Source organism: Croceicoccus sp. YJ47, from assembly GCF_016745095.1.
Lineage (GTDB): Bacteria > Pseudomonadota > Alphaproteobacteria > Sphingomonadales > Sphingomonadaceae > Croceicoccus.
This window is the reverse complement of sequence record NZ_CP067087.1, coordinates 901505-958294: the sequence shown is the minus strand read 5'-3', so window position 1 is coordinate 958294 and position 56790 is coordinate 901505. Positions and strand designations below refer to the sequence as shown.

Sequence of the window (56790 nt, the reverse complement as noted above, 5' to 3'; positions counted from 1 at the left end):
CGCGAAGGGCGCGGGCCTTGCCGACCGACTGGCGATGTGCCGCGAGCAGGCGCAGGGCGTTGGCATTGTCGAACCGGCGTTTCTTGCGTGTCTTGGCGTCGCCCCCGTCGAGCTCGCCCGCCCGGAGCCGGTGCAGCAGATCCATTTCCATGGCATCGTATCCATCGCACAGCGCATCGAACCATTGCCGTGCAAAGGCGGCCTCGGTGCGGCGAACGCGATAGACGGTGCTGACATCGACGCCCGCGGCGCGGGCAGACAAAGCCACATTCGACGATTGCGACAGCTTTTCGAGAAAAGCCGGGCGCCAGTCCTTTGCCGGAACCGACGTGTTGTCCTGGTTTGCCTTGGGCATGGCGTTCTCCGATGTTGCTGACACCGCGTGAACATCGGCGCCGTCCCCTAGGCCGCCGACTCGGTCTATCGCGATGTTCTTCTTCTCTAACCAAAGAGCGTGACGATGTCAATATAAAAGTGCCAAATAGGTTATAAAAACCGGTTTTCGCCCTGTCACTTGGCCGGGATATTGCCTAAGGCGACGCTTCACTGGGGAAATTGACGAACGATGCGCCTGCTTCGCGATCTTTACGAATGGACGGTTGAAAAGGCCCGGCATCGGCATGCCGAACGCTGGCTCGCCCTGATCTCCTTCATGGAATCGAGCTTTTTTCCGATACCGCCGCATCCCTTGCTCGGCCTGATGTGCCTCGCCCGGCCGGAGCGGGCGATCCGCTATGCCGCGATCACCACGGCCGCCTCGGTCGTCGGGGCACTGTTCGGATATGCGATCGGGTATTTTCTATATGAGTTGATCGGGCAGGCGCTGCTCGGCGCGCTGGGTCTCGCCGACAAGTTCCCGATCGCGGCGTGCTATCTCCGGGAAAAGGACTGGGAGATCATTCTGGTCGCCGGATCGACGCCGGTGCCCTTCAAGCTGCTGACGATCACCGCCGGCTTCATCGAGATGGCGCTCATCCCCTTCGTGCTCGCCAGCATCGCCGGCAGGGCGCTGATCTTCATGACGGTGGGTATTCTGTTCCGGGTCTTCGGCGCGCCGATCAAGCGGTTCATCGACAAATATCTGGGGCTTCTCACCACCGTATTCATCGTGCTTCTGGTCGGCGGCTTCGTCGCGCTGTCCTTCATCGGCGGGGACGGGGAAGGTCCGGCCAGCGCCTGCGAAGCGGCGACCAGCGTGCAGCGCAGCGACGCACCATGAACGCCGGGCAGGCCGGGATCAGATGATCCCGACCGCCTTGCCCGCCGCTTCGAACATGGTGAGGATCTGCCCAACCTGTTCTTCGGAATGTTCCGCACAAAGCGAGCAGCGCAGCAATGTCATGTTCGCAGGTGTCGCTAGCGGCCGGGCGAGATTGACGTAGAGCCCCTCGCGCAAAAGCGCTTCCCACATGGCCGCGCCCTGCTCCAGATCGGGCATGATCACCGCGATGATCGCACTCTGCGGCGCATCGGTGCCGAGCGTGAAGCCCAGCTTTTGCAGGCCGAGATGCAGGCGCCGCGAATTGGTCCACAGATGCTCGCGCTTCTCGCCCGCATGCATGAGCTTGCGGATCGAGGTCGTGGCCGTCGCAACCACCGACGGGGGCAGGCTCGCGGTGAAGACATAGGGCCGGCACACGAGCCGCATGATCTCGAACTTGGAATGATTGGACACGCAGAAACCACCGACGGTGCCGACGCTTTTCGAAAACGTGCCGATGATGAAATCGACGTCGTCCATGACGCCCGCCGCTTCGGCGACGCCGCGCCCGTTCGGACCGATGAACCCCATCGAATGCGCTTCGTCGACGAGCACCATCGCGCCGTGTTTCTTGGCGACGGCAACCATCTCCTGCAACGGCGCGACATCGCCCAGCATGGAATACACGCCTTCGAGAATGACGAGCTTGCCCGCGCCTTCGGGAATGCGCTTCAGCCGCTTTTCCATGGCGTCGATGTCATTGTGCTTGAACGGCACGACCTCGGCCTGACCCATCGCGCATCCGTCCCAGATCGACGCATGCGAATCGATGTCGAGCACGATGTAATCGCCTTTGCCCGCAATGGTCGAAATGATGCCGAGATTGGCCTGATACCCGGTGGAGAAGACCATGGCATGATCCATGGCGTAGAATTCGCGCAGCGCATCCTCGCATTCGCGATGCCCGCTATAGGTGCCGTTCAAAACGCGGCTGCCGGTGGTGCCCGACCCGAAATCGTCGAGCGCGGTCTTGCCCGCCTCGATCACGTCGGGATCGAAGGTCATGCCCATGTAATTATAGGTGCCGAGCAGGATCGTCTCCCGCCCGTTGCAGACCGCCGTCACCGGCGAAAGCACGCGCTCCATCACCAGGCTGAACGGATCGGTGACCCCGGTGTCGAGCAATTCGCGGCGCTGTTTTATCAACGGATCGAACTTGCTGAACAGATCGGCGACCGCGCCGTCCGGCTCCGCGATGGGCTCGGGCTTGTGCGGCTGTGCGCTCGCTTCGGTCATGGGATTACCCTTCGCGCAGCTTGGCCACGGCATCGACCAGCTGGCCGTAATTCTCGATCTCGGCCTGCTGGTTCATGCTGATGATGATGTCGAATTCATCCTCCACCGCGGCGACGAAATCCATGACGGTCAGGCTGTCCCACTCCAGATCGTTGGCAAAGCTGGTGCTTTCGGTGATCTCGACGTTCTTCTTGTTGAACGGCTCGATGAGCGTATCGATGCGGGCCTTGGTATCTTCGCGGTCCATGGCGTGGACAATCTCCGGCAAACTGCGTCTGGCCGATGGGCAAAGCCGGGAGCGGCGCCGCTGTCAAGCTTCGCGGCGATCCGGAGCACGCGCAGACAGGCCCCGCGATGGGTTGCGGGCCGCGGGCAACCCGCAGGTTCAGGCCGCGACGCACCCCTGCAAAAGCCGCGTGACGGCCGCCATGAACGCCGCGATCGAAACGGGCTTTGCCAGATAGCCTTCTGCGCCCGCGATACGGATCCGCTCCTCGTCCCCCTTTCCGGCATAGGCGGTCACCGCGAGGACCGGCACGGCCTTGAGCCTGGCGTCGCTGCGCATCGCCTCGATCAGCGATATGCCCGAGAGTTCGGGAAGCTGTATGTCCATGATCACCAGATCGGGTGCGAAGGCGGCGGCCCGTTCGACAAAATCGGTGCCGTCCGCATTGGCTTCGACGACATAGCCATGCGCGACCAGAAGATCGCAGAAAAGCTTGCGATTAAGATCGTTGTCCTCGACAACGAACACCCTATTCGTCACATCGGTCCCCTATCGGTGGTATGTGCCGATCGCGAAGATCGTTCGCTCCGAAAATGAACCACAGATGAACCTTTGGCAATGATTGATCCGACTTTAGACCGTGAAGATGCCGAAACGACGGCTTTGCTGGCGCTTTCATGGGTTCTTGGCGACGATGCGCGAGCCGACCGCCTGCTTTCGCTCACCGGTCTGACGCCGGATTTCCTGCGCGAAGGATTGCGGGAACGCGGCGTGCAACTCGCCGTTCTCGATTTTCTCGCCAATCACGAAAGCGATCTTCTGGCCGCCGCGGATGCGTTGCAATGCGAACCGGGGCGCATCATCGCGGCACGCCACGCCCTGGGTGGAAGGAATTACGAATGAGCAAGCCGCTGGTCATCACCGATTGTGACGAGGTGCTGCTGCGCATGGTCGTGCATTTTCGCGACTGGCTGGACGAGGCGCACGATGTCGAGTTCGACCTGTCGCGCGGGTTCCTCGACGGAATGCGGCGGCGGGGCAGCGACGCTGCGCTCGAGCAGGAAGAGATGTGGCGCTTGCTGAACGGGTTTTTCGACACCGAGATGCACCGGCAGGACGAGGTGCCCGGCGCCATCGCCGCCATGCATGCCCTGGCCGAGCAGGCGGAGGTCGTCGTGCTGACCAATCTCAACGATTTTCGCGCCGACGCCCGGACGAAACAATTGCGCGCTCTCGGCCTCGACGTGCCGGTCTACACCAATCAGGGGCCGAAGGGGCCGGCCCTCGCGAAGATCCTGGCCGAGCGCGGCGAGCACAGGCGCGCATTCTTTATCGACGATCTGTCGGTCCACCACAATTCGGTCGCCACACTTGCGCCGCATGTGACGCGCCTGCATTTCGTGGGAGAACCGGGTGTCGCCGCCCATGTCGATTGCGCGTTCGAGGCGGGCGACGCCCATGCGCGGATCGATGATTGGGACGCGGCGCTGCCCTGGCTACTCGACCGTATGGAAAAGGAAAACGCATGACCGAAACCGAAATCGAGGCACGGCTGGCCAAGCTCGGCATCGTCCTTCCCGAAGCCGCCGCCGCCGTCGCAAGCTATGTTCCGGCGGTCGAGGCGAATGGCATGCTGCATATTTCGGGGCAGCTTCCGTTCGTGAACGGCGAAATCGTGAAGGGGCGGCTCGGCGAATCGCTTTCGCTCGACGAAGGGGTGGCCGCGGCGCGTGCGTGCGGCATCATGATCCTGGCGCAGGCGAAGAAGGCGCTGGGCACTCTCGACCGGATCGAGCGCGTCGTCAAACTTGGCGCTTTCGTCAATTCGACGCCCGATTTCACGGACCAGCCGAAGGTCGCCAACGGGGCTTCCGAATTGATGTTCGACGTTCTGGACGAGGCGGGGCGCCACGCGCGCAGCGCGGTGGGCGTCCCGGTCCTGCCGCTCGGCGCCGGGGTGGAGATCGACGCTATCCTGCAGATCCGCGCCGGCTGAACCCGTGGCGACGCGGGCGGATTTTCGCTGGCTCGGCGAGTGGCGCTATGCCCATCGCGGTCTGCACGGCGATGGCTGCCCGGAAAATTCCCGCGCCGCGATCGAGGCGGCCGTCGCACGCGGCTACGGGATCGAGTGCGATGTGCAGGCGAGCCGCGACGGCCATGCGATGGTGTTCCACGACTGGACGCTGGAGCGGCTGACCGAACGAAGCGGTGCCTTGCGCGATTTCGACGCCGCGGGGCTGGAGCCGATCGGCCTGCGTGGCGGCGGCACGCTGTGGCGGCTGGAAACCTTGCTGCGCCGGGTCGCGGGGCGGGTTCCGGTGCTGATCGAGATCAAGTCTCACAGGACCATGCCGTCGCAGGGCTTGTGCCGCTCGGTGGCGCGGGCGCTGCGCCATTATCGCGGAAAAGCGGCGATCATGAGCTTTGACCGGGACATCGTCCGCTGGTTCGCGGATGTCGTGCCGAACCGTCCGCGCGGGCTCGTGACGGGGCGGCGCGAATATCGCGAATCCGGCGGCGTATTCGCCTTTCGAACCGCGCGATCGCTTGCAATTACGCGGTCGCGACCCGACTTCCTTGCCTGTGACATTCGCGACCTTCCCGATCCCTTCATCGCCCGGCAAAGGGCGCGCGGCATGATCGCGCTGACCTGGACCGTGCGCACCAGCAAGCAGCGAAAGCTTGCGCAACGCAGCTGCGATGCGCCCATCGCGGAAGGCAAGGGTATCGCGTGAGCGAGAGCGCGACCATACGCTTGAACGGTTCGGTCGGTGCGCTCGATGCGGCGGCGTGGGATGCGCTGAACCACGATGGCAATCCGTTCACCAGCCATCGTTTCCTGGCCCTGCTCGAACAATCGGGCAGCGTCGGCGGGCACAGCGGCTGGACCCCCTTGCCGATGACGCTTCACGCAGGGGAATCGGCCGATGCGCCGATGCTGGGCGTGGTGCCCGCCTATCTGAAGGCGCATAGCCAAGGCGAATATGTGTTCGATCACGGCTGGGCCGATGCGTGGGAACGGGCCGGCGGATCCTACTATCCCAAATTGCAGATCGCCGTCCCGTTCACGCCCGCCACCGGGCCGCGCGTCCTTGCCGCGGACGAGGACGTCGCCCTCACGCTGCTCGCCGCGGTTGAACGGTTTTGTGAAAGCGAAGGGCTGTCCTCCGCGCATGCCACCTTCGTCGCGCCGGAACAGCAGGCATTGTTCGAACGGGCCGGCTGGCTGCTGCGTCACGATATTCAGTTTCACTGGACCAATCGCGGCTACACCGATTTCGAGGCGTTTCTCGATTCGCTCGCCTCGCGAAAGCGCAAGGCCATCCGCAAGGAACGCGCGCGCGCGGTCGAAGGACTCGAAATTCGCGACCTCGTCGGCGATGACATCCGCCCGGAACACTGGGACGCGTTCTGGCAATTCTATCAGGATACGGGCGCGCGGAAATGGGGCACGCCCTACCTCACGCGGGAGGCGTTCGATCTGATCGGCGCACGCATGGGGGAGGATGTGCTCCTGATGCTGGCATTCGAGGATGGAACGCCGGTGGCAGGCGCGCTCAATTTCATCGGGCCGGACGCGTTGTACGGGCGCTACTGGGGCGCGCTCGTCGACAAGCCCTTCCTGCATTTCGAGCTTTGCTATTACCGGGCGATCGATGCCGCCATCGCACGCGGGCTTTCGCGGGTCGAGGCCGGCGCGCAAGGCTCGCACAAGCTGGCGCGGGGGTACGAACCGGTGCGCACCACGTCGGCGCATTTCATACCCCACCCCGATTTTCGCCGCGCCGTCGCGGATTTCCTGCGTGAGGAAAGCGAGGGCATCGACGCGAGCAAATCCGCCTTGCAAGGCATGGCCCCGTTCAAGCGCAGCTAGCGGATCGGAGCCTCAGGCGGCGCGTTTCATCATCGTGGCCATGTGGGCGCGGGCCCGGCGCTGTGCTTCGCCGATTTCGCGGCTGCTCATCTCCTCGGCGATTTCGGAACGGCTGAGCGCCGCTTCTTCATGGCCTGCCGCCGCGGCGATGTTGAACCATTTGTGCGCCTCGATCAGATCGCGGGGTGCACCGTTGGAACCTGTCGAAAACACCACGCCGAGGTCGAACAACGCATTGTGATCGCCCGCCGCATAGGCGGTCAGGCATTGATCGACCACCACGGCGGCACCCGGACCGCGCCCGCCGATGTGCGAAACGATAGCCGTGTCGTCCGGTTCGAATTGGTTGCAATAGCCCATGTCGTCAGCCCCTTGTAAAACAGTGCCAAACTTTCCCGCCACCCCGTGGGTCGCGGTAGGGACAAGCTTGCGCATGTGGATCAAGAACAGGTTAACGCGGGCTCGTTGCATGGGCTCTACTCCGACAAAACGCTTTGTTATGACCCACAGATTACGCGGCTCGCGTTGCCGCAGCGTGACGGTATTTCACTTTCGCGACCGAAATGGACGGATTTCCCGGTGTTCGGGAAAGCTTAAGGGAGGCTGGGCTAGGCGATCGGGCATCAGCATGCTTGTGCGCGGTATGGCTTGTAACTATAGCGCCGCGCCATGGGGAAGGCCGGGGCCACGCGCCCGGCCGGTGTCGCGATGGCGAGGAATGTGAAATGGACGGGGTTGGATCGGAACTGGACGTATTGGCCAAGGCGCGCCGCAAGGTGGAGGGCGATTACGTCCCGAGCGCGGACGAGCCATACATGAACGAGGATCAGCAGGAATTCTTTCGCAGCCTGCTGACCGAATGGAAGAATTCGATTTTCAACGCATCGGCCGGCACGTTGCAGCAATTGCAGGATGGTCCGTTGCGCGAACCCGATCTCAACGATCGCGCGTCGAGCGAGACCGATTGGGGCATCGAATTGCGCACCCGCGACCGGCAGCGCAAGCTCATCGCGAAGATCGATTCGGCCCTGCGCCGCATCGACGAAGGCGAATACGGTTATTGCGAAGTGACGGGCGATCCCATCGGCATAGGCCGGCTGATCGCGCGCCCGGTCGCGACCATGACGGTGGAGGCGCAGGAAGCACACGAGCGTCGCGAAAAAATCTCTCGCGACGACTGAACCGGCGGGGGCAGCCGGGTGCGGCGGGGACTGTGCCTGTTTGAGACACTGGAAAGGCAGAACGCGCTGCACACTGGTTTCCCGCTTCGTTAAATTTACCTTAACCTTTTGGCGGGAGTGTGTGCGGCACTTCTTTTCAAACCGCGGGCAACGGCGGCTGCATTCGGGATAGGCACATGACACAAGGCGACAGGGCCCAGATGGGCGACAGGACCCAGATGACCGCCAAGGGCGTCAATTCCCGGCGTCATGAACGCGAATCGCTGTTCCTCGTCACAGAGGTACGGCTGGAACGCGACGGTGCGCCCTATCGGGTGAAGCTGCGCAATATCTCCGATGCGGGCACCCTTGCCGAAGGGGCGATGCGCGTGACGCGCGGACAGGCGATCTGGGTGACGCTGCCGCGGATCGGCTGGGTCGCGGGACAGGTTGCGTGGTCCGCCGGAGATCGCTGCGGCATCGCGTTCGACACGGAAATCGATTCGTCGCTGGTGCAATTTCCCATCGACGAAAGCGAACCCGCCCCGCGCGAAGGCGCGCTCGGCAACGTTTCGCCAAGCTGACCCTTTCCACTCGGCGCGTGCATCGCATGCGTGCATTTGGCTGCTGACCGGTGGGGGGCGTGCTGTTACGATGGCGCGATGAATCTTCCCTCCGCACGCAATCTCGCGTTTCTTTTCCATGCTGCGCCCGCAATCGTTCTTTGCACTGCGCTGGCCGCGTGCGGGGCCGACCGGGACGGCGTGCTCGAAATCGCCATCGTGGGCGGGCGCGATGCGACATTGTCCGATACGCGCGGCCTCACGGCGGCGGGCGGCATGATCCGCGCCGCCACGCACGACGGCCTTGTCAGCTTTGACGCAGAGGGGTTGATACAGCCGGGCCTTGCCGAACGCTGGATCGTGACGGATGACGGCCTCAGCTATATTTTCCGGCTGGGGGAACGGCCCGGTCCGCGGGGAACCGATACCGAACGCGCCCGCGATGCCGAAGCGGTGGCCGATGCGCTGCGCAAGGCGATCGCCGCACAGGACGGCACGGCCTTCGGTCTCGACCTTGCCATCATCGACGAGGTCGTCGCGCGCACCTGCCGCGTGATCGAGATTCGCCTGACCGCGCCCAACCCGGAATTCCTGAACCTCATGGCGCAGCCGCAATTGTCGCTCGCCGATATTTCCGCCACGGACAAGGGGCTGTCGCTGGACGAAAAGCGGGACATGCTCGTGCTCGACGGGGCGCGCCGCCTTGCAGAGGACGGCACCGAAGAGCAGGCGCGCCCGCTCAATCTCCTCATCGCCGAGCCGGAGCGGGCGGTTGCCATATTTCAGGCGGGACGCGCCAATGTCATGCTCGGCGGGGCCATCGATGCCTTGCCGCATGTCGAGCTTGGCGGTCTGCTTCAGGGTGCGATCCGGCTCGATCCGGTGGACGGCCTGTTCGGGCTGTCCATGGCGCGGCGGGAGGACGGGTTTCTCTCGCTATCCGCCAATCGCGAGGCTCTCGCCATGGCGATCGATCGCAACGGGTTGATTCTTCCCTTCGGAATAGCGGGCGGCTGGGTGCCGACCACGCGGCTCGTCGCGCCCGGTCTGCCCGGCGACACCGGCATGGTGACCGAGCGGTGGGACGGGCTCGCGTTCGAGGAAAGGCAGGCCGTTGCCGCAGGCCAGGTTGCCCGCTGGCGCGCATCGGGACAGCCGCGACCGGCGGTGAGTGTGGCGCTGCCGCCGGGGCGGGGCGGCGAGATTTTGTTCGAAAGGTTGCGAAGCGATCTTGCCAATGTGGGGATCGCCCTGCGCATGGCGGATGATGCGGATGCCGACCTCCGCCTGATCGACGAGGTCGCCGATTACGACCGCGCGGACTGGTATCTCAACCGCTTCAACTGCACGGTGACCGACGCGCTCTGCTCCGAAGAGGCCGATGCGCTCGTCGCCTCGGCCCGGACGGAGCCGGACCCTGCCATCCGCGCGCTCCTGCTCGCCAATGCGGAGGCGTTGCTGAGCGCGCAGAACGTTTTCGTGCCGTTCGGTCCGCCGGTGCGTTTTTCGCTGGTGCGCGGCGGGCTTGAGGGGTTTGCCGTCAATCGCTGGGGGTGCACCCCTTGTCGGCGCTGTCGCGCGGCCCCAGTTAACACCCATGACCGAAGATCGCCCCGTTCCGCCCCATGGTCCGCCCGTCGTCGGGAGGCCCACGCCTTATGAAGAGGGCGCGGGCGCGGATCGGCCCGGACGGGCGGAGCGCATGCGTATGGAGATGCCGGGGCTCGGCACCGATGCGGCGTCGGTCCTGAAACGCGTGGAGGCGTTGGAGCGCATGCTCGAGCGCGGCTTTACCGTGCCGGGGATGAACCGTCCGGTCGGACTGGATGCGATTCTCGGGCTGATCCCGGTGTTCGGCGATCTCATGGCGGCCGCGATGGGCAGCTATATCCTTTGGGAGGCGCGCAATCTCGGTATTCCGAAATGGAAGATATGGCGCATGGCGGGCAATATCGGCATCGATACGGCGCTGGGCGCGGTGCCGCTGGTCGGCGATGCGTTCGATTTCTTCTTCCGTTCGAACACGAAGAACCTGCGCATCATTCGCCGCCACCTCGAAAAGCATCATCCCGAGCTGAAGACGATCGACGGTTGAGGAAGGCGCGCGCCGCGATCAGAAATCGATCGCGACGCCATCCTTTTCCCAGTCGCCGAAACGCGTTGGGTCGGGGCGCTCCGCATCCTCGTGCCGCGAACCGGGGCCGGGTTCCGGCGCAGGATCGTCGGTCCAGTAATCGGGCTTGCGAAATGGCTCGGGCGGCCTGGCCGCTGCTGTCTTGCGATCGGTCATGCCTGCAATATGGGTGCCGACGCGCGCGCGCGCAATGCAGGGCCGCGGCGAAAGATCATTGCCAGCCTCGCCATGCGGGGCGATAGGCGAGGCCATGACCGATACCACCGGATTGCCCGCCCGCCGCGCCGCGCTGCGCATGCTCGATGCCGTGTTCCGCCGTGGGGAGACGCTCGACAATGCCGCGTTTTCGGCCACGCGCAACCTGCGCAATGCCGATGCGGGGCTCGCGCTTGCCATCGCGGCAGAGGTGCTGCGCTGGACTGCCGATCTCGACGCCGCCATCGACGGCGCCACGCGGCAGCCCCTTCCCGAGGATGCGAAGGCGCGCATGGTGCTGCGCATGATGCTGGCGCAGGCGTGGCGGCTGGAGAGCGCGCCCCATGCCATCATTGCGACAGGCCTGCCCCTGCTCGAGGGCGGGCCGCGGCGGCTGGCGCACGGCGTGTTCTCGGCCCTGTTGAAGGGCGAGGGGCGCCTCCCCGACTCGCCGACATTGCCCGAACGCGTGCGGGCGCGCTGGACCGCAGCGTGGCCGGAGCGGGTGGAGGCGATCGGTGCCGCACTGGCAGAGCCGCCGCCGCTCGATCTCACCCTTGCGGTGGCCGACGATACGCAAATATGGGCGGAGCGTCTGGATGCCACCGTACTGGCGCCGGGGCGGCTGCAACTTGCCCGGGGGCACGCGGTCGAGGCGTTGTCGGGCTACGGCGATGGCGCGTGGTGGGTGCAGGATTTCGCCGCATCGCTGCCCGCGCATCTGCTTGGAGTTGGCGAGGGGCGGCGCGTGCTCGACCTGTGTGCGGCGCCGGGGGGCAAGACCATGCAGCTCGCCGCCAATGGCTGGGAGGTGACGGCGCTCGACATTTCGGACCGGCGCTTGAAACGGCTGGAGCGCAATCTGGCGCGTACGGGGCTTGGCGCCGATGTGGTGAAGGCGAATGCGCTCGACTGGGAGCCCGATGCCCGCTTCGATGCGATCCTGCTCGACGCGCCGTGCAGTGCGACGGGCACCTGCCGCCGTCATCCCGACGTGCTGCACCGCGTGGGCGCGAACCAGATCGCGGAACTCACCGAATTGCAGGCGGCTCTTCTTGTCCGCGCGGCCGGCTGGCTCAAACCTGCGGGCCGGATGATCTACGCGGTCTGTTCGCTCGAACCGGAGGAGGGCGAGGCACAGGCCCGCGCCTCCACCCTTGCGACCGATGCCATCGCGCCCGGCGAATTGCCGGCGGGACTGGAGCCGACCGCAGAAGGCTGGCTCCGCACCGATCCGGGCATGATGGCGGGAACCGGCGCGATGGGGGGCGGCATGGACGGGTTTTTCATTGCCCGGTTCGCCGCCCCCTGATCGCCCGCTCCTGAACTCGGTCGCTCAGGCCGGGTTCTTCGCCTTCACGCTATTCGCGTAGCTCTTGCGCAGCTTGGCGAGCTTGGGCGGGATGGTCGCCATGCAATAGGGATTGCGCTGGCCTTCGCCTTCCCAATATTCCTGGTGGTAATCTTCCGCCGGGTACCATTTGGTCGGTTCCTCGATCGTGGTCACGATCTTTTCCGAATGGTCGGCCTGCGCGCGTTCGATGGCGGCGCGCGCCTCGGTTTCCTGCTCCTCGTCGAGCGGGAATATGGCGGAGCGATATTGCGTGCCGACATCGTTGCCCTGCCGGTTGAGCTGCGTCGGGTCGTGGGTGCCGAGGAAGATGTCGTAAATCTGCGCAAGGCCGATCGTGTCGGTGTCGAATGTCACGCGGATCGCCTCGGCATGGCCGGTCTTGCCCGAACACACTTCGCGATAGGTCGGGTCGGCGGTGTCGCCCCCGATATAGCCGCTTTCCACTTCGCTCACGCCGATGACATCGTTGAACACCGCCTCTGTGCACCAGAAGCACCCGCCCGCGATGATTGCCTGTTGTTCTGCCATATCGTCAGTCTCCTTTGGCCGCAGAGATAGGAACGCTGGCGCATGAATGCCAGCACGCGCGCCGAGATGGCGCTTGCCTTGCCGCAGGGCGGGCCTAGTCTGCGCCCTTGCAACGATTGCCGAACCATTGAGGGAAGGGAAACCCGATGACGATCCTGTCCATGAAAATGCTGATTGCCGCCGCCCCGCTCGCGCTCCTGGCCGCGCCCGCGATGGCGGACCATCATGGGGAGGGAGCCATGGCCGCCGCCGCCGACCCCGCGATGCAGGCGGCCTTGTCCGCCCCCGTCCGGGCAGAGGACAGCGCGCGAGACCCCTATCGCCATCCCGCCGAAACGCTGGCGTTCTTTGACGTGAAGCCGGGGATGACGGTGATCGACTACATGCCCGCGGGTGGCTGGTACACGCGGGTGCTGGCCCCGTATCTGGGAGCGGAGGGGCGCTACATCGGCCTCACCCCCGATGCGTCGAATTCCGATAACGAACGCTTTGCCGAATATTTCGCCGGCCTGCCGGGCAAGTTCGCCGAGAGCGCGCCGGGATGGAATCTTTCGGGCGCGCCGATGACGGCCATGGCATCGGATGACGAGGCGCTCGATGCCTATGAAGGCACGGTGGACCGCGCGCTGATCTTCCGCGAAATGCACAATCTGCACCGTTCGGGCGTCCTTCACGGCGAGCTGGCCCGGATCCGCGAATTGCTCGCCGACGATGGCATGCTCGGTATCGTGCAGCACCGGGCAAAGCCGTGGGCGCCTGCGTCCTACACCGACGGCAACATGGGCTATCTGCGGCAGCAGGATGTGATCGCGCTCGTCGAGGCGCATGGTTTCGATCTTGTCGGGACGAGCGAGATCAACGCCAATCCGCGCGACACGGCCGATCATGCCAAGGGCGTGTGGGAACTCGCCCCCAGCTTTGCATCGGAGCGTCAGGCCGAGCTCGGCCCCATTGGCGAGAGTGACCGGATGACCTTGCTGTTCCGCAAGCGTCCGTGATGCAATCGCGGCGGCGGTGGACTTCGCCCGCGCGGGTTCATATCTGAGGGCGCATGACACAGATCACCGTCGCCGCATTGCAATGCACGCTCGCCTCGCATGACGAGCAGGACAATATCGGACAGATTTCCGCGCTGGTGGAGGATGCCGCCGCCAGAGGTGCGCAGATCGTCCTCCCGCCCGAACTGTTTTCCGGGCCTTACTTTTGCCGGGAGGAGGACGAGGCGCTGTTCGCGCTCGCCCGACCCACGATCGAGCATCCCTCGGTCATTGCCATGCGCGCGCTGGCCCGGACGCTCAAAATCGCGATCCCGACCAGCTTTTTCGAGCGCGATGGCCACCATTATTACAACACGCTGGCCATGATCGATGCCGATGGCGACATCATGGGGACCTATCGCAAGAGCCATATTCCCGACGGACCGGGGTACGAGGAAAAATACTATTTCCGCCCCGGCAATACCGGGTTCAAGGTGTGGGACCTGTTCGGCACGCGCATCGGCGTCGGCATATGCTGGGACCAATGGTATCCCGAAACCGCGCGGGCGATGGCGTTGATGGGCGCCGAAATCCTGTTCTACCCGACCGCCATCGGGTCCGAACCCTATGACGCCGATCTCGACACCAGCCGCATGTGGCGCCGCGCGATGATCGGCCATGCGGTGTCCAATTGCATGCCGGTCATCGCCGCCAACCGCATCGGCCGCGAAGGCGAGCAGCAGACCTTCTACGGCCACAGCTTCATCTGCGACGAATGGGGCGACATGCTCGCCGATTTCGGGCGCGAGGAAAGCGGTGTGCTGACCGCCGCGCTCGACCTTTCGCGGGCGGCGCGGCACCGGGCCGGGATGGGGTTTTTCCGCGACCGCCGGCCCGATCTTTACCGGCGGCTTGCCGAGGATGTCTGAACCGCCCTGGCGCTATCTCGTGGCGCTGGGCAGCAATGTGAGGCATGCCGCCACGGGCGCACCGCCGCGCGTCGTCGCGGCCGCGATGGCGCGGCTGAACACGGGTGAGACGCGGGTGATCGCGCGGTCCCGTATCATGCCAAGCGATCCGGTCGGCCCGTCGCTCCGCCGCTATGCCAATGCGGCGGTGGTGGTGGAAACCGCGCTCGACCCGCCGGCATTGCTGAGCCTGTTGCATGGAATCGAACGGGATTTCGGACGGCGCAGGGTCGGGCAAAAATGGCGCGCGCGTACGCTCGACCTCGATATCGTGCTGTGGTCCGGGGGGCGCTGGAGCGATCGGCGGCTGACCATTCCGCATGCGCAATTCCGGGGCCGCGACTTCGTGCTGCGGCCCGCCTGCGACATTGCGCGGGACTGGCGCGATCCGGTGTCGGGATTATCGGTCGGCCATCTTTGCGCAAGAGTTTTGAAGCAAGCGTCTTGACCCACGCGCCGCGCCTGCGTAACTGCGCCGCATGGTCGGGCCCTTAGCTCAGTCGGTAGAGCAACTGACTTTTAATCAGTAGGTCGCTGGTTCGAACCCAGCAGGGCTCACCATCCTACCCCCCACATTATCGTTCATGGTTCGGCGACCATCGCTGCGTGCATTCCGCGCATCACGCGACGCTTGCCGCGTTTTTCCCGTCGCATGCGAGGGCGAGGCTGGCGCCGCCATCGCGCCATGACCTCCGCCGGCGCACGTCGCGACGGGGCCATCGCTTTTGTTGCACGCTGCACCCGCAGCCCGAATTTTCGGTCGGAACCCGGCACAGGCGCGCCGTGCCCGCACGCAAATGATCTTGACAAAAGCAGAATGAAGAGCGAAGCGAACGTTCACATTTAGATGCGCGCTGGCAAACTGGCGGCAAAAATCGGGGAGGTATACATGATTGGCAAGACACACCGCGCGAGCGTCCGCTTCCTTTGCGGAGGGTCGTTGATAGCGCTGCTCGGCGCTTCCCAGATCGTCCATGCCCAGGACGCGGTGGATGCCGCCGACCCGACCGACGTCGTCGCCGAGGAAAACGTGATCGTCGTCACCGGCATCCGCGCCAGCCTCGCCGATGCGCAGCGGATCAAGCGCGATGCGCAGGGCGTCGTCGATGCGATCTCGGCAGAGGACATCGGCAAGTTCCCCGACACCAACCTCGCCGAATCGTTGCAGCGTATCACCGGCGTTTCGATCGACCGGGCGAACGGCGAAGGCTCGACCGTGACGGTTCGCGGCTTTGGTCCCGAGTACAACCTCGTCCTCCTGAACGGTCGTCAGATGCCGACCAGCACGCTCGGCGACGGGGCAAGCGCGCCGGCCTCGCGCTCGTTCGATTTTGCCAATCTCGCATCCGAAGGCGTCGCCGGTGTCGAGGTCTACAAAACCGGGCGCGCCGCCGTTCCGTCGGGCGGGATCGGCTCGACCATCAATATCAAGACGCCGCGCCCGCTCGACCGCTACGGTCTGCGCGGCAGCATCGCGGCCAAGGGCGTGCTCGACAGCTCGCGCAATGGCGATACCGTCATCACGCCTGAAATTTCCGGCATCATTTCGGACACGTTCGCCGACGAACGCTTCGGCATCCTGCTGTCCGGCGCGTATCAGCGGCGCAAGGCCAGCGTGAATTCCGCCAGCGTCGGTTTTCGCGACGGCTATGTCGGCGATCCCGCGGTCAATGCGGCGAACGGCAACACCTGGGGCGAGCTCAATCCGTCGGGCGCGAACATCGTCAACCGTCCCATGGGCGACGACGTTTACGAAATCCCGCAGAGCGCGGCCTACAACCTGATCGACATCGACCGCGAGCGCATCAACGGTCAGGCCGTTCTGCAATTCCAGCCCACCGACACCCTGATCGCGACGGTCGACTACACCTATTCGCGCAACAAGGTCGAGGCGCGCGATTCCAGCGTCGGCATCTGGTTCAATTTCGGCGACACGTCGAGCGAATGGACCGATGGCCCGAACGCCGGCCCCGTGTTCTATTCCGAGAATTTCGGCCCGGGCAAGGATCTGTCCTATTCGAGTGCGCTCACCGCGAATGTCAGCGAAAACAAGTCGCTCGGCGGCAATCTCACCTGGGAGGCGCCCGGCGGCGTGATCGTCACGCTCGACGCGCACCATTCGACCGCGGAATCGCGCCCGACCAACGAATACGGGTCGAGCACGTCGATCGGCGGCGCCATTTTCGGCGTGCAGTCGCAGACCGTCGATTTCACCGGCGACCTGCCCATCATCAGCTACACGATGTATCCGGGTATCGACCCGCTCGATGCGTCGCTGATCACGCCGACGGGCAATGCCTTCCGCAACGCCTATTTCCGCGATGAGATCAACCAGGTTCAGCTTTCGGGCCATTACGAGCATGAAGGCGATATCCTCGACAGCATCGATGCCGGGTTCTCCTTCGTCGACAATAGCGTGCAGTCCGCCTACGGCTTCATTCAGAACGAGACGTGGGGCGGTGTCGATCCGCGCGGGCAGTCGTTCGGCGCGGGTGCGGTTCCCGACGATTTCTTCAACCTCGTGCCGCTGCCGAGCGCATTCGAAGGGTTCGCAGGTTCGGACAACCTGCCGCCGGCGATCTATACGTTCGATTTCGTGCAGATGGCCGAATTGTTGCGCTCGCAATATAATATCTGCAGCAATCCGCAGACCGGCACCGTGGAGCCGGGCACCTGCCTTGCCGATTTCACGACCGACCGCCGGATCAAGGAGCGGACGATCTCGCCGTTCATTCAGGCCAATCTGAGCTTCGACATCCTCGACGGTCCGGCGCATGTCATTGCCGGCATCCGCTACGATCATACGCAGGTCAATTCCTCGGCCCTGGTGCCGATCCCGACCGGCACCCGCTGGACCGGCGCGAACGAATTCGCGATTACGTTCGGCGATGCGTCGTTCACCCGGTTCAAGGGCGATTACGACAACTGGCTCCCCGCGATCGACTTCGACATGGAGCCGATCGACAATGTGAAGCTGCGCGCATCCTACAGCCACACGATCACGCGCGCCGATTATGCCAGCCTTCAGGGCGGGCTGATCCTCAATTCGAACCCGCGGATCGGCGGGGGCACCGGCTCGCTCGGCAACCCCAACCTCGTCCCCTACAAATCGAAGAATATCGACGTTTCGGCGGAGTGGTATTACAGCCCGATCAGCTACATGTCGGTCGGCTTCTTCAACAAGGACGTGTCGAACTTCATCTCCACGAATCAGCTGAACCAGACCGCGTTCGGCCTTCGCAATCCGGGTGCCGGTCCGCGTTACCGCGAAGCGGTCGCCGCGCTGGGCACGTCGGATGCGGTGCTGGTGCGCGATTACATCCTGCGCAACTTCCCCGGCTCGTCGCAGGTCACAGGGCAAACCGAGGCCGGCGGCAATACGTATCTCACCGGCAATATCTTCGGCCTGCCCGAGGACGAGCTTTTCAATTTCGAGATCACGCAACCGTTCAACAGCGACCAGACGGCCAACATCCACGGCTGGGAATTCGCGATACAGCACAGCTTCTGGGACACGGGTTTCGGCGCGATCCTGAACTATACCATCGTCAATGGCGATGCGACGTTCGACAAGACGCTGAGCCCCTATGTCGGGCAGTTCGCGCTCACCGGGCTGAGCGACAGTGCGAATGCGGTGGCGTTCTATGACAAGAACGGGTTCCAGGCGCGTGTCGCGTATAACTGGCGCGACGAATTCTATGCCGGCGGTTCTGTCGATCCGGTCTTCGTCGAGGCATATGGACAGGTCGATGCGAGCACGAGCTACGAGTTCCCGAACGGGTTCTCCATCTTTGCCGAAGCGATCAACCTCACCGGGTCCAACCGGCGCGGGCATCGGCGGTCGGACGAATTCGTGACCTTCGCACAACCGGGCTATGCCCGCTATGCGGCGGGTGCGCGGTTCACCTTCTGAAGATCGGGCTTGAACCGGGCCTTGCATATCGGTGACAACGGCGCGGCGCCTCGTATGGGAATCGCTTCCATGCGGGGCGCCGGCGGCGATGGGGATGGACGTTGCACGAACCGGTGAAGCAGATCGTGATCGTGGGCGGCGGCACGGCCGGCTGGCTGTCCGCCTGCATGATCGCGGCGCGGCTCGCGGACCGGAAATCTGTGCAGGTCACGCTTATCGAAGCGCCCGATATTGCGCCGCTCGGCGTGGGGGAGGGCACCTGGCCGACGATGCGGCGCACGCTTTCGCGGATCGGGATCGCGGAAACCGACTTCCTGCGCGAATGCGATGGTTCGTTCAAGCAAGGCTCGCGCTTCGATGGCTGGGTCTCGGGAGAGGCGGGGGATACCTACCTCCACCCGTTCACCGCCCCGCCGGAGGCCGCGGCCCATGATGTGCTCGCCGCGTGGAGCCTCGCGCCGGACCGCCCCTTTGCCCATGCGATGACGCCGCAGGCGCGGATTTGCGAACTCGGCTACGCACCGCGGCAAAAAGCCATGCCCGATTATGCCGGGGCATTGAATTACGCCTATCATCTCGACGCGGGAAAGCTTGCCGTGCTGCTGCGCGAACGGGCGTGCGGCGGGCTGGGCGTGGCGCATGTCGCGGACCGGGTGACCGATGTCGTGCGCGCTGAAAATGGCGATATCGAGGTGCTTCACACGCAGGCGAGCGGTCCGGTATCGGGCGACCTCTTCATCGATTGCACGGGGCGCGCGGCGACTCTCATCGGCGACACGCTGGGCGTCGCGTGGCGTTCGCGCACCGATGTGCTGTTCAACGACAGCGCGCTGGCCGTGCAGGTTCCGGTCGCCGCCGACAGCCCGATCGCATCGCAGACCAATGCGACCGCGCATCGTGCCGGCTGGCTCTGGGATATCGGCCTCCCGTCGCGCCGCGGGGTGGGCTGCGTCTTCTCCTCCGCGCATATGGGCGATGGCGATGCGATGGCGGTGCTGTCCGACTATGTCGCGCGCGCGATTCCCGGCGCGGCGCTCGACGAGGGCAAGGTGCGCAAGCTTGCCTTCAAGAGCGGCCACCGCGCGCGCTTCTGGCAGAACAATTGCCTCGCCATCGGTCAGTCGGCGGGCTTCATGGAGCCGCTCGAAGCGTCGGCGATCGTGATGATCGAACTGTCGCTCGACATGCTGCTCGACAATTTTCCCGCCAACCGCGAGAGCATGGATGTCCATGCCGACAGGTTCAACCGGCTGTTCCGCTATCGCTGGGACCGGGTGGTCGATTTCCTGAAACTGCATTACGTGTTGAGCCGTCGGGAGGAGCCATACTGGCGCGATCACCGCGACGACGCGAGCATTCCCGATTCGCTGGCGGGCCTGCTTTCGCTCTGGCGTCATCAGCCGCCATCGGGTTACGATTTCCCGCACCGCGATGAAATCTTTCCGGCGGCGAGCCATCAATACGTGCTGTATGGTATGGGCGGTCTGCCCGACCATCGTCGCACGGCCGATCCGGATATCGACCCAATCGTGAGGGAGCAGATGAACCAGGTTCAACAGCGAAGCCGGGCGCTCGCCTCGGCGCTGCCGAGCAATCGCGCCTATCTCGGCGCGCTTTCCCCCGCAATCCACGAAGTCGCCGCACCATGACCCAGCAGATCGCCACCGACCATGCCGTCCTCGACAACGCTACCCACGGCGAATTGCGCGTGGCGACCGGCGCCGCGGTGCAATTCGGTGACGGGATCATGGCCTGTCCGGTCATGCCGAACGAATTTCGCCAGGTGCAGGCGCATTACCCGATCCTGTTCCGCCTCGATGCCGAAGGGCAGGCGTTCACCGCGCATGCGCTGTTCGGCTTCGATACGGGGGAGAACCTGTTCCTGAACGACGGGGAATGGGATGCGCGGTATCGTCCGCTGGCGATGGCGGTGCAGCCGTTTCTGATCGGGCGGAGCAGGGACGGCGGCGACGCGCAGGTCCATATCGACATGGCGCATCCCCGCGTCGGTCATGCCGATGGCGTGCGCCTGTTCGACGAGGATGGACGGCCCACGCCTTTTCTGGAGGAGATGTCGCAGCTGCTCGGCACGCTGGACCAGGGATACCGGGCGAGCGGCGCATTCTTCGACGCATTGCGACGGTACGATCTGCTCGAACCGTTCTCGCTCGAAATTCCGCTCGACGACGGGTCGAAGAACCGGCTGGTGGGCTTCCACATCATTGACGAGGACCGCCTGCGCGCGCTCGACCCCGCGGCCCTTGGCGATCTTCACGCTGGGGATCATCTGCTGCCGATCTTCATGGCGCTCGGCTCGCTCGCGCAGATCGGCGGGCTGGTCGATCGCAAGAACCGAACGCTGCGTTATGGCTGAGGCCGATCCCGGTCCCCTGGCCCGGCTGCCGTCGGTACCGGAACGCGCGATCGGGGGCGAAGGCGGTCTCGATGCGGCGCTCCGCGATGCGAGTGAACCCTTCGTCATACGCGGGCTGGCCGCCGACTGGCCGCTTGTGGCGGCCGGGCGAAGGTCCAGCCGCGCCGCCCGCGACTATCTGCTCGGCAAGGCAAAGGACCGCCCCTTCGCCGTGTCGGTCGGAGCGCCGGACGATGGCGGGCGCTTGTTCTACGACGCGCAGATGGGCATGAATTTTCGCAGCGGGCGCGCCATGCTGCCCGAGATTTTCGGCGGGATGGACGCGGCGGAGGGGAAGGAGGACGCCGCGACGGTCTATCTCGCCTCCACCGACATGCACGAATTCTTCGACGGATTGTACGAGGATAATCATATCGACCTCGGCGATCGTTCGCTGATCTCCAGCATATGGATCGGCACCGCGACGCGCATTGCCGCGCATAACGATTTTCCCGACAATCTCGCCTGCTGCGCGGTCGGGCGGCGGCGCTTCACCCTGTTCCCACCGGATCAGTTCGCCAATCTCTACCTCGGACCGATCGACAACACGCCGGCGGGCCGGGCGGTCAGCATGGTGGATTTCCACGCTCCCGATCTCGACGCCCATCCCCGTTTTGCCGACGCCTTGCGCCACGCGGTCGTGGCGGAGCTGGAGCCGGGCGATGCGCTCTATATTCCGTCGATGTGGTGGCATCATGTCGAGGCGTTGAGTACGTTCAACGCGCTGGTGAATTTCTGGTGGCGGGACACGCCGCGCTGGATGGGGCAGCCGCAGAACGCGCTCAACCATGCCATTCTTTCCATCCGGGATCTTCCCGACGAACAAAAGCAGATGTGGCGGCAATTGTTCGATCATTATGTCTTTGAGAACGGGCCTGACGTGACCGACCATATCCCCGAAAACGCACGCAGCGTTCTTGCCCCACTCACCGTGGAAAGCGCCGGACGCCTCCGCGCGTTTCTCCTGCGCGCGCTCAGCCGATGAGCGGGCCGGATCATGCGCCGCGGCGAATCGTCGTCGCGGGTGGCGGCACGGCGGGCTGGATGGCGGCGGCCGCGATCGCGCGCACGCTGGGCCGATCGGTGGCGGTCACGCTTGTCGAATCCGACGCGATCGGCACGGTCGGGGTCGGGGAGAGCACCATCCCGCCGCTCGTCACCTTCAACCGGTTGCTCGGCATTAACGAGGCCGATTTCATGCGCGAGACCCGCGCCACGTTCAAGCTGGGCATTCAGTTCGACAATTGGCGCGAGGTGGGCGCAGGCTATTTCCACTCCTTTGGCCTCACCGGGCGCGACCATTGGGCCGCAGGGTTTCAGCATTACTGGATGGAGGGGCAGGCCCGCGGGCACAATGTCTCCTACGACGATTACTGCCTCGAGCTGAAGGCCGCCTACGCCGGCAAATTCGCGCATCTGCCCGACGACCGGATGAACTACGCCTATCAGCTCGACAGCGCGCGCTATGCCCGGTTCCTGCGCACGATGGCAGAGGCCGACGGCGCGATCCGCCGCGAGGGCCGGATCGCCGAGGTCGAGCTCCACGCGCAAAGCGGCGAGATCGCGGCGCTCCGGCTCGAGTCTGGCGAGCGGATCGAGGGTGATCTTTTCCTCGACTGCACCGGCTTCCGCGCGCTGCTGATCGAGGGGGCGCTCCATGCCGGCTACGACGACTGGTCGCATTACCTGCCGTGCGATGCGGCGATCGCGGTGCAGACCCGCTCGGTCGGATCCCCGCCGCCGTTCACCCGCGCGATCGCGCATGATTCCGGCTGGCAATGGCGCATCCCGCTACAGCACCGGCGCGGAAACGGCATCGTTTACTGCAGCCGCTATCTGAAACAGGATGCCGCGCTCGACCGCCTCCTCACCACGGTGGAGGGCGAGACGATCAGCGCGCCGAACATGCTGCGCTTCGTCACGGGTGCGCGGCGGCGGCAATGGTATCGCAATTGTATCGCGGTCGGACTTTCCGCAGGCTTCATGGAGCCGCTCGAATCGACGAGCATCCACCTCATTCAGCGGGCCGTGCTGCGGCTCATCCGGATGCTTCCGGCCGGTGCGATCAGCGCGCGCGACATCGACGAATTCAACGAGCAGCAATTGACCGACATGGTGCAGATCCGTGATTTCCTGATCCTGCATTACAAGGCCACCGAAAGGCAGGACAGCCCGTTCTGGCGCTATTGCGCGGCGATGGAGGTGCCCGACAGCCTTGCGCACCGGATCGCGCTGTTCCGCGAAACGGGCCGCGTGTTCCGCAAGAACGAGGAGCTGTTCGGCGAAAACAGCTGGGTCCAGGTGATGATGGGGCAAGGCATCGTCCCGAAAAGCCACCACCCCATCGCGGCAAAGCTGACCGACGAGGAAATCGACAAGCTGCTGCGCACGCTGCGCGAAAACGTGGCGAAGACGGTGGGCTCGCTCCCCAGCCACGAGGCGTATGTCGCGCGCTACTGCGGCGCGCGTGAAGCCGAGGCCGAGTGATCCCATGCAGGTTTGGCATTTGCAGGGCTAAGCCGCTAGGGGCACGGGGCAGTTAACGAAGGATCAGGCATCATGGCGCGTCGTCGGCAGGCGGTCACCATCAGGCATGTCGCGGCGGATGCGGGTGTTTCCCTGCAAACCGTCAGCCGCGTCATCAACAAGGAACCGAACGTGCGCCCCGCGACCTCGCGCCGGGTGCAGGAATCGATCGACCGGCTGGGCTACGTCCCCTCCATCGCGGCGCAGCGCATGCGCGGGCACCGTTCCTACATCATCCTCGCGCTCAACGATCGGGACCGCACCATTTCCGACTGGCAGGACCGGGAGGGCGCCGACTGGGTCGATCAGATGCTGCTGGGCGGGATGCTCAAATGCGCAGAGCACGGTTACCGGCTGATCTTCGAGCTGGTCGACACGCATAGCGATCATGTCGAGCGCGAGATCGACGCCGCGCTCGCCGCGCTGCAGCCCGATGGCGTGATCTTGACGCCGCCGCATTCCGACAATCCGCTGATCGTGAAATTGCTGACCCATGCGAAAATTCCGTTCGCGCGGATCGGTTCGCTCGGCAGCGACGGCGGCTTTGCCATGACAATGGACGACACAGGCTCGGCCCGGCTCGCGACCGAACATCTCATCGCGCTGGGCCATCGGCGCATCGGCTTCATCGCCGGCTCGCCCGAATACGGGCTGAGCGAAAGGCGCGTGCAGGGGTGGCGCGACGCGATGAACGATGCGGGCCTGCCGTTGAGCGGTCTTCTGGAGGCAGGCGATTTCGGGTTCGAGACAGGGGCGGTCGCGGCGCGCAAATTGTTGCGCAGCGATCCCCGGCCCAGTGCCATCATCGCCAGCAGCGACAAGATGACGCTGGCCGCGATGGAAACGGCGCGCGCGCTGGGTCTCGACATACCGGGCGATCTTTCGCTCATCAGCTTCGACAATACGCCCGTGGCGCGCTTCGTGCATCCGCCACTCACCGCGATCGATCAGCCGATCGCGCAGACGGTGGCGCATGCCGTCGAACTCATCATCGCGGCGCAATCGGGCGAGCCGCTGCCCGCGATGCCGGTGGTGATCTCCGGTTCGCTGGTGGAGCGCGATTCGACAGGCGCTCCGGCCCCGGACCGACGCTGAGGCGAGCTCCCGTCGCCGGGCGGGGCGGCCATCGCAAACCCGCTTGAAGTTTGGGGCGAGCCGTGCGAAATCCCGTTTTGATAACGTTCACGGTGCCGGGCGAGGGTTTGGCATTCGCGACGGACGCAAATATCCGCGCGCCGCAAATCCGTGCCTGAAAACGCGCGGGGGGAGAGGAAGACCATGAAACGATATTTGAGCACGGCGTTGCTCGCGCTGGCCACGACCGCGTGCACGCAGCTTCCCCCGGTTTCGGGCACCGCGCCGATGGCGGGCATTCCTGCGGCGGCGCAGGCAAATCCCGCTCTCTGGCCCGAGGCGCATAGCCCGGCGGCCATCACCGACACGGCGACCGAGGCGAAGATCGACCGGTTGATCGCGGCCATGACCGTGCGTCAGAAAGTCGGCCAGCTCATCCAGGCGGACATCAGCACGATCACGCCGGCCGATCTGGCGGCGTATCCGCTCGGCTCGATCCTGGCGGGCGGGAATAGCGGCCCTTATGAGAACGAGCGGTCGGGCGCGGCGGATTGGGACCGGCTGGTGCAGGCGTTTCGGGACGCATCGCTCGCGCCGCGGGAGCAGGGCGTCGCCGTGCCGATCATCTTCGGTGTCGACGCGGTTCACGGCCATAACAACATCCCGAATGCGACGCTTTTCCCGCATAATATCGGGCTCGGCGCCGCGCATGATCCGCAGATGATCCGGCGCATCGGCGAAGTTACCGCCGCCGAAATCGCCGGCAGCGGCATCGAGTGGACTTTCGCACCCACGCTCGCCGTGCCGCAGGATCTGCGATGGGGCCGTAGCTACGAAGGCTATTCCTCGAACCCGGCGCTTGTTGCATCCTATGCGAAGGAAATGGTCCTCGGGCTTCAGGGGGCATTGCGTCCGCAGGCGGTGCTGAACGCCGACCGCGTGGCTGCGACAGCGAAGCATTTCCTCGCCGACGGGGGCACCGAGGGCGGGCAGGATCAGGGCGACGCCCGCATGTCGGAGGCGGAACTCGTCGCGCTCCATGCGCAGGGCTATCCCGCGGCGATCGACGCCGGCGCGCTCACCGTCATGGTCAGCTTTTCAAGCTGGAACGGCGTGAAGAACCACGGCAACCGCAGCCTGCTGACCGATGTGCTGAAAGAACGCATGGGCTTCGACGGTTTGGTCGTCGGCGACTGGAACGCGCATGGGCAGATCGAGGGTTGCACCGTAACCGACTGCCCCATCGCGATCGAGACGGGACTGGACCTGTTCATGGCGCCCGACAGCTGGAGAGGGCTGTTCGACACCACCTTGCGGCAGGTCGAGGCCGGGCAGATCCCGATGGACCGGATCGACGACGCGGTCCGCCGCATCCTGCGCGTGAAGGCGAAGGTCGGCCTGCTCGACAAGGCGCCCACCGTGCGCCGCGATTATGCCGCGATCGGCGCGCCGGAGCATCTTGCGCTCGCGCGTGAGGCGGTCGCCAAATCGCTGGTTCTGCTGAAGAACAATGGCTCTCTCCTGCCCATCCGCTCCGGTGCGAACGTGCTGGTCACGGGCGATGGCGCCGATAGCATGGCGATGCAATCGGGCGGCTGGACCATCAGCTGGCAGGGCACCGACGTGACCCGCTCCGATTTCACCAATGGGCAGACCATCTGGGAGGGTATCGACGCCGCCGTGCGCGAGGCCGGCGGCACCGCGCACCTGTCCGCCGACGGCAGCTTTGCCGATACGCCCGACGTGGCGATCGTCGTCTTCGGTGAAAAGCCCTATGCGGAGTTTCAGGGCGACGTGCCCACGCTCGCCTATCAGCCGGGCGACAGGACCGATCTTGCCCTACTCAAGCAGCTGAAGGCCCGCGGCATTCCCGTTGTCTCCGTGTTCCTTTCGGGTCGGCCGATGTTTGTCAGCCCCGAAATCAACGCATCGGACGCCTTCGTCGCGGCATGGCTTCCCGGCTCGCAAGGGGCGGGGGTTGCCGATGTGCTGGTCGCGCGGGCCAATGGCGCACCGGCGCGCGATTTCACCGGACGGCTGCCGTTCGCCTGGCCCGCCGACGCCCGCGCGCCGGTCGAGAATCCGCTGTTCGCGCTCGGTTACGGGCTCGATTATACGGATGGCCGGACGGTCGCACAGCTTTCCGAGGATCCCGGCATCGATGTGAAGGCTGCGCTCAACGTCGCGAATTTCTACGAGGCGGGGCGGGCGCAGGCTCCCTGGACCATGAGCGTGACCGATGACGGCGGCAAACGCGCGGTCGGGCCGGGCCTCACGACGAGCGCGAGCCGCATGATCGAGGTGCGCCCGGTGGATCTCAACGCGCAGGAGGACGCCAAGGCGATCGCATGGACCGGGCCGGGCAGTTTCAGCATCGACGGCCCCGCCGCCGACCTGTCCCGGCAGCTCAACAACGCGTTTGCGCTGCGCCTCGACGGGCGGATCGACAGCCTCGGCATCGGGCCGGTTCTGCTCGCGCTCGGCGACCGGACGTTCGACATCACCGATCGTGTGCGCGGCTTTACCCCCGGTCAGCCATTCACGATGAAAATACCGCTGCGGTGCTTTGCCGATGCGGGCGCGGATCTCGCCAATGTCGGCAATGCGCTGCGCATCACGGCAGACCGCGGTTTCGCCATGACGCTGGGCGCGGCGCGCGCCGAGGCGGTGGGCGAGGATCTGGGCTGTCCCGCGCGAGGAGACGGAATGTGAGGGGGAAATTCATGATGTCGAAGCTGACCAGCATTGCCGCGATCTCGCTCGCCCTATGGACGACGACCGCGTGCCAGCGCATGGAGCCGGTCGCCGGGGCGGCGCCGCCGGCGGACGCGATATTCGCCGACGAATTCAACGATGCCACGCTCGACCGAACCCGATGGAATGTCGAAGGGCCGGATTTCTGGGTCAATAACGAGCAGCAGGCCTATATCGATTCGCCCGAGACGATCGCGATCCTGCCCGCCGGATCGGTGCCCGGTGCCGATGATGGCGTGCTCGCCCTGCGCCCTGTGTTTCGCGAAGGTTTCGTGACCCCGTCGGGGCGGGTGGCGGACTTCGTTTCTGGCCGAATCAACACGCAGGGCAAGTTCGATTTCACCTACGGAACCGCCGCCGCGCGGATCAAGATGCCCGATGCGACCGGGGTGTGGCCGGCCTTCTGGATGCTGGGCTATGGCGAATGGCCGGGTGCGGGCGAAACCGACATCATGGAATATGTCGGCGAAAAGGACTGGACCGGGGTCGCCATGCATGGCCCGGGCTATTCGGGCGAAACGCCGCTCGTGAACAAATATTTCTTCGACGATGGCACCGATGTCACCGACTGGCATGTCTATTCGGTGGACTGGTCCCCGACCGCGCTGGTCTTTCGCGTCGACGGGCGCGCGATCTACCGCGTGACGCGCGCGATGGTCGAGCATTACGGCGAATGGGTCTACGACAGGCCGCAATACATGATCCTGAACTTTGCGCTGGGCGGCGCCTATCCGTACAAAACCAATGGCATCCAAACGCCGTATGAGGGCATGCCGCAAGCGACGGTGGACCGGATTCGGCGCGATGAAGTGGCCATGTATGTCGATTGGGTGCGCGTGACGGGATCCGAAAACAGCCGCTGAAAACCGGACGTGGTCGGACCGGTGCCGAGGACTATGGCAGCTCGCGTGGTGACATCGCGCCGGGTCGTTCTCGGAGTTGGCGCGAGGGGGTTTGACTGGCACGCTGCCGCGTCTGCCGCACCGGGGCGACGCCGGCTGTGGGCGCTCGCATGGGTGTCCACGGCAGTTCGCAAAGCGGGTGCGTTCTTTGGGGCGGGGCGCTGTGTAGTCTCCTCGTCTGGCCGAGGAACGGCATGGTTCGGACGCGTTCGCGCCATCGACCTCGCGTCGCGAGCGCCGGAATTCTCGCCAAAGGATCGCCGCGCACGTTCCGGAAATTATCCCGGTAATGGCCTGCTATAACCCGGGTTATTGGCGATTCGCCCGGATGCCCGGCGCAGAATCAGCCCGAATGCTTCAGATAGGCATAGGCCATTTCGGCCAGTTCGGGACGCAAGGTGGCCCACACGTCCGGATCCTCGGCCTCCGGCGAGGCGCCCAGACCGAGCTGCCGGGCGACGGCGGCATAGATGAGGTGGAGCGTCATTTCCGCCTTTAACCTCGCGTTCTTCGACCGGATTTCATCCCGGTAGGACATCATCACCTCGGTCGTTTGTGCCAACGCCGTGTAGGCCGTTTCCTTGCCGGGCGCGGACACCAGCGGATCGATCGCGGCGCGCTGCATGATGACCCGCAACATGCCCGCGTGCTTGCCCATGAAGGCGGTATATTCGCCGATGTATATGGCCAGAAAATCTTTGAGATTGCTGCATTTTCTGGCAACAGAGCGGACCATCGCGGCCTCTTCCTCGATCACCGTTTCCAGTTCCCGCGAGATGACGGCATAGAGGAGGCGATCCTTGCTCTCGAACCGGAGATAGATCGAGCCGATCGAGACGCTTCCACGCTCGCTCACATCCTGCAGCGTGAATTCCTCGCTTCCGCGTTCGAGCATCAGCGCACGCGTCGCGATCAGCATCCGTTCGAACGAGGCAAGGCTGCGCCCCTGTCGTGGCCGGCGGCTGATCGCCGCCTGCGACAGTTTTTCGAGACTCGGTGTGGAGCCGGATGGTTCAGTTCGCATCTCTCACAGAATCATCAAGAGATTAATGACGTCAATTCTAATTCTGATCGTGCGCGCGATTTTAATTTCGGATGGAACGAAAACCCGATGCGATTTTCATTTGTTTCCAATCCGGAATGCCGCCTGGCCGGTGCCGCGTTCGCAGCGCAGCAGGGGTTGGATATGGTTAAGGCGGACCATGCCAATCCCCCTCGAATTGCAAGAGAGAGATGGCGGCGCGTCAATCCCCATTGACAAGGACTGGCTCTTATAAATAGAACATGAATTCTATTTAAAGATCTGGATTAAAAATCCGGCGGAAAAGGGAGAGGTTTGATGAGAATACACCGCTACAGGCATGTCCTGTTCGCGAGCTGCGCCCTCGGCGTGACGGCATCGCCTGCGCTGGCGCAATACAACGAAAACGAGATCATCGTCACGGCGCAGAACCGGTCTCAGAACGTGCAGGACGTTCCGATCGCGATCGACGTCATCGGCGACGAAGCAATCGAGGATGCGGGCGTCACCGACTTCCAGGATCTGAGCCGCATCGCGCCGGCGCTCAACATCACGCAGGACGGTAACTATACCCGTGTCGCCGTGCGCGGCGTGGGTACCAATTCAAACGACGAGGGGCAGGACCAGTCCGTCGCGGTCAATATCGACGGCGAATATATCAACCGCCCCAACGTGCTGAACCTCGCGCTGTTCGACATCGACCGGATCGAGGTGCTGCGCGGGCCGCAGGGCACGCTTTACGGCCGCAACGCGACCGGCGGCGCGATCAACTTCATCACGCGCAAACCCGGCACGACGTTCGGCGCTGACATCAATGCAACCTATGGCAATTACGACCATCGGAAGCTGGAAGGGGGCGTCGACATTCCGATCGGCCCGATCGGCGGCCTTCGCCTCGCGGGCGTGTACAACAAGCGCGACGGCTATTTCTTCCACCCCAACCGCGCGGCTGCGGGCAGCGACAAGGTTCGCAGCGGCACCGCCGACAATGTGGGTGCACGCGCCACGATCAGCCTGATGCCAAGCGATGCGCTGACCGTCGATCTGTCGGGCGAATATGTGCATAACGAGAGTATCGTCGGTGCCTTCGCATCGTACAATTTCAATGCGCCGGGCCAGGGGCCTGGTCCCGACTGCTCGCAGAACGGCTTTGTCGACGCCGCCCCGTTGATTCCGGGTGGGCAGTGCATTCCGGTCAACACCGATATCGCGGACGCTTTCCCCGATCGTTCGACATATGACGGCCCGGTGCCGCAGATCCCGCTCAACCCTAACAAGCAGGACAGCTACGCGGTGCGCGGCAAGGTCCAGTACGACCTTGGGGGTGCAACGCTGACCTACCTCGGCGGATATCGCCGCACGGATCAGGACACCGATCTCGCCCTGCCGCGCTACACGTTCTACGAATTCGCCAACACGGTCGAGACGCAGAGCCACGAGCTTCGCGTGAACGGCACCGCCGGCGCGCTGACCTATCAGGGCGGCGTATTCTATTATCGTGAGCAGCTGAGCAATCTGCGCGGTCTCTACAGCCCGTTCATCGGGCCCAACGGCAGCTTCCTCAACACCTTCACGCGCGACACCGATTCCAAGAGCTATGCCGGTTTCGGGCAGGTGGAACTGGCGCTCAGCGATACGTTCACCGTGGTCGGCGGTCTGCGCTATACGATCGATCGCCGCGACGGCGTGTTCGGGAACTACGGCTTCCGCTTCAACACGCCTCCCGTCGCTCCCGAGGGACCGCCGCCGTCGATCATTCCCCAGAAGCAGGACAACGAGCAGCTGACCTGGCTTGCGGGCGTCAACTATCAGCCCAACATCGACACGCTGATCTATGCCAAGGTATCGACCGGGTACAAGTCGGGCGGTTTCGACAGCGTCGGTCCGTACGATCCCGAAACGAACACGGCATATGAAGGCGGCGTGAAGCTGAATCTTGGACCGACCGGAGAGCATGTCCTGAACGCTGCCGGGTTCTATTACGATTACACGGATCTGCAGACCGCGGTTCTGCTTAATCCGGGTATTGGCCAGCAGGTGTTCAACGCCGGTGCCGCCACCATCTGGGGTTTCGAGGTCGAGGGCAATTTCAAGCTTAGCCCGCTCGACACATTCACCGCCTCGTTCAACTATCTGAACGCGGAATATGACGAGCTGTTCGCGTCCTATGCGATCTTCGACACCGTCAACCCGAACAACAACGGGCTTCCCGACCTGGATCCCGGGCCAGATCTGGTGCAGCCGAACCTCGCTGGCAACACGCTTCCCCAATCGCCCAAGTTCACCATCACGCTGGGCTATGACCACGTGTTCGAACTGGGCAATGCGGGCACGCTCACGGCCAGCGCCTATTCGCGGTTCAAGAGCGAATATTTCACGACCATCTTCAACTATCGGTCGGGCGAGCAGGAAGCCTATACCCAGACCGACCTGAGCCTGAAGTATCAGCCGCTCAGCGAGGTGTGGAGCATCCAGGCGTTCGTCCGCAATCTCGAGGATGAGCAACCGCTGTCCTATGCGAACTTCGTGTCGGCCGGTCCGGACGATAATTTCGACTTCACGTTCCAGGCGCCGCGGACCTACGGCGTGCGCGTGGGCGTGGAATTCTGATTCGAAAGGCTGCCTGTCCGCAGGGGCAGGCAGCCACCGGATCATGAAGGTCAAAAGGCGCCGGCTCATCCCATGGGCGGCGTGGCCCGCGCCTCCGACGGCGTGCGCGTGATCGGACGAAAGGCAAGGCGGTCCAGCATCGCCTTCATCATGGCGGACGATCCCGGCTCTGCCGATCTGTTCTGCTTCGGCGCGCGCGATTACCGGGCGCCGCACTGCGATGCGTTGGCGGCATCGGGGTGAGGTCTACCCATTCCCATGCCAATTTTCCGGCCTGTTCCGCCACGCGGCGCGACAGGGTTCGTCAGAAGCACTTCGTCGGCGACTTGCCTGCCGCTCGATCCGGGCGGCCACGCTAAGCATTGTCGCGCGCATGTCGGCGGCTGAATCCGCGCGACGTCTGGCTGCGCGGCCCGGCGTGGGACGGCACGGCGACGAGGAACTCGCATCCGATCCCGTCGGGATAGAAAAAAGGGGCCGCCTGGCCCCCCTTTTCGTGTCGCGCTTCAGTAGGAAAAGGTTTCCGAGAATGTCTCGTAAGGCACCGGAATGCGCGCTTCCAGCTTTTGCGCGCTGTCGGTGCGATAGGTGTTGTTCATCACCGTGGCGGGCTCGTCCGGCTCGGGCATGAAGATCGGGGCCCCGTTTTCGCCAATATACATGAGGTCCAAATTAAAGGCGTCATCCTGCGCGGCGTCCGCAAACGGGATCCAGCCCATCGAATAGGGCGCACGCGCCACCTCGAAGCAATGGAAGTGCCAGATTTTCCACTCGCCGTCCTGCTTGATGAAGTCGATGCCGTATTTCAGATAGACATTGTGCATCCACACTTTCTTGCCGTCGACCTCGACATCCGGCTCGAACATCCATTCGGGCATGTTCTTGGCGTATTCCGGCGCGGTCAGACCGCTTTCCAGGCCGTTGACGATCCACAGGCCCTTTGCGGTCTTGCCGTCGCCGGCCACCTCGATCACCGGCGTGGTGATATAATGGAACAGCAGCTTGCCGATCGGCGAGGGACGGCCACTGTGATATTCCATGATCTTTTCATATTTCGTGTATTTGCCGAGATTGGAATATTGCGCGCTCATCCCGGGCGTGCCTTCCTTCGCCCAGAGCGGAATGATCTGTTCGTCCTCGAACGCATTGTGCAGATACATGTACCGGGAAAACAGGTTCTCGACCGCCTGATGGTCGCGCGCCGCCGCGGCATCGTCTTCGAGTTGCGCGACCTTCTGCGCAAGCTGCGCCAGGCTGGTGTCGGTCTGCGCATGGGCGGGCACGACAAGCGACGTTGCGGCCAGCACGGCGGCGGGAATGATGCGTCCAGACAGGTATTTCTTCGTTTCTCTCTCCCCTGAGTTGCAATGCCGCGCGCCGGGCAGGCGGGCAGCAGGACCATGATCAGGCATAGCGTGACCACGACGGCGCCTTGCGGAAGCGTGTCCGCTCCGCGAAGATGATGTGGAATTGGCGATGACGATGGCGCCCGGCATGACCCGGATCGCTCCATCCCGTCCGGCCTCTACCAATCGCACCGCGAAGAGCGTGGCGACACGCGTCGTCGCGCTGATGGGCGCGAACAGGCCGGTCGCGCATCCCGCCATGACCGGACGCCCCGCCCATATCGCGAGCGGCGAGGCGATGGTCTTGCCGCGTGCCATGTGACCGGCCCTTCTCATCGATGGTCCCCTCCCCAGAGGGACAGGCGACCCCAGCGCGAGCCCGAAGGCGGCATGTCGTATGGACCCACCGGCCGGGCCGGGGCCGCGATCAGGGAACGTTGCCCTGTTTTGCCGCCGCAGCGATCAGCGCCTCCTTCGGCGCGGTGCGGGTTCGCCCCAGGATCAGGAAGAACACCAGCGCGCCGACCGCCGACAGGATGCCCATCGCAAGGAACGCCTGCTGCATTGAGCCCAGTTGCTCGCGCAGGAGGCTGACCATCAGCGGCGAGGAGAACTGACCGAAGAAGAAGGTCGCCGTCCACACGCCCATGCCGCGTCCGCGATGCGCGAATGGCAGGCGGCTCTGTGCCCAGACGATGAGCGTGGGGATGGTCATGCCAGCGCCCGTCTGCTGCAATGCCATGCCCGCGACCATCCCTTGCCAGTTGGAGGTCAGCCCCATGAGTGCCAGCCCGCTCGCCAAGAGCAGCAGGAACACCGCGACCTGGATGCGGAAGCTGCAGCCTTGCCGTCCTAGGAGCCAGAACAGGCCCGCGCCGGCGAGGATGAAGAGGCTCGGCAATGCGGTGATGCGGCCGATGCTTTCGGGATCGGCGATGCCCAGCTCTTCCCACACGACCGAACCGTTCACGATGAACACGTAATAGATTGCCGAGCTGAACAAGGTCAGCACCGCAATGCCCAGCATCGTGCCCCACGGGAACGCATCGCCCGCCGTGCGGTCCTCGTCCATGCCGAGGTTGCGGCGCACGGTGGCATCGCTTTCGGGTTCGAACATGTAGCGCCACATCGCGATCGCGATGAAAATGGCGAACAGGTAAAGCAGGAAGATCCCGTTCCAGCGCCACGCGGTGAGCGTGCCGGCAAAGAAGATCATGACCGACGATAGCGCCGGACCGACCATCCCCTGTAGCGTGAGCCAGCGGCGGCGACCGTCCTCGGCCCAGTAATCCGCGAGGAGCGTGTTGACCGTCGTCAGGATCGCCGCCTCGCTGAAGCCCAGCAGCAGCCGCGAGGCGTAGATCCAGTCGAGATCTTCGAGGAAAAAGGGAATGACCCCGATAAAACCGTAGGAGAAGGTCGAGATCAGCAGCAGCTTGCGCTTACCAAAACGGTCGACGAGCAAGCCCATGAACAGCGCCGTGACGGCGATCGCGAGGCCCGGCGCGGTCACCATCGAGGGGACCTTGGTTGCCGCGTTCGGGTCGGTCGGCGCGAAATGGCCGATCATGGCCCCGACCGCGGGAAACATCGAAACGATCGCCAATATCGGCAGGAAACCGGCAAGAATTACCGTTATCCCCTGCGGTATTCCCGCCTTGCGTCCGGCTTCGCCGTTGTTGGTCATTCGGTCCCTCCCATCCGTTTTTCCGGTTTCCCGGCCACGCCCGCAATCGCGGACATCGTCATCGGGAACGATTGACCCCTTACCAATTTCAGGCGATAATAGAAGGATGATTTTAATTTGTCGAAAGCAGCTATGAAACGGCTGCCGGCGGGGAGGGGCGATGTCGGATTTGAACAGTGCCGCGGCACGGGCGGGTGACCATTCCGCGGTTTCGGAAAGGCGCAAGACCGTCGCGTTTTTCACGGTTCTTACCGCGGTCGTGCTCGAGGTGGCGGATTCGACGATCGTCAACACCGCGCTTCCGGCGATTCGCGACGCGCTGTCCGCGTCGCCCGCCGCGATGCAATGGATCGTCGCGGGCTATCTGCTGACGCTGGGGTCGCTGCTGCTGCTGGGCGGGAGGCTGGGCGATGCGTTCGGCCATTCGCGGGTGTTCCTGATCGGGGTCAGCGCGTTCGTCCTCGCATCCGTGCTGTGCGGTCTGGCACAGAGCCCGGAGCAACTCGTCTGGGCGCGCATGCTGCAAGGCGCGACCGGCGCGGTGATGGCGCCGCAGACGATGGCGATCGTGCAATTGCTTTACACCCCGCTCGAACGTGTGTCGAAGCTCGCCTATTTCGGTGTGATCGTGGGCCTTGCCGCGATCATCGGGCCGATCGTGGGCGGCGTGCTGATCGAACTCGACCTGCTGGGCCTCGGCTGGCGGCTCGTGTTTCTCATCAATTTGCCGATCGGCGCGCTCGCCGTCCTGGTGGGCTGGGCCGCGCTGCCGCCGCGGCAGGCGGAAAAGGACCTGCGCATCGATCCGGTCGGCGCCTTGATCTTCGCCGCAGGTTTCGGCGGGCTGCTCTATGCCTTGATCCAGGGCGCCGAGGTGGGCGCGAGCCCGGCTCTGGTCGCGCTGTTCGCGGTGTCCTTTGGCCTTGTCCTGTATGGCTGGTTCCGCGCGCGCCGTCGCCGGCGTGCCGGATCGCCCGCCATTATCGAGCCGGGCCTGTTCGGCATCGGGACTTTTAAATGGGGCGTGTTGTCCGCGTTCTGCTTTTCCAGCGCGGCCATCGGTTTCCTGCTGGTGCTTGCCGTCTCGTTGCAGCAGGGGCTGGGATTGAGCCCGCTGCAAACCGCGCTGGTGCATATCCCGTTCGGCGCAGGCGTTATGATCGGCGTCGGGTTCCTCGTGCCGCGCTTGCTGCCGCGACTGGGCAAGGCACTGCCGGTTGCGGGCGGTCTCGCGATGATCGCCGGCACGACGCTTACGCTTCAGGCGATCGAGGGCGGCAACAGTGGCGACCCCATTCTCTATGTGGTGCTGTTGCTGGCCGGAATCGGGATGGGCACCTTGTCCGGTCCCCTCGGCCCGATCGTGGTCGCAGAGGTCGAGCGGCACAACGCCGGCACCGCCAGCGCGACACTGCGCACGGCGCAGCAGATCGGCGGGGCTTTGGGCATTGCGCTTGTAGGCGGCGCCTATTTTTCGGTTTCGGGCGAGGACGCGGCGGCGCGGCTGGCGGGGCTGGATCCGGCCAATGCGGTGATGGCGCTTGCGCTCGGTCTGGCGATTCTGTGCGTGCTGCGTCTGCCTCGGGACATTTTCGGGCAGCGCCGGAATGCGCGGGATTGACCTGCCTCCTCGACCAAATTAGAAGCGTAATTCTAAAATAGCGAACGAAACTCGGAAGAGACACCGTTTCGGTTCAGGCCGAACCTGTCTTTCCATCCCCCCCGCAGAGAGGAATTGCCCATGACCGCCCGTGTTACCGAGATCCGCTATGTCGGATACGGCACCAGCGATTTTGACGCGGAGCGCGCGTTTTACACCGACGACTGGGGTCTGGTCGAGGTGGGGGCGAGCGAGGATACCGCCTGGTTCAAGACGCATGGCCATGACGAACATCACGTGGTGCGCCTGCACAAGCGGGAGAGCAATTGCGTCGAGGTGATCGCGCTGGCGGCCGACAGCCGCGCCGATGTCGACACGCTCCACGCCAGGGTCGTGGATGCCGGGTGCAGGATCGTGCACGAACCGCGCGATCTCGATGCGCCGGGCGGCGGCTATGGCTTTCGCTTCTTCTCGCCCGACGGCCTGCCGTTCGAGATCAGCGCCGATGTCGCCCGGGCGGACAAGCGCGCGATGGAACGCTGGGAAGGCACGCCGGTCAAGATCAGCCATATCGTGCTCCACTCGCCCGATCACCAGGCGATGGTGGCGTTCTTTACCGATGTGCTCGGCTTCAGGGTGAGCGACTGGCTCGGCGATTTCATGTGCTTCCTGCGCTGCAATTCGGCGCATCACCGCATCGCGCTGCTGCCGGGGCCGCCGTGCCTCAACCATGTCGCCTATGACATGCTGACGGTCGATGACATGATGCGGGGCGCCTCGCGGCTGAAGAAGCGCGGGACCGACATCCGCTGGGGCCCGGGGCGGCATACGGCGGGCAACAACACGTTCAGCTATTTCACGACGCCCGGTGGCTTTGCGGTGGAATACACCTCCGAACTGGACGAGGTCGATTTCGAGAACCACGAGGACAAGGTCCACGAACCCGGCCCGCAGGTCATGGACCAGTGGGGCACCGGCGTCGGCGGTCCGCAGACCATGCCCAAGCCCGAAGCGGACCCCTGCCTGTTCACCCCGGCGGAGATCTGAGCCGTGGCCCTCTACTCCCCGTTCAAGAACTATATCTGGAACCTCAGCGTCGCCATCGCGATGGAAAGCGGCGGGCAGGTCGGCGAGATCGTCGACATGTGTCAGCCGATCCTCGACGCGGCGAACGAGGGCGCGGATGCCGGCACGCCCGCGTTCATGCGCGAATGGGCGAAGATGGGCGAGAAGCTGCTCGCCCTCGCGGACGAGGATGCGGCGAAGGGCCGCGCCTTTTCCGCCTCGAACAAGCTGGAGCGTGCCTCGCTCTACCTCTTCACGGCGGAGCGGATGCAGGGCCACGGCCACCCGGGCCGCACGGAGACCTTTGCGAAGGCGCGCGAGGCGTTCGACCGTTCGACCAGGCTCCGCATCAATCGCGAGCGGGTGGAGATCCCGCTCGACACCGGCACGATGCCCGCATTGTGGACCCGCGCGCCGGGCGATGGGGCCATGCCGGCGGTCGTGTTCTGCAACGGGCTCGATAGCTGCAAGGAGCTGCTCTACTGGACCCGCCTGCCCGAGGAGCTGGCGCGGCGCGGCATTTCGACCCTCTGCGTCGATCAGCCGGGCAGCGGCGAGGCGCTGCGGTTGCAGGGTCTGCCGGTCGATCCGCATAGCGAAAGCTGGGCCTCGAAGGCGGTGGACTGGCTGGAGGGCCGCGACGAGGTCGACGCCAACCGCATCGGCATGACCGGCATTTCGCTGGGCGGTCATTTCGCGCCACGCGCGGTTGCCTACGAACCGCGCTTTGCCAGCGGCGCGGTGTGGGGCGCGAACCACAACTGGCGCGAGGTGCAGGACAAGCGCATGCAGCGCGAGGGCGAGAACCCCGTGCCGCATTACTGGGCGCATGTGCACTGGGCCTTCGGCGCCGAGGACCAGGAGGATTTCCTCGAGAAATCGTCCGGGATGAACCTCAACGGCCACATGGACCGGATCACGGTGCCCTTCCTCGTGACCCACGGCGCGAACGACCGGCAGATCAGCCCGACCTATGCCGACGATCTGTACGAGCAGCTCGTCAATTCGCCGCGGCGGGAAAAGGTGATCTTCACCGAACGCGAAGGCGGGGTCGAACATGTCGGCGCCGACAACATGGCCTATGGCCGCGACCTCCTCTCCGACTGGTTTGCAGAGACGCTGGGCGGACAGGCGGGGTGATGCGCGGCGCGGCGACCCGGCGATAAGGACGCCGCATCGCCGCATCGAGGCCGGAACATCGTAACGAGGGACAGGATTCATGGAAAGCAAGGCAGTCAGGCGCGTCGTCACCGGCCATGACAAGGACGGAAACGCAATCATCCAGGAGGACGGCGCGGTGCCGCGGGTGCAGCAGGTCGGCGGCGCGATCGGCCCGATGTTCCACGAGGTGTGGAACACGCGCGCGACGCCCGCACCGATCGATGCGGCAAGCGGCGAACCGGCCGAGGAGGGCATCGTGCTCGCCCCGCCGGCGAACGGCACGCGCATCCGCGTGCTCGACATTCCGCCCGAGGGGGACGGCATCCGCAACATGACGCCCGAGGAAGCCGCCGCCCATTTTGCCGAGATCGGCGCGGGCGCTGCGTCCAATGCGGCAAAGGCCGGCGCGAAGCACGCGCTCATGCACCGCACCGAGACGATCGATTACGGCATAGTGATCGAAGGCGAACTCGTGCTCATCATGGACGAGGGCGAGACCACCGTGCGCGCCGGCGACATCATCGTGCAGCGCGGCACCAATCACGGATGGGCCAATCGCACCAACCAGAATTGCCGCATCTGCTTCGTCCTCATCGACGGCAAATTCAATGCGGAGCTGGAAGGCTGACGCCCATGCGCCGGTCATGCAGGTGCCGTTCCGTTGCGGTCGGCGGCAGGCTTTGCCGGGGTGACGCCGGGCGGGGCATGCTGTCCCGCCGCGGCGCGCGTGCCCTGCATGGGGGCGAGGCTGCGTCACATATGGCCGCGCCCACCATGCCCATCGGTGCGATCATGGGGTCGGGTTTCCTTTCTCGCGGCAATGATGCAGTAACCGGGCCTTTCTGCGTGTCCGAAATCGGCGCCGATGAAATCATTTTTGAGGGCGCGGCACGGGTCGTTCATGCCGGCATGACCGGCCCGGATCCGCCACCTGCAACCCCATTCGTTTTTCCCAATCCCGCCGATCTTCCGGCATAATAAAGGAGCCCATTGCATGGCATCCAAGATCCGCAGGGGCGTCAGCCTCTATAGTTTTCAGGAGGAGATGTTCCTCGGCCAGATGAACGTGGAGGACTGCGTGTCCTTTGCCGCGTCCATCGGCGCGAAGGGTATCGAGGTCCTGCCCGAACAGAACATGCCCAGCTTTCCCAACGTCACCGATGCGGAGATCGCAGGCTGGCACGAGATGCTCGAACGGCATGGTTGCCATTTCACCTGCTACGACATGTTTCTCGACACGAAGCTGCGCAATGACCGTCTGCTGACCGACGAGGAGCAGATCGAGAGCATCCGGCGTGACCTCGTCCTGTGCAATCGCATGGGCATCAAGAACATGCGCGTGCTGATCTTCGTGCGGCCCGACATTCTGGAACGTTGCGTGCCCTATGCCGAGGAACTGGACGTGCACATGGGCGTGGAAGTCCACGCGCCGTGGTATCTCGACCATCCGTGGATCCTGCGCACGATCGAGGTGGCGGACCGGCTCGGCACGAAACATCTCGGCATCCTGCCCGACATGGGCATTTTCATGAAGCATTACCCGCCCGAACTGCGCGGGCGGTTCGAGCGCGAAGGTGCGCGGCCCGAAATCACCCAGTTCATCGTGGACCAGCACGAGGAAAAGGTGATGTGCGAATACACCATCTACGAGGTGGCGGTGAAGATGAAGGGCAATCCGTCCGAAATCCGCATGGCCGAAACGCTGCGCCACGCGCCCTATGCCAATCCCAAGCGGATCGGCGATTTTGCCCCTTATTTCCGCCATATCCAGGCCAAGTTCTATGGCATGACCGAGGATTGCCGCGATCCGGCGCACGCCTATGACGAGGTCATTCCCGAGCTTTTGAAGGCCGGTTGGGAAGGAACCTTGTCGAGCGAATACGAAGGCAACCGCTGGGTGCAGGACGTCATGGAAGTCGACAGCCGCGAGCAGGTCCGGCGTCAGCACGAGATGTTCAAGCGCCTCTTGGGCGAAACCGCAAATGGGCAGGAGGACGCCTGATGTTCGACAAATATCTTATCGATCCCGACAGCGTCACCGACATCGGCCCCCAGGACAGCCCGACCGGTTTCAGCTTCACCACCAAGCTGGGATATTATCGCGGGCTGACGCTTTCGATGCTGGAAGAAATGACCGTGGCGGTCGACGGCGAGGAACTCCCCCGCGAGGCGGTCAGCTTCGACGACGGCAACGGGCCGATCACGCTGGAGGAGATGGAAACCACCTATGACCGGCGCTGGAATTTCGGCGCGCTAGCCACTTTGTCGGTGACCTATCCCGGCGGCTTTCCCAAGGGCGAGCATAAGCTGTCCCTGCGGCAGCGGCTGCGGATCAGCTACATGCCGTTCCCCGCGATGCGCTTTACCGAAAAGACCATCGTGAAGGGATAAAGACCGCGCCGCGGCCTGCCCCGGTACAGGGCAGGCCGCGGCGGTTCGGCGCAGCGTTCCGGCGGACGCCGCCGCCGAACAATATGACGTCAGCCCCGCAAAAAAGAGCAGATCGTGGTGTGGGGCCATCCACACCGGGCTTGAGGCGTGTCGCGACGCTTCGTAGTTTTCATCGGCATTCCCACCCATGTCGCGGGCCATGATCGGGTATCCGAACCCGGCGCCCTCGTCCGAACAGGGCAGAATTCCGATGAAAACGCCAGATTGCGACAGGTTCTATATCGGCGGCGAATGGGTCGCGCCCGCCGGGGCATCCAGCGCCGTTCCCATTATCGACCCCGCCAGCGAAGCGCAGATCGGCACGGTCACATTGGGCAGCATTGCCGATGTCGACCGGGCCGTCGCGGCGGCGCGCGCGGCCTTTCCCGCGTTTTCGGCCACCGATCCCGGTGAGCGGGCGGCGCTGCTGCGCAGGATTGCCGAACTGCTGGACGAGCGCGCGGAGGACATCGCGCAGGCGATCACGCGCGAGATGGGCTGCGCCATCGGGTTTTCCCGCGCGGCGCAGGTGCCGTTCGGCATCGCGCATGTCCGCGCCGCGATCGAGGTGCTCGACCGTTTCGATTTCCTGCGCCGGCAAGGCACCACCGCGATCGCGCGCGAACCCATCGGCGTGTGCACCCTCATCACGCCATGGAACTGGCCGCTGTACCAGATGACCGCAAAGGTCGCCCCGGCGCTGGCGACCGGGTGCACCATGGTGCTCAAGCCCAGCGAACTCTCCCCGCTCAGCGCGCAGATCTTCGCGCAGGTGCTCGACGATGCCGGCGTGCCCGCTGGGGTGTTTAACATGGTCATGGGGGCTGGGCCCGATGTGGGCGCGGCGCTCTCCCGCCACGCGGACGTGGACATGGTCTCGATCACCGGATCGACCCGCGCGGGGGTCGAGGTCGCGATGGCCGCCGCGCCCACGGTCAAGCGCGTCACGCAGGAGCTGGGCGGCAAATCGCCGAATATCCTGCTCGACGATGCCGATTTCGCGAATGTCGTCGCGCCCGGCGTGGCGTCCGCGATGCGCAATGCCGGCCAATCGTGCAGCGCGCCGACCCGCATGCTCGTCCCCCGCGACCGGCTCGCCGAGGTCGAGGCGCTCGCCGTCGCCGCGGCGGAGGCGATGACCGTCGGCGATCCTGCGGACGAGAATACGCTGATGGGTCCGCTCGCCAATCGCCCGCAATTCGACAAGGTGCAGGCGATGATCGAAATGGGCATTGCCGAAGGCGCCAGGGTCGTGTGCGGCGGGACCGGGCGGCCCGACGGGCTGACCCGCGGGTTTTATGCCAGGGCCACGATTTTCTCCGGCGTGTCGATGGACATGCGCATCGCGAGCGAGGAAATCTTCGGGCCTGTCCTGTGCCTCGTGCCCTACCGGGACGAGGAGGATGCCATCCGCATCGCCAACGACACCTGCTACGGCCTCGGCGCGCATGTGCAATCGGCCGATCTCGACCGTGCGCGGCGCGTCGCGCGGCAAATCCGGGCGGGGCAGGTTCATATCAACCTGCCCGCGTGGGACGCGCATGCGGCCTTCGGTGGCTACAAGCAGTCCGGCAACGGGCGCGAATATGGCGTGTTCGGGTTCGAGGAATATCTCGAGACGAAGGCCATGCTGGGGTATTTCCCGTCATGAGCCGCGCCATCTCCGCGCGCCCGGACGCAGCAGGAGAGCACGAATGAGCGAAGCCGTACGCACAGCCGACACGGACCTGCCCGGCCAGACGACGCTGACACAGATCGAGACGCCGTGCCTCGTCCTCGACGCGGACAGGATGGAGCGCAATGTTGCCCGCCTGCGCGAGCGGCTCGACCCGTTCGGCGTGACGCTGCGCCCGCATCTCAAGACGGCGAAGTCGATCGCGGTCGCGCACGCGGTGATGTCCTCGCCGCAGGGGCCGGCGACCGTGTCCACCCTGCGCGAAGCGGAATTTTTTGCCGGGGCCGGCGTTACCGATCTCATCTATGCGGTCGGCATCGCGCCATCCAAACTCGACAGGATCGTGGCGGTGCGCCGCGGGGGCTGCGACCTTTCCCTCGTGGTGGATTCGGTGGAGCAGGCCGAAGCGGTGGCCGCCGCATCGCGCGAGGCGGAGATGCCGATCCCGGTCTTCATAGAGATAGACTGCGACGGCCACCGCTCTGGCGTGCTGCCGCGTGACCGGGAGACCCTTGGCGCGATCGCCGCGGCGTTGACCGACGGGGGAGAGTTGCGCGGCGTATTGACCCATGCGGGCGGAAGCTATGCCGCGCGCGGAGACGATGCGCTCAGGCAATGTGCAGAAGAGGAGCGCCGGGCCGTCGTCGATGCCGCCACGATCCTGCGCGAGTTCGGCCATGCCTGCCCGGTCGTCAGCATCGGCTCCACGCCGACCGCGCATCATGCCGCCAATCTCGATGGCGTGACCGAGGTTCGCGCCGGGGTCTTCGTCTTCTTCGATCTCGTCATGGCGGGCATCGGTATCTGCCGCATGGAGGACATCGCGCTCTCGGTGCTGGGAACCGTGATCGGCCATCAGCCGCGCAAGGGATGGATCCTGGTGGATGCGGGGTGGATGGCGATGTCGCGCGACCGGGGAACCGCGAAGCAAGCGGTCGATCAGGGTTATGGCGTGGTCTGCGACATCGACGGCGTTCCCTATGACGACCTGATCCTCGTCGACGCGAACCAGGAACACGGGATCATCGCGGTGCGCGAGGGATCGGATGCCGTCCTGCCCGATCTGCAGATCGGCGACAGGGTGCGCATCCTTCCCAACCACGCCTGCGCAACCGGCGCGCAGCATGGATCGTATCACGTGGTGCGCGGCGAAAGCCACGCGGTCGAGGCGGAATGGCAACGGTTCGCGGGATGGTAAGGAAAGACATGCGCAAAATCATCGAAACCGACAAGGCCCCCGCCCCCGCCGGCGCCTATTCGCAAGGCGTTCGGGCGGGGCAGACGCTCTATATCTCCGGACAGCTTCCGATCCGGCCGGACCGGGCGCCGCTCGACGACATGGGTTTCGCCGCGCAGGCCCGGCAGGCCATCGCCAACATGCTCGGCGTGCTCGACGCGGCAGGCGGTTCGCCGGCGGATCTGGTGCGGGTCTCTGCCTATATCTGCGGGGTCGAAAACTGGCCCGCGTTCAACGATGTGTATGGCGCGATGCTGGGCGATGCGCGCCCGGCCCGCACCGTGGTGCCGGTGGCGGAGCTGCATTACGGCTATCTCGTGGAAGTCGACGCGGTCGCGATGCTCGGGCAAGGCGGCTGAACGCGGCGGTCATTCCCGTCCGCGGAACTTACTGCCATTGGCATGGTGAATTTTGGAACAATCGACCAGATTCCTTGCAAACTAACATATCCTGTTGGCCCGGCATCGGTCACCATGCATCGGATCAGCGATCACTGTAACGGATGCGAATGATGGCAACTAGCATATCAATGCCGGCAAGCGCGCCACCGGCCGCAGGGCAAACCAACGTCAAGGCGAAGGCGCGTCTGGCCAATATCGACGCGCTACGCGGTTTCGTCATGATCCTCATGTTGCTCGACCATCTTCGAGAAACCTGGTTCGTCAATTACATCGTGGCCGATCCGATCGATGCATCGACGGTTATCCCGGCGCTGGGTTTCGCGCGTTTTGCGGTAAGCTTCTGCGCGCCCATCTTCGTCGCTCTCACCGGGCTTGGCGTCTATCTCTACAGCCTGAACCACACGGTCGAGGAAACGACCTCCTATCTCCTCAAGCGCGGCGCGCTGCTGATCGTGATCGAGCTTGTCTATCTCTCGCCGCTCTACTGGGGCATCGTGCCGCAGCCGACGTTCTGGCTGCAGGTGATCTGGGCGATCGGCATTTCCATGATCGCGCTCGCCGGGCTGATGCGGCTCCCGCGGCCGGCGCTCATCGCGTTCGGCATCGGCATGCTGTGCTTCCACAACCTGCTCGACCCCGTGCGCCTGACGGCCGAGAACCCGGCATTCCCGCTGTGGGCCATCCTTTATCAGCGTGACGTGATCGACCTGCCGTTCGGTTTCGTCGCCAAGACGACCTATCCGATCCTGCCATGGCTGGGCGTCATTTCGCTGGGCTATGTCGCGGGGGCGTGGTTCCGGCCCGAATACCCGGCCGAGCAGCGCAATCGCAATCTGCTGATCCTGGGTTTCGGCATGATCGCAGCGTTCATCCTGCTCCGCACGCTCAACATCTACGGCGACAAGCCGTGGTTCATGACCGAAGGCAATTCGGTGCGCAGCGTGATCAGCTTCATCTCGATGACGAAATATCCGCCCTCGCTGCTGTTCCTCCTGCCCACGCTGGGCGGCGGGGCCCTGCTGCTGGTCCTGTTCGAGAAGATCGAGGATACCGGACTGGTGGGTGCCATCGCGATCTTTGGTGCGGCGCCGATGTTCTTCTATCTTCTGCACCTGACCGTGCTGCGCATCCTGTATCACAGCGCGCTCGGGATCTGGGGGCCGAACAACGGCGGCGCCTACATGTTCGACAATTACCACTGGGTGCTTGCCTGGTATCCGATCATGCTCGTGGTGCTGTATTTCCCGACCGTCTGGTACGCGCGGCTGAAGCGTCGCCGGCGGGACATCACCTGGCTCAAATATTTCTGACAACCGATGCGCGCGTCCCGACGGGGGCGCGCATCTTTTTTCGATCGCGCCGCACCCGTGCCCGTGCCCGTGCGTCAAAGCGGGGCGGGTGGGCGTGTGCCTCGCGCACGTATCGATTCCCTTCGAAAGGACAGCAAAGCATGACGACAATGACCACCTGCCCCAGCTTCATCGACCTCAAGGCGCTGGCGAAGGCGGCACCGCGCGACCGTGACGACCCGTTCGGCACGGGCGCGACCGAGTTCGCTCTCGACGCCGGTCCCTGCACGGTCAAGGGGATCGCGCTCTCCGCAGGCGGAGCCGATGCCGATGCGCCCGGCGGCGACCTGTTCGTGCTGGTCGCGGAGGGCGCGGTGACGCTGACCGGGCCGGACGGAGAGGTCGCGCTTGCAACAGGCGAAGGCGCGGTGATCGCCCGCGGCACGCCGTTTGCCTGGACCGCGGATGCCGACGCGACCCTCATCGGCATGTCCTATCCCGGCGGGGAAGGCGGCCCGCCGCGGATCGTGAAGATCGACAATGGCGCTGCGCTGACGGCGTCCAACCCGCCTGCGGACGATGTGCTGCTCTCCGACAGGCCGTCGTGCCGGTCCAACAATCATTTCCTGTCCGAGGACGGGCAATACAGCTGCGGCGTGTGGGACTCCACGCCCTATACGCGAAGGGCGATCTTCTTCCACCATACCGAGCTGATGCACCTGCTCGCAGGCGAGGTGACCTTCACCGATGCGGTGGGCACCAGCGCGACTTTCTCCAAAGGTGACATTTTCATCATCGAGAAGGGCGCCGAATGCACCTGGGACAGCCAGGTCGATGTGGCAAAGATCTATTCGCTGTTCCGTCCCGCGGCCTGATATGATCCGGCCCGGCTGACCCCGAGGGGCTGGCCGGGCCTACACACAGGGCGCATGCATCGCGGGCCGGGAAACATCCCCGCCCGCGCGCCGATCACAGCCCGCCGATGTCGAGCGGCGACCCGTCCACCAGGCGGGAGAGGCGGAACGGCCGCGGATCGACGCAGGTGTCGGCATCGGTCAGCAGCTCCGATGCCAGCAGACCGATCCCCGGCCCCATGCCGAAGCCATGGCCCGAACACCCCGCCGCCAGCACGAGCCCGTCCAGTCCATCCGTTTTCGAGATCACCGGGACCGCATCGGGCGAACAATCGACCAGCGCGCCCCACGATCCGACGAGTTCCATGTTCGCGAATTGCGGGAAGGCGGCGCCGACATTGGCCATGATCTTGCGCACCAGCCATTGCTGCGGCGCGGGGTCGAGCACACGGGTGCGTTCGAAGATCGTCTCGTCGTTCCTCAGCACCGAGAGCAGCGATTCCGGCCCCGTCACGAAGGACGGACCGACCGCCAGCCTGACATTCTTCAGCCGGCGCATGAACTGCGGCACGAACTCGCGGGCATAGCGTATGCCCTGCGGCGTCAGGTCGATCGTGGCCTTGCCGCTGATCGCGAGGGTGTAGCTGCCGTCGAGGCGGCGCGTCATCGCGAAATCGGGCGCATAGAGGCACGCGCCGACATCGGCGGTCGGCTTGGTGCGCACCGCCGTCTGCCGGACGCCGGCCTGCGGGAAATTGATGCCGTGGGGGCGCAGGAAACGCGAGGCCCACGCGCCCGCGGCACACAGCACGGCGTTCGCCCGGATCAGCCCTTTTTCCGTATGCACGCCGACGACCCGGCCATTCTCGACGTCGAGCGCACGGGCGGCGCAGTTCTGATGAATGGTTGCACCGTGTGCCCGCGCGCCCATGGCGATCGCGGGCCCGGCGATGGCGGGTTCGGCCTTCCCATCGTCGGGGGAGGCGACGCCGCCGATCCACTTGCGCCCCGCTTCGGGAATCAGCTTGCGCACCTCCTCGGCACTCAGCAGGCGGGTATCGACCCCATGATCGAGGCCATAGGGCTGCCAGTCCGACCAGCCCGCGAGCTGCGCCTCGTTATCGGTCGCATAGACGAGGCCGCAGCGGCGAAAGCCGACATCGTGTTCGAGATCGTTGCTGAATTCGTCCCACAGCCGCATCGCCACCGACGACAGCGGCAGTTCGCGCGCGTCGCGGTTCTGCTGCCGGCACCAGCCCCAGTTGCGGCTCGACTGTTCGCAGGCGACATGGCCCTTTTCGATGAGCGCGACCGAAATGCCCCGCCGCGCGAGGAAATAGGCCGCGGTAACACCGACGATTCCGCCCCCCACGATGACGACATCGGCGGATGCGGGCAGCGTCTCGTCGCTGTCTATGCGTTCGACAAACGGTGACATCGGATCTTGACCCCCGTGAATAATGACATGCTGACGGAACATTCCCCTGCGGCGGGCGGCAGGTGATGTCGAATATCGCGCGAATTTCATCCGATTCGCGCGAATCCCGGCTCCGATTTGGCGTTTGGTGACAGCGACCGGCCCACGGGCGCGGAACCCGCACCCGTTTCGAATGCGGCGCGCAGCCGGGTTTCTTTCGCTCGCCGGGGTGCTTGACGGGGCCGCGGGCCGAGGAAATGCCAAGTTGCAATCGGATTACAATATTTCCTGCTGCCACGCCGCGAACATTTGATCAAAATGGCGCGGCAGACGCTTCAAACTCATGCTCAGGGTCAAGGCGGCCTGACGGGACGGCGGGATTCGCCGCGAACGGGGTGAAAAAGGCAAAAGGTCGATCGACGCCGCCGGGGACACGGGCACGCAATTGCCCTTTTTCCGGAGAAACGCACCGGCACCGTCCGGTCGTTTACGCGGCGGTGATGACCGGAAACCGGATTTGTCCGGCTGCTGCGGGAATCCAACGTCAACCGCCGGCGCCCGCGCCGCTACGCTAAGGGGAATGGACCGAATGGTTGGAAGTGTGGAGCCAGAAACGCCCGGTCCGGTCGCGCTGTCCGTGCGCGATCTGCAGGTGGCCCTGCCCGCGGGCATGGACCGGCTGCACGCGGTCGACGACGTCTCCTTCGATCTTCCGCGCGGCAAGATCCTGTGCATCATCGGGGAATCGGGCTCCGGCAAGTCGGTGTCGGCCAATGCGATCATGGGCCTGCTGCCGCGGGCGCTGCGCATCATGTCGGGCCGCATTATCCTCAATGGCGAGGACATCACCGATCTCGGCCCGGACCGCCTGCGCGCTTTGCGCGGCCGGGTCGTGTCGATGATCTTTCAGGATCCGCTTTCCGCGCTCAACCCGCTGATGACGGTGGGCGAACAGATCGAGGAGGTCATGGCCGCGCATGACGTCGGATCGCCCCGATCGCGCGCGGAGAAGGCCCTGTCCCTCCTCGACGAGGTGGGGCTGCCCGATCCCGAGGTCATGTTTCACCAATATCCCTTCCGTCTGTCGGGCGGCCAGCGTCAGCGCGTGATGATCGCGATGGCGCTGGCGCTCGAACCCGCGATTTTGATCGCGGACGAGCCGACGACCGCGCTCGACGTGACGACACAGGCGCAGATTCTCGCGCTCATTCGCGAGATTCAGCAGCGCAAGGGCATGAGCGTCATGTTCATCACGCACGATTTCGGCGTCGTGGCCGAAATCGCCGACGAGGTGGTGGTGATGGAAAAAGGCCGCATCGTGGAGCGCGGCCTGGCGGACAAGGTGCTGAATGCGCCGGGCCATCCTTATACGAAGCAGCTGATCGCCGCCGTGCCGAGGCTGCGCAGCGGCGACCGCGACAGCCATGCGGCGGCGACAGGCGGAACGCAGCTCCTGCAGGTCGAAGGCTTGATGAAGACCTACCGCAGCGCGCGCGGCCTGTTTCAGCCGCCGCGCATCGTGACCGCGGTCAACGACATCTCGTTCGAACTGGCGCCGGGGCGCACGCTGGGCGTGGTCGGGGAAAGCGGTTCGGGCAAGTCGTCGCTCGGCCGGGTGCTGATCAAGCTGCTCGACAATGACGGGGGCAGGATCCTGTTCGAGGGGCGCGACATCGCAGGCCTTTCGGAGCGTGAATTCAAGCCGCTGCGCACGAAGATCCAGATGATTTTCCAGGATCCGTTCGCCTCGCTCAATCCGCGCGCGACGATCGGGTACAGCCTGACGGTCGGCCCCGTCGCGCATGGCATGGAGCAGGACGAGGCGCGCCGGCAGGCGATGGCGCTGCTCGAGCATGTCGGCCTCGATCCCGGCGCGTATGACCGTTATCCGCACGAATTTTCCGGCGGGCAGAGGCAGCGCGTGGGCATCGCGCGCGCGTTGATGTTCAAGCCCAAGCTGCTGATCGCGGACGAGGCGGTGTCGGCGCTCGACGTGTCGATCCAGGCCCAGATCCTGCAACTTCTGGAAGAGATCCAGCGCGAAACCGGGGTGGCGATGATCTTCATCACCCACGATCTTCGGGTGGCGAGCCAGATCTGCGACGAAATCGCGGTGATGCAGAAGGGGCGCGTCGTGGAATATGGGGCACCCTCGCAAATCTTCATGTCGCCCCGGTCGGACTACACGCGCGAACTGGTCGCGGCCATTCCGGGCCGGGATGCAAGCCCGCCAGCCGGGACGACGGCGGCACCGCAGACAGGAATGAACCGATGAGCGACAGCACCACGCGGCGCGGTTTCGACCGGCGCAAGATCCTCGCGGCACTGGCGGTCGGGGGCGGCGGCGTAATCGCCTGGAACCTTGTCAGCCGGCCCGACAGCGGTTCGCAGGCGGCGTCGTCGACGACGGCAATGTCCACCGCGGACGGCGTCGACAGCGTCGTGGTCGGGCTGTCGCAGGAGCCGACCGTTTTCAACCCGCTGATGGTGCATGGCGAAGTGGACGACGGCGTGTTGTTCTCGCTGTTCGATCCCTTGGTCCGGATGGATCCCGACGGGCTGGTGCAGCCGCATCTGGCGGCCGAGGTTCCCAGCCTCGAAAACGGTGGCATTTCCGAAGACGGGCTGCGCTGGCGCGTTCGCCTGCGCGACGATGTGCGCTGGCACGATGGCAGGCCGTTCACCGCTGAGGACGTGAAGTTCACGCTCGAGCTGATCACCGATCCCGATTTTCGTGCCTGGCGCACGTCCGGCCATACGCTGGTGCGGGACATCGAAGTGGTCTCGCCGACCGAGCTGACCTGGCGGATGGAGGAGCCGTTTGCGCCCTATCTGTCCTTCCTTACTGAAACGTTCATCGTGCCCCGCCACATGTTCGAGAACGAGGCCGATCCCAATAATGCCGCCTTCAATCAGGCGCCGATCGGGACCGGGCCGTTCAAATGGGGCGCACGGATGGCGGGCGACCATCTCGAACTGGTCGCCAACCCGGATTATTTCGGCGAGGGGCCCTATCTCGACCTGCTGATCTTCAAATATATCCCCGACATCACCGTGCTTTACACGCAGTTCAAGAGCGGGGGCATCGATCTGGTCGGGCAGGTCTATATCAGTCCCGACAATTACGACGAGGCGCGCAAGCTGCCCGGCATGGTGGTCGAGCCGGTGCTCGCCTCCTCGGTGGAGTCCTTCTACCTCAATCTTGCCCGGCCGCAGTTTCGCGAACTGGCCGTGCGGGAGGCGCTCTATGCGGCGCTCGACCGGGAGGCGATCATCGGTTCGCTCTATCACGGCGTGCCGCAGATCACCGAAACCTTCATGCCGCAGCAGTCGTTCTACCATAATCCCGACCTGCCGGCGCAGGAGTACAATCCGGAAAAAGCAAGAGCCATCCTCGATGCGGCGGGCTGGCGGCCGGGGGCCGACGGCATCCGGGAAAAGAACGGCGTGCGCCTGGCGTTCGAGAATTCGACGACATCGGGCGATCATCTGCGCGAAATGGTGCAGCAATATCTGCAGCAGACCTTCCGCGAGATCGGCGCCGAGATGACCATCGCCAACCTGCCGCCTGCCGTGATGTGGGGCGATTTCTGGACGCAGTCGCGCTTCGACAGCGTGATCGTGGGCAGCACCTATCTCATCGGCGCGGACCCGGACGTGACCAACCGCCTGCACAGCAAGTCGATCACCGCGCAGGGCGGCAGCGGATCGAACAACGCGCAGTACAAGAACAGCGAAGTCGATGTCTTGCTCGACAAGGCCGCGCGGACCTTCGACGTGGAAGAACGCCGGAAACTCTATTTCCGGGTGCAGGAGATCGTGCGCCACGATCTGCCGCTGCTTCCGATATTCCAGTACAAGAACGTCTTTGGCCGCAGCGCGGACATCAAGGGGTTCGAGCCGAACAGCAACACGCGCACCGAATCGTGGAATGCGGCGAGCTGGTATCTGGCCAATGGCGACAAACAGCCCGGCGGGGAGCGTGATCCGGTCCGGACCTCGTCACGTGCGGGGCCGGTTTCGCGCCTGCCATCGCAAAAGAAGGAGGGCTGAATGCTGCGTTTCCTGCTCAATCGCATCACGCAGATCATCGTCCTCCTGGTGATCGTGTCCGTGATCGGATTCTTTATCCTCAACCTCATTCCCGGCGGGCCGCTAGCGCAATATGCGCTCGACCCCGGCATGACGCAGGCCGATATCGAGCGGTTGAAGGAACAGCTCGGCCTCAACCGGCCGCTTTACGTGCAATATTTCGACTGGGCGTGGCGGCTGGTGCAAGGGGATTGGGGACAATCCTTCCGCGACGGCACCTCGGTGCTCAGCGTGATCGGCCGGCATCTGTTCGCCACGCTCCTGCTGATGGGCTCCTCCACGGTGATCGCGGTCGCGGTGGGCACCTGGGTCGGCATTCGCGGTGCCACCCACCGCTATTCCACCTTCGATCACGTGGCGACGATCGCTGCGATGGTTGCGCTGTCGATCCCGACCTTCTGGTTCGGCCTGGTCGGCATCTACATTTTCTCGCTGCAACTGGGCTGGCTGCCGGCGGGCAACATGTACACGGTCGGCGACGAATCGGTGGGCGACTACCTGCTCCATCTCATAATGCCGAGTGTCGTGCTGGCGCTGGTACATATCGCGATCTGGAGCCGTTACATGCGCACCGCGACGCTGGACGTGATCAACCAGGATTTCGTGAAAACCGCCCGCGCCAAGGGGGTGAGCGAGCGCCGCATCCTGATGAAGCATGTGGTCGGCAATGCGTTGCTGCCGATGATCACGCTCGCCGGGATGCAGTTACCCGCGCTGCTCACCGGTGCGCTGGTCACCGAGACCGTGTTCACATGGCCCGGCATGGGCCGCCTCTTCCTCGATAGCATCAGCTATGGCGATTATCCGGTGGTGATGGGGCTGCTGATGTTCTCGGCCATCCTCGTCATCTTCGGCAATCTGCTCGCCGATATCGCGGTCGCCATCGTCGATCCCAGGATACGCCTGAGTTGAGCGCGCCTGTCCGAACCGAACCGATGCGCTACCGGAAACCACCGCCGAAACGCGCGGAGCAACTCTTGTGCAAAGCCCGCCCCATGTCCCAAAGGAGGCATCCCGAATGACCGCCGTTTCAGCCAATCCGGGACGGACCAGCTGGTGGAAGAACCGCACCGTGCGCCGCTTCGCGAACCATCGCCTGGCGCTGCTGGGTTTCACCATGATTACGGTCCTGACGCTTGCATGCTTTATCGGGCCGTTCTTTCTCCCGCACGATCCGCTTTACATCGACCTCGGCGTGCGGTTCACCCCGCCGCTGACGGGCGACTATTATTTCGGGACCGATCCGCTGGGCCGGGACATTGCGGCGCGGTTGATGATGGCGGGCAGCGTTTCGCTCATCGTGGCGTTTTCGGCCATGGTGATGTCGACCTTGCTGGGGACGCTGGTGGGGCTGGTCGCGGGCTATCGCGGCGGCTGGGTCGGCGCGGTGCTGATGCGGACGGTCGACGGGTTCCTCGCCTTTCCTTCCATCTTCCTGCTGCTCGCGCTCGCCGCCGCTCTCAAACCGACGCCCACGATGGTCACGATCATCATCGCCGTGACCGGGTGGATGGAGGTTGCCCGCATCGTCGAGGCCGAGGTCCGGTCGCTCCGCGAACGTGAATTCGTGCAGGCCGGGCGCATGCTGGGGCTGGGCGGCACGCATATCATGCTGCGCGAGATTCTGCCCAACGCGATGGGGCCGATCATCGTCGCCGCGACGCTGACGGTCGCGCGCGCGATCCTGCTGGAGGCCTATATCAGCTTTCTGGGCTACGGCATTCAGCCGCCGTTGCCGAGCTGGGGCAACATGCTGGGCGGGGCGCAGCAATATCTGGCGACCGCGCCCTGGCTGGCGATCATTCCGGGCGTCGCGATCACCATCGCGGTCACCAGCTTCAACTTCGTCGGCGATGGCCTGCGCGACGCGCTCGACGTGCGCGACGACCGGAGCTGATCCCCATTCAAGGGCGCAGACCCGTGCGCCGCACTAAGACCAGAAGAACAGGCAATCCATGACCAAGACCTCTTCCGCATCGTCCTCTGCCGGAATGATCGAGATCGTGCCGATGACGTCCGAACATCTGCCGCAGGCCCTGTCCCTGTCGCAGGATGTGCAATGGCCCTACCGGATCGAGGATTGGGAGGTCGCATTCGGCCTCGGCCACGGCTTTGCGGCGGAGATGGATGGCGAACTGGTCGGTACGGCGCTGTGGTGGCCGTATGCGCCCGATTTCGCCACGGCGGGGATGATCATCGTCTCCGAAAAGGTGCAGCGGCGCGGCATTGGCGCGCGGCTGATGGAGGCGCTTCTGTCCGATGCGGGTGAGCGCCGGGTGGTCCTCAACTCGACGGTCGAGGGGCAGAAGCTCTACCTCGGCACGGGGTTCGAACCCTATTCCATCGTGCTGCAGCATCAGGCCGTGCTCAGCCGGGCGCCGGAGGTCGATCCGTCGGTACCGCTGCGCAAGGCGGAGGCGGAGGATGACGATGCGATCCTGGCGATCGACCGCGCCGGCGCCGGGATGGGCCGCGAGGCGCTGATCAAAGCGATGCGCGAGGGGGCCGAAACGCTCGTCGTCGACAGGGGCGAGGGCGCCACCGGCTATGGCGTGGTGCGCCGCTGGGGGCGCGGCGTGGTGGTCGGGCCGGTCGTTGCGCAGGACGCGGACGATGCCCGGGCGCTGATCGCGGCGCTGGCGGGGCGGCATGTCGGGACTTTCGTACGGATCGACGTCACCGAAAGCTGCGGGCTTGCCCCGTGGCTGGAAACGCTGGGCCTGCCGCGCGCGGGGCGGGTCGTAACCATGGCACTCGGAAAGCCGCCCGAACCGGATTCGTCCGCCACGCTCTTCGCGCTCGCCAATCAGTCGCTCGGCTGAACGCGCGGGGACAGGTGCCTAGCCGCTGAACAGGCTGTCAATCGGGTAGGTTTCGCGCACGATCGGCGAATCGAGGATGATGTAACTGAAATATTTCGATATTCCTGCATCGCTTTCGAGCAGGTCTTCGATGATGCGCTGATAATGGCTGACGCTGCGCGCGACCACTTTCAGGAAATAGTCGTAGCCGCCGCTGACGTGATGGCATTCCACGATTTCCGGCACCGTCCGCGCCTGCGCGAGGAAGCGCTCGAGATCGGCGTTGCGGTGATCGGAAAGCGTGACCTCGGTAAAGACCATCAGGAAATCGCCCAGCTTTTCGAGCGAAATCCGCGCGCCATAGGACTTGATATAGCCGCGCCCCTCCAGCTTCTTGAGCCTGTTGAGGCACGGGCTGGCGGAGAGCCCGATCGCATCGGCGAGGGCGACATTGGTCGCGCGCCCGTTCTCCTGAAGATAGGTCAGGATCTTGAGATCGAGGCTGTCCAACCGTTCCAAATGCATCCCTCGCGGCCAATCGTTCGGGATCGTCCCCGAGCGTCGTGCATCATAGGGCGCTTGTGCCGCGCAATTATGCCGTGACATGCGGCGCACATGCATGCATTCGCCGTGCCTGTGCCCCTCCAACGGCACATCCTGCCGCACGACCTGCCGTAGGCTGTACGGCAAGGGCGTGCGGGCGCATATCGCCATACATGCGAACCCTGGCAGCGGGAGTGTTTGAAACGCAATGAATCTCGACCGGATCGATTTGAAGATCATCCGCACGCTGCAGAACGAGGGCCGCATCAGCAATGTGCAGCTCGCGGATGTGGTGGGCCTGTCGGCGAGCCCCTGCCTTTCGCGGGTGAAGCGGCTCGAGGCGGCCGGGGTCATCGTGCGTTACGAGGCGCAGTTCGATCTTGCCCGGCTGGGCGATTTCGTCGCGGCCTATGTGCAGATCTCGATGAAGAACCACAGGCGGGAGACCGCCATGCGTTTCGAGCGCTATATCACGCGTGTCGATGAGGTGGTCGAATTCTACATGGTCAATGGCAAGTTCGATTATCTGATCAAGGTCGTGGCGGAGGGATATGATGGCCCTGCCCGCGTGATCCAGGAGCTGTGGCAGGCGGATCTGGATATCGAGAGCTATTCCGTGTTCGTGGTCTCGGCCACGCCGATCAGCCACCGGCCTTTGCCGCTGGGCGACTGATGTTCTGCAAAATCGACATCAATAGCAAGAATCTTCCTTGGATCATGGCATAGACGGGTGAAATCGCCGCATTCGCGGGATTAGCCTTGCCAAGGTTCCAATCAACAAAGGTAAAAACGGCGATGTTCAGGCCCAAATTCATCAGCTTCGATTGCTATGGCACGATGATCAACTTCATCATGGGCCCCACCGCTCGTGACAGGTTCGCGGATCGTGTCCCTGCGGACAGGATGGACGATTTCGTCGATTCCTTCCGCGGCTACCGGCTGGACGAAGTGCTCGGTGCGTGGAAGCCATTTTACGATGTCGTCGCCAATTCGGTCGAGCGGACGTGCAAGAAGCATTCGATCCCCTTCACCAAGGCGGACGTGGACGCGATCTACGACGCGATCCCCTCGTGGCAGCCGCACCCCGACGTTCCCGAGCCGCTGGGCAGGATCGCGGGCGAATATCCGCTGGTGATCCTCTCGAACTCGATGAAGGATCTCATCCCCTATAGCGCGCAGAACATCGGCGTTCCCTTCCACTCGGTGCTTACGGCCGAGGAGGCGGGCGCCTACAAGCCGCTGATGCGTCCTTTTGAATACATGTTCGATACGCTCGGCTGCGGGCCGGAGGACATGATGCATGTCTCGTCCAGCCCGCGCTACGACCTGATGACGGCGAGCGACCTCGGGTTCGGGGCGAAGATCATGGTGGATCGCGGGCACGAACCGCCGACCGATCATTTCGGCATCAAGCGGATTCGCGATTTCAGCGAACTGCCCGGATTGCTGGGCCTCTAGATTGCGGTGGAGCCGAATGTCATGACCGGGTCGCCCATGGCA

56 protein-coding genes and 1 tRNA gene (1 of these 57 running past the window's edge) are annotated in these 56790 nt (G+C 64.5%); 45 read left to right on the top strand and 12 right to left on the bottom strand.

Going from position 1 to position 56790, the window contains the following annotated elements; translation table 11 throughout:
- On the bottom strand, positions 1-355 hold the 5' portion of the coding sequence (locus tag JD971_RS04620; RefSeq protein ID WP_202086255.1) for a hypothetical protein. The gene continues 140 nt to the left of window position 1, outside the view; only the first 355 of its 495 coding nucleotides appear in the window; it begins with the start codon at positions 353-355; the stop codon falls past the left edge of the window.
- A 216-nt stretch (positions 356-571) separates the two neighbouring features.
- Between JD971_RS04620 and JD971_RS04615 the strand changes: the two genes are divergently transcribed.
- Positions 572-1219, top strand: coding sequence for a YqaA family protein (locus tag JD971_RS04615; RefSeq protein ID WP_202087351.1), 648 nt, complete (start codon positions 572-574; stop codon positions 1217-1219).
- 18 nt (positions 1220-1237) lie between these two features.
- Here JD971_RS04615 and JD971_RS04610 read toward each other — a convergent pair whose 3' ends face one another.
- The 3 genes from JD971_RS04610 to JD971_RS04600 all read right to left on the bottom strand — a co-directional run bounded on the left by JD971_RS04610 (position 1238) and on the right by JD971_RS04600 (position 3263).
- A complete protein-coding gene (locus tag JD971_RS04610) occupies positions 1238-2497 on the bottom strand; it encodes an aminotransferase class I/II-fold pyridoxal phosphate-dependent enzyme (RefSeq protein WP_202086254.1) in 1260 nt (419 codons plus the stop codon).
- A gap of 4 nt (positions 2498-2501) precedes the next feature.
- Positions 2502-2744 (bottom strand): acyl carrier protein, encoded by a 243-nt coding sequence (locus tag JD971_RS04605; RefSeq protein ID WP_202086253.1) that lies wholly within the window; start codon positions 2742-2744, stop codon positions 2502-2504.
- A 138-nt stretch (positions 2745-2882) separates the two neighbouring features.
- The gene (locus tag JD971_RS04600; protein ID WP_202086251.1) at positions 2883-3263 is read right to left on the bottom strand and encodes a response regulator; all 381 of its coding nucleotides are present in this window, start codon (positions 3261-3263) and stop codon (positions 2883-2885) included.
- Positions 3264-3341: 78 nt separating this feature from the next.
- Here JD971_RS04600 and JD971_RS04595 point away from each other — a divergent pair, with 78 nt between their 5' ends.
- From JD971_RS04595 to JD971_RS04575, 5 genes are read left to right on the top strand one after another with little or no spacing between them, the layout of a single operon-like run.
- Positions 3342-3626: a DUF3572 domain-containing protein gene (locus tag JD971_RS04595; RefSeq protein WP_202086249.1), complete on the top strand. Its 285-nt coding sequence runs from the start codon at positions 3342-3344 to the stop codon at positions 3624-3626.
- Complete coding sequence (locus JD971_RS04590; protein ID WP_202086247.1) at positions 3623-4252, top strand: HAD family hydrolase; 630 nt, start codon at positions 3623-3625, stop codon at positions 4250-4252. Before JD971_RS04595 ends, JD971_RS04590 begins: the two co-directional genes overlap by 4 nt.
- Positions 4249-4719 carry a RidA family protein gene (locus tag JD971_RS04585; protein ID WP_202086245.1) on the top strand — a complete coding sequence of 157 codons (471 nt, stop codon included), beginning with the start codon at positions 4249-4251 and terminating at the stop codon, positions 4717-4719. The genes JD971_RS04590 and JD971_RS04585 overlap by 4 nt, the downstream gene beginning before the upstream one ends.
- 4 nt (positions 4720-4723) lie before the next feature.
- A complete protein-coding gene (locus JD971_RS04580; protein ID WP_202086243.1) occupies positions 4724-5461 on the top strand; it encodes a glycerophosphodiester phosphodiesterase family protein in 738 nt (245 codons plus the stop codon).
- Positions 5458-6600, top strand: coding sequence for a GNAT family N-acetyltransferase (locus JD971_RS04575; RefSeq protein ID WP_202086240.1), 1143 nt, complete (start codon positions 5458-5460; stop codon positions 6598-6600). Before JD971_RS04580 ends, JD971_RS04575 begins: the two co-directional genes overlap by 4 nt.
- A 12-nt stretch (positions 6601-6612) precedes the next feature.
- Here the strand turns inward: JD971_RS04575 and JD971_RS04570 are convergent, their stop codons facing one another.
- On the bottom strand, positions 6613-6960 hold the full coding sequence (locus tag JD971_RS04570) for a hypothetical protein (RefSeq protein WP_236672271.1): 348 nt from the start codon (positions 6958-6960) through the stop codon (positions 6613-6615).
- Positions 6961-7325: 365 nt separating this feature from the next.
- Between JD971_RS04570 and dksA the strand changes: the two genes are divergently transcribed.
- From dksA to JD971_RS04550, 4 genes are all read left to right on the top strand, one after another.
- Entirely contained in the window at positions 7326-7781 is a 456-nt protein-coding gene (dksA, locus tag JD971_RS04565; RefSeq protein WP_202086237.1) for an RNA polymerase-binding protein DksA, read from the top strand.
- Positions 7782-7981: 200 nt separating this feature from the next.
- A complete protein-coding gene (locus JD971_RS04560; RefSeq protein WP_202086233.1) occupies positions 7982-8344 on the top strand; it encodes a PilZ domain-containing protein in 363 nt (120 codons plus the stop codon).
- A 78-nt stretch (positions 8345-8422) separates the two neighbouring features.
- Entirely contained in the window at positions 8423-9985 is a 1563-nt protein-coding gene (locus tag JD971_RS04555; protein WP_202086230.1) for an ABC transporter substrate-binding protein, read from the top strand.
- 40 nt (positions 9986-10025) lie between these two features.
- Complete coding sequence (locus JD971_RS04550; RefSeq protein WP_299309923.1) at positions 10026-10418, top strand: DUF4112 domain-containing protein; 393 nt, start codon at positions 10026-10028, stop codon at positions 10416-10418.
- 18 nt (positions 10419-10436) lie between these two features.
- Here JD971_RS04550 and JD971_RS04545 read toward each other — a convergent pair whose 3' ends face one another.
- A complete protein-coding gene (locus JD971_RS04545) occupies positions 10437-10613 on the bottom strand; it encodes a DUF1674 domain-containing protein (protein WP_202086229.1) in 177 nt (58 codons plus the stop codon).
- 94 nt (positions 10614-10707) lie between these two features.
- Here JD971_RS04545 and JD971_RS04540 point away from each other — a divergent pair, with 94 nt between their 5' ends.
- Complete coding sequence (locus JD971_RS04540) at positions 10708-11964, top strand: RsmB/NOP family class I SAM-dependent RNA methyltransferase (protein ID WP_202086228.1); 1257 nt, start codon at positions 10708-10710, stop codon at positions 11962-11964.
- A gap of 24 nt (positions 11965-11988) precedes the next feature.
- Here the strand turns inward: JD971_RS04540 and msrA are convergent, their stop codons facing one another.
- Positions 11989-12534 (bottom strand): peptide-methionine (S)-S-oxide reductase MsrA, encoded by a 546-nt coding sequence (msrA, locus tag JD971_RS04535; RefSeq protein WP_202086227.1) that lies wholly within the window; start codon positions 12532-12534, stop codon positions 11989-11991.
- Between the two features lie 146 nt (positions 12535-12680).
- Here msrA and JD971_RS04530 point away from each other — a divergent pair, with 146 nt between their 5' ends.
- From JD971_RS04530 to JD971_RS04475, 12 genes are all read left to right on the top strand, one after another.
- Positions 12681-13532: a class I SAM-dependent methyltransferase gene (locus JD971_RS04530; RefSeq protein ID WP_236672270.1), complete on the top strand. Its 852-nt coding sequence runs from the start codon at positions 12681-12683 to the stop codon at positions 13530-13532.
- A 53-nt stretch (positions 13533-13585) separates the two neighbouring features.
- Positions 13586-14440 (top strand): N-carbamoylputrescine amidase, encoded by an 855-nt coding sequence (gene aguB, locus JD971_RS04525; protein WP_202086225.1) that lies wholly within the window; start codon positions 13586-13588, stop codon positions 14438-14440.
- Entirely contained in the window at positions 14433-14927 is a 495-nt protein-coding gene (folK, locus tag JD971_RS04520) for a 2-amino-4-hydroxy-6-hydroxymethyldihydropteridine diphosphokinase (protein WP_202086224.1), read from the top strand. Before aguB ends, folK begins: the two co-directional genes overlap by 8 nt.
- Positions 14928-14964: 37 nt before the next feature.
- A tRNA-Lys gene (locus tag JD971_RS04515) sits at positions 14965-15040 on the top strand.
- Positions 15041-15368: 328 nt separating this feature from the next.
- Positions 15369-18392 (top strand): TonB-dependent receptor, encoded by a 3024-nt coding sequence (locus JD971_RS04510; RefSeq protein WP_202086223.1) that lies wholly within the window; start codon positions 15369-15371, stop codon positions 18390-18392.
- Positions 18393-18493: 101 nt separating this feature from the next.
- Positions 18494-20041 carry a tryptophan halogenase family protein gene (locus JD971_RS04505; RefSeq protein ID WP_202086222.1) on the top strand — a complete coding sequence of 516 codons (1548 nt, stop codon included), beginning with the start codon at positions 18494-18496 and terminating at the stop codon, positions 20039-20041.
- The gene (locus JD971_RS04500; protein ID WP_202086221.1) at positions 20038-20766 is read left to right on the top strand and encodes a SapC family protein; all 729 of its coding nucleotides are present in this window, start codon (positions 20038-20040) and stop codon (positions 20764-20766) included. The genes JD971_RS04505 and JD971_RS04500 overlap by 4 nt, the downstream gene beginning before the upstream one ends.
- Complete coding sequence (locus JD971_RS04495; RefSeq protein WP_202086220.1) at positions 20759-21790, top strand: cupin-like domain-containing protein; 1032 nt, start codon at positions 20759-20761, stop codon at positions 21788-21790. The genes JD971_RS04500 and JD971_RS04495 overlap by 8 nt, the downstream gene beginning before the upstream one ends.
- Complete coding sequence (locus JD971_RS04490; RefSeq protein ID WP_202086218.1) at positions 21787-23292, top strand: tryptophan halogenase family protein; 1506 nt, start codon at positions 21787-21789, stop codon at positions 23290-23292. The genes JD971_RS04495 and JD971_RS04490 overlap by 4 nt, the downstream gene beginning before the upstream one ends.
- A 72-nt stretch (positions 23293-23364) precedes the next feature.
- Entirely contained in the window at positions 23365-24426 is a 1062-nt protein-coding gene (locus JD971_RS04485) for a LacI family DNA-binding transcriptional regulator (RefSeq protein ID WP_202086217.1), read from the top strand.
- A gap of 183 nt (positions 24427-24609) precedes the next feature.
- Positions 24610-27117: a glycoside hydrolase family 3 N-terminal domain-containing protein gene (locus JD971_RS04480; protein ID WP_371809713.1), complete on the top strand. Its 2508-nt coding sequence runs from the start codon at positions 24610-24612 to the stop codon at positions 27115-27117.
- Positions 27114-28022 (top strand): family 16 glycosylhydrolase, encoded by a 909-nt coding sequence (locus JD971_RS04475; protein ID WP_236672269.1) that lies wholly within the window; start codon positions 27114-27116, stop codon positions 28020-28022. The genes JD971_RS04480 and JD971_RS04475 overlap by 4 nt, the downstream gene beginning before the upstream one ends.
- 382 nt (positions 28023-28404) lie before the next feature.
- On the opposite strand, the gene JD971_RS04470 is transcribed toward JD971_RS04475, so the two are convergent.
- Positions 28405-29085, bottom strand: coding sequence for a TetR/AcrR family transcriptional regulator (locus JD971_RS04470; protein WP_202086216.1), 681 nt, complete (start codon positions 29083-29085; stop codon positions 28405-28407).
- Between the two features lie 315 nt (positions 29086-29400).
- On the opposite strand from JD971_RS04470, the gene JD971_RS04465 reads away from it, so the two are divergent.
- Entirely contained in the window at positions 29401-31692 is a 2292-nt protein-coding gene (locus JD971_RS04465; protein ID WP_202086214.1) for a TonB-dependent receptor, read from the top strand.
- 72 nt (positions 31693-31764) lie between these two features.
- The gene (locus JD971_RS04460; RefSeq protein ID WP_202086213.1) at positions 31765-31935 is read left to right on the top strand and encodes a hypothetical protein; all 171 of its coding nucleotides are present in this window, start codon (positions 31765-31767) and stop codon (positions 31933-31935) included.
- Positions 31936-32198: 263 nt separating this feature from the next.
- Here the strand turns inward: JD971_RS04460 and JD971_RS04455 are convergent, their stop codons facing one another.
- Positions 32199-33104, bottom strand: coding sequence for a nuclear transport factor 2 family protein (locus JD971_RS04455; protein ID WP_202086212.1), 906 nt, complete (start codon positions 33102-33104; stop codon positions 32199-32201).
- 64 nt (positions 33105-33168) lie between these two features.
- Between JD971_RS04455 and JD971_RS04450 the strand changes: the two genes are divergently transcribed.
- Entirely contained in the window at positions 33169-33360 is a 192-nt protein-coding gene (locus JD971_RS04450) for a hypothetical protein (protein ID WP_202086211.1), read from the top strand.
- Positions 33361-33465: 105 nt separating this feature from the next.
- Here the strand turns inward: JD971_RS04450 and JD971_RS04445 are convergent, their stop codons facing one another.
- Positions 33466-34725, bottom strand: a complete 1260-nt coding sequence (locus JD971_RS04445) for an MFS transporter (RefSeq protein ID WP_202086209.1) — start codon at positions 34723-34725, stop codon at positions 33466-33468.
- Between the two features lie 160 nt (positions 34726-34885).
- Between JD971_RS04445 and JD971_RS04440 the strand changes: the two genes are divergently transcribed.
- From JD971_RS04440 to JD971_RS04385, 12 genes are all read left to right on the top strand, one after another.
- Positions 34886-36346, top strand: a complete 1461-nt coding sequence (locus JD971_RS04440) for an MFS transporter (protein WP_202086207.1) — start codon at positions 34886-34888, stop codon at positions 36344-36346.
- A 120-nt stretch (positions 36347-36466) separates the two neighbouring features.
- A complete protein-coding gene (locus JD971_RS04435; protein WP_202085007.1) occupies positions 36467-37372 on the top strand; it encodes a VOC family protein in 906 nt (301 codons plus the stop codon).
- A gap of 3 nt (positions 37373-37375) precedes the next feature.
- Complete coding sequence (locus JD971_RS04430) at positions 37376-38530, top strand: S9 family peptidase (RefSeq protein WP_202085005.1); 1155 nt, start codon at positions 37376-37378, stop codon at positions 38528-38530.
- A 79-nt stretch (positions 38531-38609) separates the two neighbouring features.
- Positions 38610-39179 (top strand): cupin domain-containing protein, encoded by a 570-nt coding sequence (locus tag JD971_RS04425; protein ID WP_202086205.1) that lies wholly within the window; start codon positions 38610-38612, stop codon positions 39177-39179.
- A gap of 131 nt (positions 39180-39310) precedes the next feature.
- Positions 39311-39529 (top strand): hypothetical protein, encoded by a 219-nt coding sequence (locus JD971_RS04420; RefSeq protein WP_202086203.1) that lies wholly within the window; start codon positions 39311-39313, stop codon positions 39527-39529.
- A gap of 16 nt (positions 39530-39545) precedes the next feature.
- Complete coding sequence (locus JD971_RS04415) at positions 39546-40553, top strand: sugar phosphate isomerase/epimerase (RefSeq protein WP_236672268.1); 1008 nt, start codon at positions 39546-39548, stop codon at positions 40551-40553.
- Positions 40553-40942, top strand: a complete 390-nt coding sequence (locus JD971_RS04410; RefSeq protein WP_202086201.1) for a DUF6379 domain-containing protein — start codon at positions 40553-40555, stop codon at positions 40940-40942. The genes JD971_RS04415 and JD971_RS04410 overlap by 1 nt, the downstream gene beginning before the upstream one ends.
- Positions 40943-41192: 250 nt before the next feature.
- Positions 41193-42632 carry an aldehyde dehydrogenase family protein gene (locus JD971_RS04405; protein WP_202086199.1) on the top strand — a complete coding sequence of 480 codons (1440 nt, stop codon included), beginning with the start codon at positions 41193-41195 and terminating at the stop codon, positions 42630-42632.
- Positions 42633-42675: 43 nt separating this feature from the next.
- Positions 42676-43854: an alanine racemase gene (locus JD971_RS04400; protein WP_202086198.1), complete on the top strand. Its 1179-nt coding sequence runs from the start codon at positions 42676-42678 to the stop codon at positions 43852-43854.
- 8 nt (positions 43855-43862) lie between these two features.
- On the top strand, positions 43863-44252 hold the full coding sequence (locus JD971_RS04395; protein WP_236672267.1) for a RidA family protein: 390 nt from the start codon (positions 43863-43865) through the stop codon (positions 44250-44252).
- A 170-nt stretch (positions 44253-44422) separates the two neighbouring features.
- Entirely contained in the window at positions 44423-45604 is a 1182-nt protein-coding gene (locus JD971_RS04390; RefSeq protein WP_236672266.1) for a DUF1624 domain-containing protein, read from the top strand.
- A 140-nt stretch (positions 45605-45744) separates the two neighbouring features.
- A complete protein-coding gene (locus JD971_RS04385; protein WP_202086195.1) occupies positions 45745-46458 on the top strand; it encodes a cupin domain-containing protein in 714 nt (237 codons plus the stop codon).
- A 94-nt stretch (positions 46459-46552) separates the two neighbouring features.
- Here the strand turns inward: JD971_RS04385 and JD971_RS04380 are convergent, their stop codons facing one another.
- Positions 46553-47875 carry an FAD-binding oxidoreductase gene (locus JD971_RS04380; RefSeq protein WP_202086194.1) on the bottom strand — a complete coding sequence of 441 codons (1323 nt, stop codon included), beginning with the start codon at positions 47873-47875 and terminating at the stop codon, positions 46553-46555.
- 568 nt (positions 47876-48443) lie between these two features.
- Here JD971_RS04380 and JD971_RS04375 point away from each other — a divergent pair.
- The 5 genes from JD971_RS04375 (at position 48444) to JD971_RS04355 (ending at position 54768) form a co-directional block, all read left to right on the top strand.
- Positions 48444-50129, top strand: coding sequence for an ABC transporter ATP-binding protein (locus tag JD971_RS04375; RefSeq protein ID WP_202086193.1), 1686 nt, complete (start codon positions 48444-48446; stop codon positions 50127-50129).
- A complete protein-coding gene (locus JD971_RS04370; protein ID WP_202086191.1) occupies positions 50126-51907 on the top strand; it encodes a peptide ABC transporter substrate-binding protein in 1782 nt (593 codons plus the stop codon). The genes JD971_RS04375 and JD971_RS04370 overlap by 4 nt, the downstream gene beginning before the upstream one ends.
- Positions 51908-52858 carry an ABC transporter permease gene (locus JD971_RS04365; RefSeq protein ID WP_202086189.1) on the top strand — a complete coding sequence of 317 codons (951 nt, stop codon included), beginning with the start codon at positions 51908-51910 and terminating at the stop codon, positions 52856-52858.
- A gap of 106 nt (positions 52859-52964) precedes the next feature.
- Positions 52965-53843, top strand: a complete 879-nt coding sequence (locus JD971_RS04360; RefSeq protein ID WP_202086187.1) for an ABC transporter permease — start codon at positions 52965-52967, stop codon at positions 53841-53843.
- 58 nt (positions 53844-53901) lie between these two features.
- The gene (locus JD971_RS04355) at positions 53902-54768 is read left to right on the top strand and encodes a GNAT family N-acetyltransferase (RefSeq protein WP_202086185.1); all 867 of its coding nucleotides are present in this window, start codon (positions 53902-53904) and stop codon (positions 54766-54768) included.
- 18 nt (positions 54769-54786) lie between these two features.
- Here the strand turns inward: JD971_RS04355 and JD971_RS04350 are convergent, their stop codons facing one another.
- Positions 54787-55266 carry an Lrp/AsnC family transcriptional regulator gene (locus tag JD971_RS04350; protein ID WP_371809712.1) on the bottom strand — a complete coding sequence of 160 codons (480 nt, stop codon included), beginning with the start codon at positions 55264-55266 and terminating at the stop codon, positions 54787-54789.
- Positions 55267-55498: 232 nt separating this feature from the next.
- On the opposite strand from JD971_RS04350, the gene JD971_RS04345 reads away from it, so the two are divergent.
- Complete coding sequence (locus JD971_RS04345; RefSeq protein ID WP_202086183.1) at positions 55499-55963, top strand: Lrp/AsnC family transcriptional regulator; 465 nt, start codon at positions 55499-55501, stop codon at positions 55961-55963.
- Positions 55964-56085: 122 nt separating this feature from the next.
- Positions 56086-56748: a haloacid dehalogenase type II gene (locus JD971_RS04340; protein ID WP_202086182.1), complete on the top strand. Its 663-nt coding sequence runs from the start codon at positions 56086-56088 to the stop codon at positions 56746-56748.
- The last annotated feature ends 42 nt before the right edge of the window (positions 56749-56790 follow it).

Bases quoted from the DNA above. Each gene is read 5' to 3' on its own strand.
- JD971_RS04610 (WP_202086254.1), bottom strand. From the start codon at position 2,497: ATGACCGAAGCGAGCGCACAGCCGCACAAGCCCGAGCCCATCGCGGAG.
- JD971_RS04605 (WP_202086253.1), bottom strand. From the start codon at position 2,744: ATGGACCGCGAAGATACCAAGGCCCGCATCGATACGCTCATCGAGCCG.
- JD971_RS04595 (WP_202086249.1), top strand. From the start codon at position 3,342: ATGATTGATCCGACTTTAGACCGTGAAGATGCCGAAACGACGGCTTTG.
- JD971_RS04590 (WP_202086247.1), top strand. From the start codon at position 3,623: ATGAGCAAGCCGCTGGTCATCACCGATTGTGACGAGGTGCTGCTGCGC.
- JD971_RS04585 (WP_202086245.1), top strand. From the start codon at position 4,249: ATGACCGAAACCGAAATCGAGGCACGGCTGGCCAAGCTCGGCATCGTC.
- JD971_RS04570 (WP_236672271.1), bottom strand. From the start codon at position 6,960: ATGGGCTATTGCAACCAATTCGAACCGGACGACACGGCTATCGTTTCG.
- dksA (WP_202086237.1), top strand. From the start codon at position 7,326: ATGGACGGGGTTGGATCGGAACTGGACGTATTGGCCAAGGCGCGCCGC.
- JD971_RS04560 (WP_202086233.1), top strand. From the start codon at position 7,982: ATGGGCGACAGGACCCAGATGACCGCCAAGGGCGTCAATTCCCGGCGT.
- JD971_RS04555 (WP_202086230.1), top strand. From the start codon at position 8,423: ATGAATCTTCCCTCCGCACGCAATCTCGCGTTTCTTTTCCATGCTGCG.
- JD971_RS04550 (WP_299309923.1), top strand. From the start codon at position 10,026: ATGCGTATGGAGATGCCGGGGCTCGGCACCGATGCGGCGTCGGTCCTG.
- JD971_RS04545 (WP_202086229.1), bottom strand. From the start codon at position 10,613: ATGACCGATCGCAAGACAGCAGCGGCCAGGCCGCCCGAGCCATTTCGC.
- JD971_RS04540 (WP_202086228.1), top strand. From the start codon at position 10,708: ATGACCGATACCACCGGATTGCCCGCCCGCCGCGCCGCGCTGCGCATG.
- msrA (WP_202086227.1), bottom strand. From the start codon at position 12,534: ATGGCAGAACAACAGGCAATCATCGCGGGCGGGTGCTTCTGGTGCACA.
- JD971_RS04530 (WP_236672270.1), top strand. From the start codon at position 12,681: ATGACGATCCTGTCCATGAAAATGCTGATTGCCGCCGCCCCGCTCGCG.
- aguB (WP_202086225.1), top strand. From the start codon at position 13,586: ATGACACAGATCACCGTCGCCGCATTGCAATGCACGCTCGCCTCGCAT.
- folK (WP_202086224.1), top strand. From the start codon at position 14,433: ATGTCTGAACCGCCCTGGCGCTATCTCGTGGCGCTGGGCAGCAATGTG.
- JD971_RS04510 (WP_202086223.1), top strand. From the start codon at position 15,369: ATGATTGGCAAGACACACCGCGCGAGCGTCCGCTTCCTTTGCGGAGGG.
- JD971_RS04500 (WP_202086221.1), top strand. From the start codon at position 20,038: ATGACCCAGCAGATCGCCACCGACCATGCCGTCCTCGACAACGCTACC.
- JD971_RS04495 (WP_202086220.1), top strand. From the start codon at position 20,759: ATGGCTGAGGCCGATCCCGGTCCCCTGGCCCGGCTGCCGTCGGTACCG.
- JD971_RS04490 (WP_202086218.1), top strand. From the start codon at position 21,787: ATGAGCGGGCCGGATCATGCGCCGCGGCGAATCGTCGTCGCGGGTGGC.
- JD971_RS04485 (WP_202086217.1), top strand. From the start codon at position 23,365: ATGGCGCGTCGTCGGCAGGCGGTCACCATCAGGCATGTCGCGGCGGAT.
- JD971_RS04480 (WP_371809713.1), top strand. From the start codon at position 24,610: ATGAAACGATATTTGAGCACGGCGTTGCTCGCGCTGGCCACGACCGCG.
- JD971_RS04470 (WP_202086216.1), bottom strand. From the start codon at position 29,085: ATGCGAACTGAACCATCCGGCTCCACACCGAGTCTCGAAAAACTGTCG.
- JD971_RS04465 (WP_202086214.1), top strand. From the start codon at position 29,401: ATGAGAATACACCGCTACAGGCATGTCCTGTTCGCGAGCTGCGCCCTC.
- JD971_RS04460 (WP_202086213.1), top strand. From the start codon at position 31,765: ATGGGCGGCGTGGCCCGCGCCTCCGACGGCGTGCGCGTGATCGGACGA.
- JD971_RS04455 (WP_202086212.1), bottom strand. From the start codon at position 33,104: ATGCCTGATCATGGTCCTGCTGCCCGCCTGCCCGGCGCGCGGCATTGC.
- JD971_RS04450 (WP_202086211.1), top strand. From the start codon at position 33,169: ATGACGATGGCGCCCGGCATGACCCGGATCGCTCCATCCCGTCCGGCC.
- JD971_RS04445 (WP_202086209.1), bottom strand. From the start codon at position 34,725: ATGACCAACAACGGCGAAGCCGGACGCAAGGCGGGAATACCGCAGGGG.
- JD971_RS04440 (WP_202086207.1), top strand. From the start codon at position 34,886: ATGTCGGATTTGAACAGTGCCGCGGCACGGGCGGGTGACCATTCCGCG.
- JD971_RS04435 (WP_202085007.1), top strand. From the start codon at position 36,467: ATGACCGCCCGTGTTACCGAGATCCGCTATGTCGGATACGGCACCAGC.
- JD971_RS04425 (WP_202086205.1), top strand. From the start codon at position 38,610: ATGGAAAGCAAGGCAGTCAGGCGCGTCGTCACCGGCCATGACAAGGAC.
- JD971_RS04420 (WP_202086203.1), top strand. From the start codon at position 39,311: ATGGCCGCGCCCACCATGCCCATCGGTGCGATCATGGGGTCGGGTTTC.
- JD971_RS04415 (WP_236672268.1), top strand. From the start codon at position 39,546: ATGGCATCCAAGATCCGCAGGGGCGTCAGCCTCTATAGTTTTCAGGAG.
- JD971_RS04410 (WP_202086201.1), top strand. From the start codon at position 40,553: ATGTTCGACAAATATCTTATCGATCCCGACAGCGTCACCGACATCGGC.
- JD971_RS04405 (WP_202086199.1), top strand. From the start codon at position 41,193: ATGAAAACGCCAGATTGCGACAGGTTCTATATCGGCGGCGAATGGGTC.
- JD971_RS04400 (WP_202086198.1), top strand. From the start codon at position 42,676: ATGAGCGAAGCCGTACGCACAGCCGACACGGACCTGCCCGGCCAGACG.
- JD971_RS04395 (WP_236672267.1), top strand. From the start codon at position 43,863: ATGCGCAAAATCATCGAAACCGACAAGGCCCCCGCCCCCGCCGGCGCC.
- JD971_RS04390 (WP_236672266.1), top strand. From the start codon at position 44,423: ATGCCGGCAAGCGCGCCACCGGCCGCAGGGCAAACCAACGTCAAGGCG.
- JD971_RS04385 (WP_202086195.1), top strand. From the start codon at position 45,745: ATGACGACAATGACCACCTGCCCCAGCTTCATCGACCTCAAGGCGCTG.
- JD971_RS04380 (WP_202086194.1), bottom strand. From the start codon at position 47,875: ATGTCACCGTTTGTCGAACGCATAGACAGCGACGAGACGCTGCCCGCA.
- JD971_RS04375 (WP_202086193.1), top strand. From the start codon at position 48,444: ATGGTTGGAAGTGTGGAGCCAGAAACGCCCGGTCCGGTCGCGCTGTCC.
- JD971_RS04370 (WP_202086191.1), top strand. From the start codon at position 50,126: ATGAGCGACAGCACCACGCGGCGCGGTTTCGACCGGCGCAAGATCCTC.
- JD971_RS04365 (WP_202086189.1), top strand. From the start codon at position 51,908: ATGCTGCGTTTCCTGCTCAATCGCATCACGCAGATCATCGTCCTCCTG.
- JD971_RS04360 (WP_202086187.1), top strand. From the start codon at position 52,965: ATGACCGCCGTTTCAGCCAATCCGGGACGGACCAGCTGGTGGAAGAAC.
- JD971_RS04355 (WP_202086185.1), top strand. From the start codon at position 53,902: ATGACCAAGACCTCTTCCGCATCGTCCTCTGCCGGAATGATCGAGATC.
- JD971_RS04345 (WP_202086183.1), top strand. From the start codon at position 55,499: ATGAATCTCGACCGGATCGATTTGAAGATCATCCGCACGCTGCAGAAC.
- JD971_RS04340 (WP_202086182.1), top strand. From the start codon at position 56,086: ATGTTCAGGCCCAAATTCATCAGCTTCGATTGCTATGGCACGATGATC.